Here is a 57,457-nt window from a genome sequence, read left to right as displayed (position 1 = left end):
GTAACGCGGGCAATATCGTCCCTTCTTTTGGCCCGGAACCGGGCGGTGTGTCTGCCACCATCGAATACGCGGTCGTGGCGTTAGGCGTGACGGATATCGTTATCTGTGGGCACTCCAACTGTGGTGCGATGAAAGCGATTGCTGAAAGCCAGAGTCTGGATCCGATGCCTGCGGTCGCCCACTGGTTGCACTACGCCGATGCGGCGAAAGCGGTAGTCGAGAAGAAAACCTGGGATAACGCAATCGACAAAGTGAATGCCATGGTGGAAGAGAACGTTATCGCTCAACTGAATAATATTAAAACGCATCCGTCTGTCGCTGTCGGACTGCGTAATAATGCGCTGCGTCTGCACGGTTGGGTGTACGACATTGAAAGCGGTGAGATCCGTACGTTGGATAAAGACAGCAAAACGTACGTTTCACTGGCAGACAATCCGCAGGTACATTTCGAGTAAAATCTTTATCTGGAGCAAGGATGCTCTGGCAACGTCACGCCGTCCCCTCCCCCCGCCACTCGTTCCGTAAGTGGACAAAAAACGCGCTTGCGACTAGCTTTTAAACTAACCGTTAATGTTGCCGTATGGCACCCGGTGAATTGAAGCGACAAAAGGAACTCGTGCGAATGCAGGCCAAATATAAAAAAATAATAAATATGCTATTTTATCATGAGTCATGGGACATCATGATTATCAAGGATAATGGTTCGCATACCTTTCCTACTAACACGTTGGATATCCTGAAGCGTACCCCTGCGCAGCAGCTAAAAAAGAAATACACCTTTCAGGCCGATCCTTTCATCATTGAAAGAGATAACAAAGTATATATTTTTTATGAGGCATTACGTTTCCGCAATTCGAAGGGGATCCTACGCTGCCGCATACTCGATGCCGACTTAGCGGAACTCGATGATGTGAAGCTCGACGGCTTCGATTATCTAAAATGCCATTTATCCTTTCCTTTTGTATTTGAGGTCAATGGCCAGCTCTTTATGATCCCTGAGTCTTCAGAAAGAAAAGAGGTTATTTTATTTCAGTGCGTAGATTTCCCGCAACGCTGGAAGGCGATAAACGTTTTTATCTCGGACGAAGCATTAACCGATAACGTATTTTTTGCACTACACGGTACCTGTTATCTGTTCTCGACGACAATGAATAATGAGCTGATGATTCATACTGCCGAGAGCGTGAGCGGTCCGTGGCAGAAAATCACGCCCACCTTGCAGTTGAGCAACCTGCATCAGCGAGGCGCTGGGACGCCCCATAACGTCGGCAATACACTGTACTTCCTCACTCAGGAATGCACGCCTGAAACCTATGGAAAATCAATTTACATCAAAGCATTAGTTACGCTAAACGCATTTTCTTTTGATGAAAAATTGATTGCCCAGGTTAATGCCACCATCAACCAAAGCGACGGTGTACATACCTTAAACTTCACGAATAACTATCTTGTCTACGATAGTAAAATAAACACCTTTAGTTTTTTAGCGGTCCTCAAAAAAATATCTTATAAGTGCATGGTGAAATTCAGAAATTTATCTCTTACCCGACGCCACTCATAGCACTGTATTTATAGCCGTGGCCTTGGTGAGTCAACACTCTTTTTCATAAGACTTTCTCTGGAGGCTATATGGCAATACTTGTCACAGGTGGCGCAGGTTATATTGGTTCACATACCGTGTTGACGCTTCTCGAAAGAGGTGATGAAGTGGTGATCATCGATAACCTCTCAAATGCCTCACAAACATCATTACATCGGGTCGCGGAACTCACCGGAAAAGAACCGATTATTTACATTGCCGACGTTCTGGACAGAGAGGCATTAAAAACGATTTTTTCACACCATGACATTAGTGATGTCATTCATTTTGCTGGGTTAAAATCAGTTTCAGCATCCATAAAAGAACCCCTCGCGTATTATAATAACAATGTTACCGGAACGCTGGTTTTACTGAGTGAGATGCTGACTGCGGGAGCTCACAGCCTAATCTTCAGCTCTTCCGCAACGGTCTACGGAGATCCGGAAAGCGTGCCGCTCAGCGAACGATCGCGCACCGGGGGAACAACGAATCCGTATGGCACCTCTAAATTAATGGTCGAACAGATTCTGGCGGATTTTTCCCGCGCACACCCTGAGTTTCGCCTCACCTGCCTGCGCTATTTTAACCCCGTCGGTGCCCATTCCTCAGGCCGAATTGGTGAGGATCCAAATGGTATCCCCAACAACCTGGTTCCCTATATTTCTCAGGTCGCGATTGGCAAGCTTGAAACCGTGTCGGTGTTTGGCAATGACTACCCAACCCCGGATGGCACTGGGGTACGTGATTATATTCACGTGATGGATCTGGCAACCGGCCATTTAGCGGCTTTGGATTGCCAGAATAAAAGTCCAGCCTATAAGGTGATAAACCTCGGTACCGGCATCGGCTATTCGGTGATGGATCTTATTGCCGCCTTTGAAAAAGCGGCTCAACGAAAAATTAATTATCAGATTGTTGCACGAAGACCCGGGGACATTGCCGAATGTTGGTCTGACCCGTCGCTGGCGCGCGAAGTACTGGGCTGGCAGGCTACCTACACGCTTGATGACATGATGCGCGACACCTGGAACTGGCAGAAAAATAATCCTGATGGTTATCACGCTTAACCCCCATCAACAATGAGCCTGCGGGCAGGCTCATTGTTGCGAATGGCTAACGCACCGTGATCGTCGACACACGATACCATCCGCTGCTCTGCTTTCCTTCATTGGCAAAGTTAATTCTCGCGGCGCCCGACTTATCCACGATCGCCACTTCAATGGCGTATTTTCCTCTTGGTAACGCACCGGGCATAGGGAGTTGATAATTCAGCTGATGTTGACCCGGCAGCCAGCGACGAATGTCTTCCGGTGAATTCCCCTGAGCAACAACATTATTAGCATCATTAATAATACGAAATGACAGGGTGTAAGGAAGGTAAATCGGCGCAACGCCGTCATTATACCAGGTACTGATCAGCACCAGGCTGCGACCATTTTCCCATACTGACTCATGGCTCAGAGAGGCCAGACGAAAGCGATAGCCCAGCCTGGTCAGTACATCATCGACAATCGGCCGATACTCACTGGGCACCGTTCGCGATTTCAGGTTGAGGGTACTGGCATGATGCTTCACCGCCCAGTCAAAAATCCCTTGCACCTCCGCGCGCGTATAATGAAAAAGGTTCTTCCAGTCCAGCATATACGAGCAAATTTCCAGACTCACCGGCGATCGTTTCCAGGCATCGTTTAATCCCGAATAGCTGCGCTGTGCGGCCAGCAATCGTTGCGGATAATCATCTGCCATGTGATTCCAGTCATTGGAAAACACACGCAGGTCGCCCCAGCAGTCCGCGCGCCATCCAGCCCCTCGCGCCACCGCATTGGCCAGGCTTTGCCCACCACTCATCAACATAATTTTTGGCGTTACGGGAAATGCAGCAAAGTGCATAACGACGTAGCGATCTAGCTGCTCGGTGGTATATCGTTCCAGCAAGGGTTGCAGCACATCTTTCGGGAAGTTGCTGTTATGCCATTCTCCCCACGATCCCACCATGCCAATATCAACAAACGCCAGGTTCTGATTACCATCGTAGCGCTTGCCAAAAGCGTTCAGCAGACGTTGGCTGTAGGCTATAAACAGGGGATCGTCGAGATCCGGGATAAAAGTTTTATGATCGGGCGTCCATTTTCCTTTCACCCCTTTTTTAATCAGCCAGTCGGGGATCTGCGAACCGCTTTCCGGCTCCGCAAGGGCCATAAACCGCAGCCCCACGTTCATCGCGGGCCGATGCGCCGCCGCATATTTGAAGGCATCATCAACCAGCGCAAAATTGTACTGGCCTTCCACTGGCTCCAGTTCCCGCCAGTAGAAGCGTTCATATTCAAACCCGGTATTAGGGTAATCCGCCTGGCCCAGCGTTTCACCATAACCCTGATGAAAACTGGCCACCCCTATCCCGGGGTTGGTCAGCGGACCGGTTACGGCTTTGGGAGTGACGGTGGTTAATGCAGCCATGGCCGTCAGCGGAAAGAACACACTCAATAGCGCCAAACCCCATTGACTCTTCATCGCCGTAACGCCTCCACCCGTTGGTTAACGCTAGTGGTTTTTCAGGCTTAGCCACCAGTCCCAAATACCCACATGAAAATTCTGGAACACATCGATACCCAACGCGGATTTGATCATATACAGCGTCAGCAATACGCAGCAGGTAACGAACAACACAACAAACAGCAGTAACAATGCGATCAGGATATTGGATAGCGTCGATTCCCGGCGATGCCGATGACGTAAATCCCTGCCAAACAAAAAGACCAGGTAAAAACGTCTACCGAAAAAGGGAAAGCTTCTACGAATATCAACCTGGTGTCTCGATCCCAGGGTAATGGCAAGCACCGCTTTTTCGACTCCGTCTTTTTGTTCGGCGGTCAACTCCTGCGATATCTTCTCATCCAGTTGAGCATAAAATCGTTCAATGACGGGCGGTCGGTTCTGAGAGTTGGGCAAAATTAACCTATATCTTTATCAATAGCGTGATAGACGTTGACTGTTTGTCTGGCGATTTCATGCCAGTTATAGTTTTGCAAATATACACTATAGTCAACGCTATTTGCTGTCGCCCATCTCGCCATTTTCCCGGCCAGACTCGCCAGATTACCCACCTGAAAATACGCCTCTGCGGGTAACTTGACCTCCAGATTCGCCGGAATATCGCTCACCACCGCAGGCAGAGAAAATGACATTGCCTCCAGCAGTGCTATTGGCAACCCCTCATGATAGGACGGCATGACAAACAGTTTTGCCTGCGAAAACACCGCCTGAAGTTCATCGCCGCGTAAAAATCCGGTCATCACCACACCTTGCGTATCAGCGGCCTGCTGTTTGAGACGAATACTGTATTCGGTCGGGTGATCCGCATCGCCAATTAACACTAATGGCATCGTCAAACCACTTTGTTGGTAGGCTGAAATGGCATCATGCATGCCTTTTTCTTCCACGAATCGCCCCACCACCACAAGATAGTTTTTCGGCTGGAGACCATAACGCGACAGCGTCTGGTGAAGGGTATGTTCTGATAATGTTCGCGGTGCGTTCACGCCATTGTGAATTAAATGCGCATCATAGCGGCGATGCTTATTCTGGATAAGCTGATTAATAACTTCAGATATTACAATCACTTCATTGGCATATCTCACTGCCCAGCGTTCACCGAGCAATAATATTTTCTTTGCCACATACCCCCATTTCTGGCGGTCATAGTCAGGTCCATGATGGGTGAAAACGACCTTCTTGCCCAGTAACCGCAATACCGGAACCACTAATCCCGGACCAATAGCGTGGACGTGCACGATAGTCGAGTGGTCAAAACAGGTGCTGAACGCGGCTAAAACGGAATGAACAATCGCTTCCAGCGAGCGTTTTCTAGGTGCCCACAGCGCATGGGTTTCGACATTCTTATACGATGAACGGGTGTAATTCACGTACGGCGAGCGGGCGATAACACAAATATCAACATCGCATAGCCGTTTAATTTCCGGATAAAGATGTTGGCAGTGCGTTTCCACCCCACCCAATACATCAGGAATACCGCGCGTGCCAAATACCGTTATTTTTTTACGCATATTATGGCCTGCCCAACAGTTCTTTATACAGTGCCTGCAACGTTTCCATATGACCGCTGAGCGCATATTTCTCACTCAGCCGTTGACGTCCATTGATGCCCATTACCCGTGCTTTATCCGGGTCTTCGACCAGCGTATCCATCGCCTCTGCCAACGCCTGCGCATTACCCGGCGTAAATAATATCCCTTCAATACCATCGCGAATTTGTTCAGGGATCCCGCCAATACGTGAGCCAATGACCGGTTTGCCTAATGACATTGCCTCTAACACCGCCATCGAACAGTTTTCATAACATTCCGAAGGCAGGATCACCGCCCGGGCATGTTTAATCAGTTGGTCCAGGGCTTCCCCTTGTTGTACATAGCCTAAAAACTCCACGTCCGGATATTGGGCAATCAAATCATCATGTAACGGGCCATGACCGACAATTTTCAGCGGCGCCGGGTTACGCATTTTCTGGTGAGCGGCCAGCAACGTAGCCACCCCTTTTTCATGGCTCAGGCGGCCAAAGTACAGCATATAACCTTCATCGCCAGTCATCTCCACGGGTCGGCTGTCATCTACGCCATTGACGATGACATCGATACGTGAATGCGGCAGCACACGTAGCAAAATGCCGCGTAAAAATGCGCTGGGGGACACGATCACATCCAGCGCCTGATAATTTTGTGCAATGTATTGCCAGCTAGCCTCTAAAGAGAGCAGTAAACTCCTGGCGGCAGACCCTTCCTGACAGCGGTATCTGAAAGCATTGAAGACGGTCCCGGTAATACAGGCATCGCACACTTTCCCGTCGCGTAGCATAGAGTATGAAGGGCAGACAATTTTATAGTCGTGGGCGGTCAGCACCGTTTTACAGCCAAAATTGCGCGCGACTTTAATTAACGCTGGCGTTAGCTGATGATAGATATTATGAAAGTGAACGATATCCGGGCGTTCTTTTTGCAGCAAGACCTGCATTTTTCGACAGGCTTCGGCGTTATGAATAAAGTTAACCGCCGTTTTAATACCGCCTAACAGGTTACTGTCTGTATGGTAATCAACATTTTTGACAAAAAAATCCGCATACTCCGAGGGGAAATTTTTCTCATGCTGCATCGAAAAATCAATCACCTGCACGCCGGCCTTTTTCAGCATCTCGCGTTCCTGAAAATAAACCGTTTCCGCCCCGCCCTTTATAAAGAAAAACTTGTTAACCAATAAAATTTTCATTACATCCGCTCTTTTTATTGTTGAATGATTTTACTGTTGGGCGGCGTCAGCGGATCGCGCACAGGATGAAGACACCCTTTCAGCAATCCCACGGAACGGACAATCATATTAATGACGCTTTGAACCCCATCGCTGAGAGAACGATTTTGCACAATTTTCCACAGTGTGAACGCCAGTAATGGCAGCAACACCAGGGTAATAATGCTGCCGTTGACGGTGACCAGTGCGGCAAGCAAGATCAACAGATACAGCGCAAATACCGCCTCATTTTTGACCATCTTGAGGGCGCGGATGAAATACGGTGTTCCAAAACTACAGCGCAACAGCTCTCCCGGCGCCTGGTAATAGCCGCTCAACCACCGATGCTTCAACATCTTGAGGGTCGGCAGGGTGTGTGACGTATGGCTAAAATAAGGGATATCCAGACGACGCAGTTTGTAGCCGGCATCGGTTAATCGCAGCCCCAGCTCGGCCTCTTCATAGGCGTGCAAATTCCGGTTGGTCAGATAGCCAATCTTTTCAATCGCCGCGCGACGATACAGCCCACCGCCGCCTAAATGGTCACAATCGCCCACGGGATAGATCTGGTTAATGCGCTGTTTACGGGATTTGAACTCATAGTTCACGGCATCATCCATTTCGACGGTTCCCGCCACGCCGGCATACTCTTCATGCGCCTGTAAAAAGGCGACGGCCCGATCGACAAATCCCTCTTCCAGCTCCATATCGCCGTCCATCAGCAGCAGATATTCGCCTTCACTATAAAGGTAACCCAACTGGTGTCCGACACCGCAGCAGCGATCGCCCGGCTCCGTTAATGACACCACCGTCACCCCTTTATTCACCGCCAGTTGCTGGGTGCTATCTGTCGACAGGCTATCAGCCACAATAATTTTATGCGGATATCCCACCAGCTGTCGGCGAATGCTGTCGATGGTTTTCTCAATGCCTTTCGCTTCGTTGAGCGTTTTAATACTCACCGAGATAAACGGGATATTATCCATACCCTCCTCCTGCGCTGCGAAGAACGGTGCGACGAATCACTAAGCTTGAACCGAGAGATAAATAAAACAGGAACTGTAGCATCGGCGTTATCATCAGGATTTGGCTATAAGGTAAGCTCACTAAACACGCGATCGCAAAAGCGTTATACGCTGGCGCAAAGCTCAACAGTTGCAGATCCTGCGCGTCCAGTTGTTCAAGCGCCAGTACCGGTTTCGGCTGACACACTTTTAGAATATAAATAAACAGACCGATAAACAGCAGCGTGCCAATCACGCCAATTTCCCACAGCAGCATACTCAGCGACGTGGAGTCCAGGATCAGGTTATAAACAATATTCAAAAACCCAGGTGATACCGAACTTCCGCTGTTCGTCGCATTCAAGCCGTAGCCAAATAGCGTACCGGACAGTCCCCACAGATCGTTATTTTTAAGCCAGAACAGAAACGTCGTGAAGCGGCCCAGTTCACCGGTCGACATGATGTAGTTGGGATCAAAGATATAGCTGAGTGAATCGATAAAAACGCTAAAGGCGCTTTTGGCCGGATCGCCGCCAAAAGCAGACGAATAGTACCAGGCCAGAATCATCACCGACAGGCCGATGAGTACCAGCATGCCAATAACAATCAGCAATAACGTTTTGAGATTGATTTTACTGACGTCTTTAACATAGCTCGGCGAAATCCACACCCAGGCCAGGAACAGCGGTGAAAGCAGGATGACAAATTTCACTTCACCAATAATACACAGCCCAAACCCAAGAATAATATGCAGCGCCATCGATTTAAACGTCGTCAGCCCGTGTTTATATTCCGAGAGCTTAAGCAACATAATCAGCAGGCAAAATAACCCCATTGCCGCCGTATTTCCGCCGCCCATTGGGTCGCCACCGAAGGTCCCGACCACCGAGTCCCATTTTTCCTCTTCGCCGCGCTGCGCCACGCGCTGGGGAACCACCAGTAATACCTGATAAATCATCACCGGGACCTGCGCGTAAAACACCCAATACAAATAGCGTGTTGCCCGATAAATCTGTGATTCCCGGCAGAATCCCAGCAGTAAACAGATCATCACCAGCGACAGTGCTATCTCGTTTTTAAAGGCCACAATCGCGACGGTTACCCCGCCCTGCAGCAGGGTTGAAGCCCCTGCCAGCAGCAGAAAAGAGAAATACAGCGCAAGAATAATGGTCTCCTGGGCATCCAGATGCAGCGGGCTCTCACGCGTTTGCATCACCATTAATCCGACCATGAGCAGCGTCAGGAAAAACGGGATCCACAGCACCGACTGCATACCGGTAAAATATTGCACCAGTCCACACAGGATCAGCGTGATAAAGGTATAGGCCTGTAAATAATATCCGGTATTCAGGGTCATAATATCACCGGCTTGTCTTTCAGCAGATTGGCGCGCTGGTTCATTTTGAAATAAATAAACCCATAGCGAATAAATGTCAGCGCAGAGAACAAGATGACTGACGTGGCATAGTCTTTATAAAAATAGGGCACCACCACAAAAGCGACTAACACAATCGCCAGCTGTTCGAGCTGAATACGCAAAAAATAGCGATGGGAGCCAAAAATAAGTTCAATTACCGTGAGTGGGCTGATTGCCAGTGCCGGGAACAAATAGGGCAGCATATAGCGGGATGTCTCAATAGAGTTAATCCAGTCCTCGCTAAACCCCAACCGCATCACGATGGGATAGAAAATAAACACCCCGAGCGTACAAACCACCCCAAGCACTAACAGCAGCAAACGCACCTTTGTATATTCCTGATAATTAAAGGTGTTATTTCTGAAATCAATAGACCACTTGGAGAAAATGGTATTGCGCACCGCATTGCCGATGATCACCACCGGTGCCAGACAGAACCGACTGACGACGGAAAAATAGCCCGCCGTCAGCGCCGAGAACCAGAAGTTAATCAGCATAATCGGTAAGTTGCTGCTGGCCATCGCCAGTACCTCAGCGCTGCCGACCTTGCTGATGTGATGAATGTTTTGCTTAAAGAATCGCCAGTTATTCAATGGATGCAGATGCCCGGACGTCACCGAGCGGATATCAAACGAATGCAAAATACAGCTCGATATCAGCAGGATCATCGCGCACGCCCACGACCAGTAAAAGGTCTGTACCTGATGCGTGAGCAGTACCGAGAGCACCACCACCACCGAAACCGAAATACGCTGAAAAATCAGAAAATAAAAATTGGCCGTGCGCAGCGATAAGTTTTCTGAGATTAACGCCCACGCCGTAGAGAGTGTCAATAAATAGAGAAACAGGATATTCTGGTGAAACAACCACGCAGTCAGTACGGCGTAGGGCAACGCAATCAGCGTGCTTTGCAGCAGGCAAAACACTACATTTTGCGCGAGACTGTCGTCCTGCTGCTTAGGAATTAACAGCTGTGAGGCAAAGGTGCAAACCTGCGCCCCCACCACGGCAATACTGTAGTTGAGCGCATAAAGCCCAACTTCGGCCATGTCATACTTATGTGAGATCAACCAGATAGACAGCGCACCAATCAACTGCGAGATGATTGATGAGCCAGCTATCGTGGATGCGCTCTTCAGTAGACTCATACGCGGCCTGGTGTCGTCAACACTTGGTCAGTGCTGAAGTTCAGTGAACGCAGCCCTTCTTGCGTTTCGAGGTTTTTTTCTTCCACCCCGTTCAACACCGCGCCAATCACCACGCCCTGATTATCCTCAATCTTATCCAGCGCGCTGGCGATCGTCTGTGCCGTCCCCACACCGGCTTTCACGATGAAAATAACCCCGTCGGCAGCGCGCTTAATCAGCTGAATATCCTGGCTCTGATTCACGGCGGCCACATCAATAATAATGCGCTGATAGCGCGACTTCAGCTCGCACATCAAAGGTTCTACATTTTCCGACGATAGCATCAGTAAAGAGGAGATGGTGGACTTACCACGCGGGATAAAATCAAGATTCTCATGTATCGTAATCCGCGCGTTCTCCAGCACGATTTCGCCCCGTAGCAGCTCCGCCATGCCCGCAGATGCCGGTGTGGCGAGTTCATTCGTCAGGCCATCATTATTAAAGAAGTCTGCATCAATGAGCAGCGTTTTCTGATCGAAACTAAAGGAGCTTGCCAGCAAATTGGCTAGCAGGGAACGCCCTTCACCGTGCCCGGCAGACGCCACCGCAACCGTCTGTAATGGCCGGCTATCCAGCATTATCCGGGTACGGATACCGTGAATAATGTCGGCATTCAGCGGGTTCTTCAAAATCATATCCCGTACCTGCGCGCGCCCGGTTATCCCGCTAAACCGGCGGATTTCACCCAGCGGGATGACGTTAAGGCGTTGACTCATACGGCTCAGGGTGCGAATGGAATTGTCCATTGCCGCTTTGACGATGAAGTACATGATGCTAAACACCACCGCCATCAGGACCACCATCACCAACAGCAATGACTTATTCGGTTTTACCGGTTTTAACGGTGGCACCGCTGGATCGTACAGCACGGCATCTGCATTGACACCGGACAACGACAGTTCCTGAGTGCGCTGATACAGCGATTTATACAGGTCTTCCATTTTGTCTAACGACAGCTTCTGGCTGTTATAGCCATCTCGTTTGGACGCCATTTGCTGGAAGATATCTTTCTGCTGCGCCACCTGCTGCTGATAATTCTTTTCATCCGCCAGCGCGGCCAGATATTGCTGACGTAAGCCAACTTTCAGTTCGCCCAGCACCCGCCCGGTTTGACTTTGGATCGACTGAACGTCGGCTTCCGCTTTTAAAATCGTCGCGTGTTTCGGCCCATACAGTTTTCGCTGTTCCGACAGCGCGCGCTGCGCCTGAATCAACGCGATACGTAAGTCCTGAATCTGGGCGTGGTCAGAAACAGAGGGCAAAGAAATGATGCTCTCAAGGGTTCTCCCCCGGCCATTCACTTCGTTATAGACCGACTCCGCCGCGACCCGACGCTGAGTCGCATCGGCCAGACGGTTAGTCACAATACTAAGCTGCTCGGTTTCAAAACCATCGATACCGCGAAAGGTCAGCAACCCGGCATTTTTCAGGTAGCCATCCATCGTCTCTTTTTGCTTCACGATCGCAGCCTGTAGCTCTGCCATCTTTTCCGCATTCAGTGCCTTCGCGTCCTCCACTTTCTGCCGTTTTTGCTCAACCGTATAGTTGATGAAAGCCTGCGCGACGCCGTTGGCTATCTCAGCCGATTGCTGTGCTGAAGGTGACTCATAGGAAATAGAGGCCAGATTGGTCGTGCGAATGCCGATGACTTTCAGATGTTGTGATAAGGTCTTCAGCGCCTGGTCGACTCTCTGTTGTTGATTATCCCCGCTATTAGCCCCCGCTGCGGCCAGGTTATTGCCAGTAAAATCGGGATTTTCATCCAACTTCAGATCGCGTACCGCCTGCTCGAGGATAATGCGTGACTGCATCAGCGCATATTGCGTTTCGTAATATCCGCTACGCGTTGAATCAAAACCATCCACCTGTGGAAACGGCGAAACGTTATCGGCTTGTGCCTTAATCAGCACCGTCGCCGTCGAGACATACTTTGCTGACATCATGCTGATCAAGGGATACGCCACCACTCCGGCGATAATTCCGGTCAGCGCAATTTTCCAGGCGTTCTTTTTAAGTTCTTTGGCAAAGCGGGAGAGTTCGACTGCATTTTCTCGCTTTTTGCCGTTTTCCACTATAGAGAGTTTCATCATTAGAAGAACCCCATGCCAATGATCACAACGTCACCTGGACGCACCGAGTGCGTTAAATCCACATTCTCCAGCAGCTGATGACTGCCCGCCTGGCGAATATTGATATCTTTACGGTCAGCGCGATCGGTAAATCCGCCCGCCTGAGCGATCGCTTTCTCCACGGTAAGCCCCGGCTCATAGGCGAAAGCATTAGGGCTTTTCACTTCGCCTGATACGTAGTATTTACGGAATTCAGCGACGCTAACCGTCACCATGGGATTAACCATATATCCATTACGCAAGCGTTGCGTTAATTCCGCAGTCACCTGGTCTGGCGTTTTCTCTTTTAATGCGAGCGTGCCAATATAAGGGAAATTGATGGTTCCGCTTTTATCGACGATAAATTTCATGGTCATCTCGGGTTCGCCGTAAACCACAATATTGACCGTATCCCCCGCACCAAGACGGTAATCCTCTGCGCTTGCCGCAGGGTCGTCCGTTAATGGTGGCCTGGACGTTGCGCATCCGACCAACAGGATACTGAATAGAAAAAACGCGCACAGTTCTATTATTTTCATTTTAGATCTGAACCTTAGCTGTAAGCATAATCATAGAATTATCATAACCTAGCGTTCTGATGACTTCCTGATTGTCGTTGGGACCGATATAAAACGAGTCAGTATCCTTATTAGAATTCAATGTATCTAACTGATATTTAATTGCAAAATTCACTGATGGCGTGTAGTCATAGCTCATAGTTACGCTAAATACACCCCTTTTATCATGGCGATCCTTGTTCTGTTTTTTATAGTCCTCCATGGTGTATGCATAGTCTAGGAGGGTAGAAAAGCGATTGCCCAACCAAAAATGCTGGTAAGAAATCCCATATTCAGTAACTAAAATATAGCCCCCAACTTCCGACGGATCTTTAATACTTTGCGACGAGCGCGCGGTGAAAACAGACTGCTGTAACGGTTTCCACTCCCCTTTTATATCCCAGTTTAGACCATTAAAATCATGCGAGTTTGGATCGTTTTCAAATGTTTTGTACAACCATGAAATATTCATGTCGACATTCGTTTTACCCGTCAACTGCGATTTCAGGCCGTAAAGCAAATAGTATTCATTACTGTCTTTTTCTGAATTACTATCGTAATGGCGCTGATTAGTAATAAAGCTATAGCGAAAACGTGTTCTCGACGTGTACTGGTCAAATATCTCCGCAACCAGGCTATTCTCATGCCATTCCTGCTGCTGAATGTAAGTGTAAAAATCTTCACTGGTATCCTGAACATCCGAGGTATTACCGAAAGTCAGCTTTTTGTATAACAACGCCAGTTCCGCTTTACCGCGCCCATCCAGCGCGCCGTAGCTGTAGCGCAGTTCACTGTTGATAAAATTGGTCGTCAGTGGAGATTTAATCCCATACTGGCGAAACTGGCTTGGCAAAAAACCCTCAGTAATATCGCGACCACGATCTTCATGCCCAAGCGAATCTTCCAGATTCAGGGTTAGGCCGTGCATTTGTCCGTAACGCCAGGCACCGTTAAAACGGAAAAAATGATCGTTGTAGTTATCCGCAGAATCGCTGGAGTAGTGGCGATAATCCCCCGAATACATCAGCAAATACGTATCCTGACCGCGCTCGCCGATCATACTCAGCACGGGCGCAGCACTCTGAAAGGCGGAACCTTTCGCATCGCGGTTATGTGGCTGATATGTCACGTTATCATCATAACCATAATCCACAGCAACCTTGCCCTGGAAGTCGATCCCCGCAAAGCCAATGTGTGATTTCGGTGTCAGATCAGCCCATGCGGACTGCGATATCACGATCCCGATAATAACGAGTATTTTAGTATGCATTCTTACCGACAAATCCTTTGAAAATAGTTTTAATAATAATTTTTATATCCAACCATAATGACCAGTTTTGAATATATTCAATGTCATACTGGACACGTTTTTCCATCTTATAGAGCGCATCGATTTCCCCACGAAACCCGTTAATCTGCGCGAGACCGGTGATCCCTGGCTTCACTTTATGGCGGATCATGTAATTTTCGACCTGCTTACGGTACTGCTCGTTATGCGTAACCGCATGCGGTCTGGGACCGACAATCGACATACTGCCCTGCAACACATTAATAAATTGCGGCAGTTCATCGAGCGAGGTGCGACGTAAAAAACTACCGAATTTCGTCACCCGTGGATCGTTCTTCGTAGCCTGAATAACGGTGTCAGAATTCTCCATCACCCGCATTGAGCGAAACTTCCAGACCTTAATTTTTTGCCCACTCAGACCATAGCGGTCTTGTTTGAAAAATACCGGGCCGCGCGAGGTGAGTTTGATCCCAATGGCGATGGCTAACATCAGTGAGGAGATCATCACCATGATGAGACTCCCGAGGACCAGATCTTCAGCCCGCTTAATAAACGATCCTGCACCTTCAAACGGCGAGCTAAAAATACCGATGGTTTGCAGGTTGTGGATCGAGCGCAGCTTGGACATATTGTTACTGTAGGTATAAAAGTCAGGCACAATATAGGTATCGACCGTGGTATCAGACATCATCGCCAAAAAATGACGAATGCGCTGTAACGCCACCATCGGTAGCGCAATATAGATCTCATCTATATTCCCATTTTTAGCTTCTTCAACTAAATTTATGACCGAACCGCGAAAGGGGCTTTTTATTTTATCAACCACATCGCCACAACGTTCTGGACTGCGCTCATCATAAAACGCCAGGTCTAATTTGATGTTGGCATATTCCGTAGTCAACGCATTTTCCGCCGCCAGACCATTCTCGGTCAGGCCAATAACGGCAACGCGCACATATTTTTTTGTTGAATATTTAAAAAGAAAAAAACGAATAGAATAGAGAAAAGGCAGTGGAATAAAATACCAGTAGAGGATGGCAGAGCAAAAAGGAGGTGCCAGAGGCTCGAGGTACCCCAGTGACTCAGGTTCAGCTACCGTCATGCTCAGCAGTTCGTTAAAAAAAATAGCCAGCAGCGTGCACGAAATCAGCCGTTTCTGATTACGCAAACCAATGGTTTTTATCTTTTGCTGATACATTTTAGTGTATTCAGCAAACAACAAAAACATCAGCGAGAAGATCACACTGAGGATAACAATCGTCGAAAACGGCACGATGCCTAGCAGATGCGCGCTAAAAATTAACGTAATATTGATAACAAGGAAATCGACCAGTTTTAAAAAGACTGGATATCCTTGACTGCTAATCTTTAGCGAATTCTTAAGCATATCTCAGCCTATTATCGGTTGATCTTTAATTGTTTTTTTCTCATTTCATATTGTTAATTATATCACAAGCTTAAAAAGCGCAATGCTGGACTGTCAGTAAATGTAAAAACAAACATTACAAAATGTGACAATGATCGCAAGTGAAATTTACATCATTATGATTTTATTGATTATTAAAATTTATAACATTTATTTTTAATGATTAGAAAAGATGAACATCTGCGAAAAATATATTATTGACAGATAATCATTCGTCGACTAACAAAATAGGTTATGCCTGATTATTTTTAGCTGCTTTAACCCGCGACGCATAAAAACCGCACCCGCACGCTTAGCCCTCCCAGAGTTTCACTGCGCGACAGTTGTGGGTGCGTGCGGTGCAGGCGAGCAATATCATTGACCAGCGCCAGCCCAATCCCCGCCCCAGGAACATTGTCCACATTATCCAGGCGATGAAACGGTAACAGCGCCTGATGCACCCGATCGTCATCAATACCGGGGCCACTGTCTTCAACCACCAGCACCACGCTTTCTCCCTCGCGCAGCAGGCGGGCGGTGACCATTCCCTGTGCAGGCGTGTATTTCAGCGCATTATCCAGCAGATTTCCGCACAGTTCGCCGAGCAAAACATCATCCCCTTCAATCCACACCGCCTCTTGTTCCCCTTCATAGCCGAGATCGATGGCTTTGCTGCGCGCCTGCGCCAGGCGGGTAAAACAGCTGGTTTGCACCACCTCAAACAGATTGACCGGTGAAAAGTGTCTTTCTCCCTGCTCTTTGCGCTTCACGGCAGAAAGCTGTAACAGCCTCTCGGTCAATTGAATGGTGCTGTCGAGGGTAGTGCTCATAGCCTGTAAACTCTCATACCACTGCTGCGGTTGTGGGCTAGCAAGGGCTACCGCAGCCTGCGTTTTTAGCACCGCCAGCGGGGTTTTTAGCTGATGAGAAGCATCTGCGCTGAAGCGCTCCTGGCGCGATATCAGTGCGCGTAGCCGGTCAATGTAGCGATTGAAGGCCACGATAAGCAGACGAGTTTCCGACCACGGCAGCAGTTCCGGCAGTGGCGTCAGCAGCCCCGGCTCGCGGCGTACCATCAGTGATGACAGCTGGCGCATCGGGCGTAATACTCGTCGCAGCAGCCAGCCGACCAGCACCAGCGTCAGCAGTACCAGCAGCCCCTGGGATACCCAGGATGAGAACAGCAGCTGTCGCGCCAGATAGCGTCGTGATTGCAGCGTTTCGGCGACATAAATCTCCGCCATACCGACAATCCCGCCTTCATTCACCGGCTGGAGCAGGCGTGCCACGCGAATAGCCTCCCCGCGATATTCAGTATGATAAAACCACGCCAGCGCCGGGTATAGCCGGGTGCGCGAGGTGGAAGGCGGCATCGCCGGCAAATCGTCATAGCCGGAAATGACCTTCCCCGTTGGATCCACCACTTTGTAGTACAGCCGATCGTTCATGTTCAGCTCAAAGCTGTCCAGTACCACCCACGGTACGTTGACTTCCAGGCGTTTATTGCGCACCACCAGCCGCTCGGATACCGTTCTCGCCGATGAGAGCAGCGTCCGGTCATACGCCTGAGTCGCCGCCTGCAGGGCACTGACATAGCTGTTAAACGCCGACAGCCCCCACAGCAGTAGCAGCGGTAAGCCAAGGAACATCAGCAGTTGCAGATACAGCGACTGCGGCTTAACCCACTTCATCACTGCGCTCCAGCACATAGCCCAGGCCGCGCAGGGTCGCGATACGCACGTCGCTGCCGTTCAGTTTTTTACGCAAACGGTGGATGTAAAGTTCAATACTTTCGGGGCTGACCTCATCGCTCAGGCTGAAGACCTGTTCAAACAACTGCTGGCGCGAGACCGGACGCAACCGTCGGTACATCAGCACCGTCAGCAGCGCCTGTTCGCGCGGCGTCAGCGCCAGCGGTTGTCCCTGCAGCAGAAAATAACCCTCATCATGAAACGCCAGCTCACCAAGTTGCTGTATACCCTGCACTTGCCCCGCGCTACGCCGCAGCAGCGCCCGCAGCCTGGCATCCAGCTCTTCAATCTCAAACGGTTTTGCCAGGTAATCATCCGCACCGGCGTTAAGCCCCTTTACCCGATCCGCCACCGCGCTACGTGCTGTCAGCAGCAAAACGGGAAGTGTTTGCCCGCGCTTACGTAGCCGCTGAACCACCTCAAGACCGTCCAGCCCAGGCATATTGATGTCCAGCACCGCCAGCGCATAGGTTTCACTGTGTAACAGGTGATCGGCCGCCAGACCATCAAACACGCAGTCAACGGCAAAACCGTTTTGCACCAGCGCTTTCTCCAGCCAGTGAGCGAGCTCACGGTTATCTTCCGCTAATAAGAGACGCATATCACATCCTGTAAAGTTTCTGCCGCATTGAAAGGGAATTGAAAGGTTAATGTTTTAACAATCACGCAACCGAACTGCTACACATCGGCTCACATAATCACAAAAATAATCTTCCGTACCCGAAATCCGGTCATCCGGCGTGAGGATAAATAATGAAAAAACAATTACTTCGTACCCTTACTGCAAGCATGTTACTGATGAGTACCTCTGTTCTGGCGGAACAAGCGCCTTCACGCACCGAATGTATCGCCCCGGCTAAACCCGGCGGCGGTTTTGACCTCACCTGTAAACTGATTCAGGTGAGCATGATGGAAACCGGCGCCATCGAAAAACCGATGCGCGTGACCTATATGCCTGGCGGTGTCGGGGCGGTCGCCTATAACGCCATCGTCGCCCAACGCCCTGCCGAAGCAGGCACCGTGGTGGCCTTCTCCGGCGGGTCGCTGCTGAACCTGTCGCAGGGTAAATTTGGCCGTTACGGCGTCGACGATGTGCGCTGGCTGGCAAGCGTCGGTACCGACTACGGCATGATTGCCGTGCGCAACGATGCCCCATGGAAAACGCTGAAAGACCTGCTGACGGCCATGGAGAAAGATCCCAACAGCGTAGTGATTGGCGCCGGTGCCTCTATTGGCAGTCAGGACTGGATGAAGTCGGCGCTGCTGGCGCAAAAAGCCAACGTCGATCCGCATAAGATGCGTTACGTGGCGTTTGAGGGCGGCGGTGAACCGGTCACGGCGCTGATGGGCAATCACGTGCAGGTGGTCTCCGGCGATCTCAGCGAGATGGTGCCCTACCTCAACGGCGACAAAATCCGCGTCCTGGCGGTGTTCTCCGACCAACGTTTACCGGGTCAGTTAGCCAATGTGCCCACCGCCAAAGAGCAGGGATATGACCTCGTGTGGCCGATTATCCGCGGCTTCTACGTCGGCCCCAAAGTCAGCGACGCCGAGTATCAATGGTGGGTGGACGCCTTTGCCAAACTCCAGCAAACCGATGAATTTAAAAAGCAACGCGATCTTCGCGGTCTGTTTGAATTCAACATGAGTGGGCAACAACTCGACGCCTACGTGAAGAAGCAGGTCACCGATTATCGTGAGCAGGCAAAAGCCTTCGGTCTGGCTAAATAAGCGCAGGGGCAACAATGATGAGCGATCGTATTTTTGCAGGTATCTGGCTGTTGCTCTGTATAGCCGGGCTGTTCGTGGCCTGGCAAATAACCAGCGAATACAGCTATGAGCCGGTCGGCCCGCGTCCCTTTCCGCTGGGCATTATCGGCCTGATGTTGCTGTGCGCCGTGGCGTTACTCCTGCGCCACCCGGACACCATCAGCTGGCCTCGTCGCCACGTACTGCAAAAGCTGCTGACGATGGTGATTATTCTGTTTATGTACGCCTGGGGATTCGAGTGGCTGGGTTTTCCCATTGCCACCGCCATTCTCACCGTGGTGATTGGCCTGCTGTTCGGGGCCACCATCCCGGCGGCGGGTATTTCCGGGTCGGTTCTTGGCATTCTGCTGTGGTATGCCTTCGATCGGCTGCTTGACGTCACCTTACCTCTCGGCGCCTGGCTGAGTTAACGGAGAAACGATGGATACCTGGATATATCTTTCTCAGGGTTTTGCGGTGGCGATGACGCCGGAAAACCTGGTCATTGCGCTGATCGGCTGTTTTGTTGGCACCATTGTCGGGCTGTTGCCGGGGCTAGGCCCCATTAACGGCGTGGCGATCCTGCTGCCGCTGGCTTTTGCGTTGCACCTGCCCGCAGAGTCCGCGCTGATCCTGCTGGCGACCGTTTACATCGGCTGCGAATACGGCGGGCGAATCTCGTCGATTTTGCTGAACGTTCCCGGCGATGCCGCCGCTATTATGACCGCCCTCGACGGCTACCCGATGGCGCAGCAAGGACGCGGCGGCGTGGCTCTCTCTATCTCGGCGGTCAGCTCTTTCTTTGGCTCGCTGATCGCCATCGGCGGCATCATTCTGTTTGCTCCGGCACTGGCTCAATGGTCGCTGGCCTTCGGTCCGGCAGAATACTTTGCCTTAATGGTCTTCGCCATTGCTTGCCTCGGCAGCATGATGGCGCAAAACCCGCTGAAATCCTTTCTGGCAGCGCTGATCGGTCTTGGCCTTGCGACCGTCGGCGTAGACGCCAACACCGGGGTATATCGCTTCACCTTTGACAGTGTTCATCTCTCCGACGGCGTGCAGTTTATCGTGGTGGTGATTGGGCTGTTCTCTGTCTCAGAAATCCTGTTAATGCTGGAACATACCAGCAGCGGTCAGGCGCTGGTACGTAAAACCGGCCGCATGATGTTCAACGCCAAAGAAGGTGCGCAATGCGTGGGCGCGACGCTGCGCTCGTCGGTGATAGGCTTTTTTGTCGGCGTATTGCCTGGCGCCGGGGCGACCATCGCCAGCGCCATCACCTACATGACCGAGAAAAAGCTCAGCGGTAACAGCGACAGCTTCGGTAAAGGGGATATTCGCGGCGTTGCCGCACCGGAGGCGGCGAACAACGCCTCGGCCTGCGGCTCGTTTATTCCGATGCTGACGCTCGGCGTACCTGGCTCCGGCACTACGGCGGTGATGATGGGCGCGCTGACGCTATACAACATCACCCCGGGTCCGGCGATGTTTACCGAGCAACCGGACATCGTCTGGGGATTGATTGCGGCACTGCTGATTGCCAACGTGATGCTGCTGGTGATGAACATCCCGCTGATCGGTCTGTTTACCCGCATGTTGACCATCCCGCTGTGGTTTTTGGTGCCGGCCATCGCGGCGGTCTCCGCTGTCGGCGTGTACGCGGTACACAGTACGACGTTCGATCTGGTGCTGATGGTCGGGCTCGGCGTCTTCGGCTACATTTTGCGTAAAATGCACTTCCCGATGTCGCCGTTGATTTTGGGCTTTGTACTGGGCGAAATGCTGGAGCAGAACCTGCGCCGCGCGCTGTCGATCAGCAACGGCAGTATGGATATTCTGTGGGCCAGCGGCGTGGCAAAAGTCCTGCTGGCGATGGCGGTGATGGTTATCGTGATCCCACCGGTGCTGCGCCTGATCCGCAAGCGCAACCGCAAACCGCAGGTGGATATCGGCTAATAATAGGCCGGATGGGGCGCTGACGCGTCTAGTCCGGCCTACAATAGCTACCTCCCGTAGGCCGGATTAGCGCAGCGCCATCCGGCATTTTTATTTTCAGCGTAACCCCTGCGTGCCTTCCAGCATCTGCTCGACAAACTGCGTCAGTTTCGGCAAGGGGCGTAAATCCTGACGCCACAGCAGATGAATCGGTCTCGGCTGTGGCGTAAAGCCCTCCAGCACCCGAACCAGTTTGCCGCTGGCAAGCTCGTCCGCCAGCAACACTTCCGGCTGCAACAGCAACCCCGCGCCCGCCACCGCCGCCATGCGCAGACCGTGACCATCGTTACAGCGCAGGATCGCATCGCGTTTCCATCTGACTTCACCTTCCATACCCGGCAACGTCCATTCGTTACGCGCCGTCCACACCGTGTGGGACAAGCACAGATGGTCTACCAGATCTGCAGGCGTCCGGGGCGTACCGTAACGCGCCAGATAGTCCGCTGACGCGCAGATCGCCATACGGTACGGGCACAGATATTTCGCCACCACATCCGTCTGGTGAATATCACCAATGCGGATCGCCAGATCGACCCCCTCGTTCACCAAATCCACCATCCGGTTAGTCAGATCCAGTTCAATACGCACCTCGGGCCAGCGTTGTAAAAAAGCCGCGGCCAGCGGCGAAACGACACAGGCGCCAAAAGACGTGGGCGCGCTGATGCGCAGCGTCCCCGCCGGTGCCAACCGCAGTCGTTCCACCGAGCGTTCGGCTATCGACACCTGTTCCAGCACCCGCCGGGCTTCCTCAACATAGACGCGCCCGGCGTCGGTCAGACTTTGGCGACGGGTGTTGCGCTCCAGTAACCGTGTACCGAGCTGCGCTTCCAGCAGTGCGATATATTTCCCTACCATCACCGCCGACATTTCCAGCCGCGTTGCCGCCCCGGTAAAGCTGCCGCTTTCCACCACGGCGATAAACGTTTCCATGCCGCGAAGTTTATCCATATTACAAACCTCTGGTTAGTAATCATCTAACTTTTAGCCAGTTTATCCGATTTCATTTTCATTAAAGAATAGCGGCTCACACAATTGCGGAGGTGGTTATGAAAATCGTCATTATTGGTGCCAGCGGTACCGTCGGCCGCGCAGTCGCAGAAGAACTGGGTCGCAAACATGAGATTGTTCGCGTGGGCCGCACGCAGGGTGATTACCAGGTCGATATCACCTCACAGCACAGCGTGCAGGCGCTGTTTGAAAAAATCGGTCGGGTAGATGCCATCGTTTCCGCCACCGGTAGCCTGTTCTTTGGTCCCCTGTCGACCATGACTGACGGCGAGTTTAATCAGGGGTTGCAGGATAAGTTGCTAGGCCAGGTGCGGCTGGCATTGACCGGGCAGCATCACCTCAACGAGGGCGGTTCGATTACGCTGATTAGCGGCATTATCGCCCATGAGCCGATTGCGCAAGGGGCCAGCGCGGCAACGGTCAACGCCGGACTGGAAGGGTTTGTACGCGCCGCAGCCTGCGAATTAGGGCGCGGCATACGCATTAACCTGATAAGCCCCACCGTGCTGAGTGAATCCGCTGCGGCGTATGACGGTTTCTTCCCTGGCTTTGAAAGCGTCCCCGCCGCCACGGTCGCTAACGCCTATCGCCGCAGCGTCGAAGGCATTCAAACCGGTCGTATTTACAAAGTCGGCTACTGATATTGTGGCTGTCGCGGCGCTCCGCCAGCGGCAGCCTGATTAACCCTCTGTTTTAAAAGATCCTTCTCCGTATTTCCTCCCGCTCCGCGTAATTACCCTCACCTTTTATAATGTTAAATATTTGTTGTTTTTGATCACAAATAATAAACAAACAAGTTCATTCTGTGCGCGTTTTCCAAAAATGTAGATATTTTTAATTTATGGCTACGAAACGAGCAGCGCCATGTCTCCCTGACAATCTACTGAGAGGATCGATTCTGATGAACGCACTGACTGCCGTACAACCGAACGCTGAAGATCCAGCCCAGCACTACCGTGGCTTCACGCTGAAACCGTCAGCCCAGTCACCACGCCTGCTGGAGCTGACGTTTTCTGCCCAAACCGCTGAGCAATTTCTGCAGGCCGTGGCGCAATGGCCGGTGCAGGCGCTGGAATACAAATCCTTCCTGCGCTTCAAAGTAGCAAACATCCTCGACGACTTGTGCGGCAATCAGCTGCAACCGTTGCTGCTAAAAACGCTGCTGGATCGCGCCGAAGGTGCATTGCTGATCAACGCGGAAGGTGTCGATGACGTGGCGCAGGCAGAGGAGATGGTCAAACTGGCAACGGCAGTGGCGCACCTGATCGGCCGCTCCAACTTTGATGCGATGAGCGGTCAGTACTACGCGCGTTTCGTGGTGAAAAACGTCGATAACTCCGACAGCTACCTGCGCCAGCCACACCGCGTGATGGAGCTGCATAACGACGGCACCTACCTCGAAGAAATCACCGACTACGTGCTGATGATGAAAATCGATGAGCAGAACATGACCGGCGGCAATTCGCTGCTGCTGCACCTCGACGACTGGGAACATCTGGAGAACTACTTCACCCATCCGCTGGCCCGCCGCCCAATGCGTTTTGCCGCGCCGCCAAGCAAAAACGTCAGCCAGGACGTGTTTCATCCGGTGTTTGACGTCGACCAGCAGGGTCGCCCGGTAATGCGCTACATCGACCAGTTCGTCCAGCCAAAAGATTATGAAGAGGGTGTCTGGCTAAGCGCGCTCTCCGATGCGCTGGAGACCAGCAAAAGCATCCTGTCCGTTCCGGTTTCGGTCGGTAAATTCCTGCTGATCAACAACCTGTTCTGGCTGCACGGCCGCGATCGCTTTACGTCGCATCCGGACCTGCGCCGCGAACTGATGCGCCAGCGTGGTTACTTTGCCTACGCTACAAACCACTACCAGACGCATCAGTAAGCGCGAAGGAATTAAGCGGATGTATGATTTTGTGATTATTGGCGGCGGCATTATCGGCATGTCGACCGCCATGCAGCTGATTGATGTCTACCCGGACGCCAGAATTGCGCTGCTGGAAAAAGAGTCCGGTCCGGCCTGTCATCAGACGGGCCACAACAGCGGAGTGATCCATGCCGGGGTCTATTACACCCCCGGCAGCCTGAAGGCGAAGTTTTGTCTGGCCGGCAATCTCGCCACCAAAGCCTTTTGCGATCAAAACGGCATCCGCTATGACGTCTGTGGAAAGATGCTGGTCGCCACCTCAACGCTTGAAATGGAGCGTATGCGTGCCCTGTGGGATCGCACCGCCGCCAACGGTCTTGAGCGCGAATGGCTCAATGCCGAAGAACTGCACGAGCGCGAACCTAACATCACCGGGCTGGGTGGGATTTTTGTGCCATCAAGCGGGATCGTCAGCTACCGCGACGTCACCGCCGCGATGGCGAGAATTTTCCAGGCCAAAGGCGGCGAGATTGTTTACAACGCCGAAGTCAGCGGCCTGAAAGAACACGCAGCGGGCGTTATCGTACACACCCGCCAGGGCCAGGAGTATGAGGGTGCTACGCTGATTAGCTGCTCCGGGTTGATGGCTGATCGACTGGTGAAAATGCTCGGCGTTGAGCCGGGCTTTATCATCTGTCCGTTTCGCGGGGAATACTTCCGTCTGGCGCCGGAACATAACCACATCGTCAACCACCTGATCTACCCGATCCCCGATCCGGCAATGCCGTTTCTCGGCGTACATCTCACCCGCATGATCGATGGCAGCGTCACGGTCGGCCCCAACGCGGTGCTGGCGTTTAAGCGTGAAGGCTATCGTAAACGTGATATTTCTTTGAGTGACACGCTGGAAATCCTCGGCTCTTCCGGCATCCGTCGGGTGCTACAAAACAATTTACGTTCCGGCTTAAGCGAGATGAAAAACTCGCTGTGCAAAAGCGGCTACCTGCGCCGGGTACAAAAATACTGCCCGAGCCTGACGCTAAAAGACCTGCAGCCCTGGCCTGCGGGCGTGCGGGCACAGGCGGTATCGCCGGATGGCAAACTGATTGACGACTTCCTGTTTGTCACCACGCCGCGTTCGATTCACACCTGCAACGCGCCTTCTCCGGCGGCGACGTCGGCTCTCCCCATCGGGGCGCATATCGTCAGCAAAGTTCATGCGCTACTGGAAAACCAGAGCAATCCCGGACGCACGCTGCGTGCGGCACGTAGCGTGGAGACATTACACGCCGCCTTTACCCGTTAACCCTTTTACGACAGGACGCTATTATGCAACTTAACGATCCCACCTTATTTCGCCAGCAGGCGCTGATTGACGGCCACTGGCGCGACGCCAACGGCGGCGAAACTATCGCGGTGACCAATCCCGCCAACGGTCAGCAATTGGGTAGCGTACCGAAAATGGGCGCGGATGAAACCCGTGAAGCCATTGAGGCAGCTAACCGTGCACTGCCTGCCTGGCGTGCGCTAACCGCCAAAGAGCGGGCGACGATTCTGCGCCGTTGGTTCAACCTGATGATTGAGCACCAGGACGATCTCGCCCGCCTGATGACCCTCGAACAAGGTAAGCCGCTGGCGGAAGCCAAAGGCGAAATCACCTATGCCGCCTCCTTTATTGAATGGTTTGCCGAGGAAGGTAAACGCATTTATGGCGACACCATTCCCGGCCATCAGGCCGATAAACGCCTGATCGTCATTAAGCAGCCCATCGGCGTCACCGCCGCAATTACGCCGTGGAACTTCCCGTCGGCAATGATCACCCGCAAAGCCGGTCCGGCGCTGGCCGCAGGCTGCACCATGGTGCTTAAACCCGCCAGCCAGACGCCGTTCTCCGCGCTGGCGCTGGCAGAACTGGCTAACCGCGCCGGGATCCCGGCAGGCGTCTTCAGCGTGGTCACCGGTTCGGCGGGCGCGGTCGGCAACGAGCTCACCAGCAACCCGCTGGTGCGCAAGCTGTCGTTTACCGGCTCCACTGAAATTGGTCGTCAGCTCATGCAACAGTGTGCCAAAGACATCAAAAAAGTGTCGCTGGAGCTGGGCGGCAACGCGCCGTTTATCGTTTTTGACGATGCCGATCTCGACAAAGCGGTCGAAGGCGCGCTGGCCTCGAAGTTCCGCAATGCCGGGCAGACCTGCGTTTGCGCCAACCGTCTGTACGTCCAGGATGGCGTGTATGAACGCTTTGCCGAAAAACTTCAGCAAGCCGTAAGCAAGCTGCACCTTGGCGACGGCCTGCAACCTGACGTCACCACCGGACCGCTGATCGATGAAAAGGCCGTCGCCAAAGTAGAGGAACACATTGCCGACGCACTGGATAAAGGCGCCCGGATTATCAGCGGCGGTAAGGCTCACGCGCTGGGCGGTAATTTCTTCCAGCCAACCATCCTGGTCGACGTGCCCAACCATGCCAAAGTTGCCAAAGAGGAGACGTTCGGCCCGCTGGCACCGCTGTTCCGCTTTAAAGACGAAGCTGACGTCATCGCGCAGGCCAACGATACCGAGTTCGGCCTTGCCGCCTATTTCTACGCCCGTGATTTGAGCCGCGTCTTTCGCGTCGGTGAAGCGCTGGAGTACGGCATTGTCGGCATTAACACCGGCATTATCTCCAACGAAGTCGCTCCCTTTGGTGGCATCAAAGCCTCCGGTCTTGGCCGTGAAGGATCGAAATACGGCATCGAAGACTATTTAGAAATCAAATACATGTGTATCGGACTTTAATAAAACAATACTGGAGAACACCTGATGAGCACCAATAAAGAACTCATGCAACGTCGTAGCAACGCAGTTCCACGTGGCGTAGGACAGATCCACCCGATTTTTGCCGAACGCGCAGAAAACTGCCGGGTCTGGGACGTTGAAGGGCGTGAATTCCTTGATTTTGCTGGCGGCATCGCGGTACTGAACACCGGCCACCTGCACCCACAGATTGTCTCTGCGGTAGAAGCGCAGTTGAAAAAGCTGTCGCATACCTGCTTCCAGGTGCTGGCCTACGAGCCGTACCTCGAACTGTGTGAAATCATGAACCAAAAGGTGCCGGGCGATTTCGCCAAGAAAACCCTGCTGGTGACCACCGGCTCCGAAGCGGTGGAGAACGCGGTAAAAATCGCCCGCGCCGCCACCAAACGCAGCGGTACCATTGCCTTTAGCGGCGCTTACCATGGCCGAACCCACTACACCCTGTCGCTAACCGGAAAGGTAAACCCTTACTCTGCCGGTATGGGGCTGATGCCGGGCCATGTTTATCGCGCCCTGTATCCTTGTGCGCTGCATGACATCAGCGAAGACGATGCCATCGCCAGTATCCACCGCATCTTCAAAAACGATGCCGCACCGGAAGACATTGCCGCCATCGTCATTGAACCTATCCAGGGCGAAGGCGGTTTCTATGCCGCCTCCCCTGCCTTTATGCAGCGCCTGCGCGCCATTTGTGACGAGCATGGGATCATGCTGATTGCCGATGAAGTCCAGAGCGGCGCGGGCCGTACCGGCACGCTGTTCGCGATGGAACAAATGGGCGTCGCGCCGGATATCACCACGTTCGCCAAATCGATTGCCGGCGGCTTCCCGCTGGCGGGCGTAACCGGACGCGCCGAGGTGATGGACGCGATCCCACCGGGCGGTCTGGGCGGCACCTATGCCGGGAACCCGATTGCCTGTGCCGCCGCGCTGGCGGTGCTGAACATCTTCGAGCAGGAAAATCTGCTGCAAAAAGCCAATGACCTCGGCAACACCCTGCGCAACGGCCTGCTGGCGATTGCCGAAACCCACCGTGAGATTGGTGACGTACGTGGCCTGGGGGCGATGATTGCGATTGAACTGTTCGAAGACGGCGATCGCCATAAGCCTAATGCGAAATTGACCGCCGAAATTGTCGCCCGCGCCCGTGATAAAGGGCTGATCCTGCTCTCCTGCGGACCGTACTACAACGTGCTGCGCATCCTCGTTCCACTGACCATTGAAGACGGGCAAATCCGCCAGGGGCTGGACATTATCGCCGAGTGTTTTGCCGAGGCGAAGCAAGGCTAAACCCCGTATCTGAGCGGGGATTGTAGGCCGGATAAAGCGCATGCGCCGCCTCCGGCAATATTGTGATGCCCGGTAGCGCTCCGCTTACCGGGCCTACGGGTAAGGTGCAGGAAGCGACGTCAATAACAATAACGAGGTTAAAAGATGGGGCAAGTGTCACAATCACATGATTTAGGGGGCGGGCTGAAATCACGCCACGTCACCATGTTGTCTATTGCCGGGGTTATCGGCGCCAGCCTGTTTGTCGGTTCAAGCGTAGCGATTGCAGAAGCCGGTCCCGCGGTGCTACTGGCCTATCTGTTCGCCGGGTTACTGGTGGTGATGATTATGCGCATGCTGGCCGAAATGGCCGTCGCCACGCCGGATACCGGATCGTTTTCTACCTATGCCGATAAGGCCATCGGCCCGTGGGCTGGGTATACCATTGGCTGGCTGTACTGGTGGTTCTGGGTGCTGGTTATTCCGCTGGAAGCCAACATTGCCGCCATCATTCTGCATTCCTGGATCCCGGGCGTGCCCATCTGGTTATTTTCCCTGGTTATCACGCTGGCGTTAACCGGCAGTAATTTGCTGAGCGTCAAAAATTACGGCGAGTTTGAGTTCTGGCTGGCACTGTGCAAAGTGATTGCCATCCTGGCATTTATTGCCCTCGGGGCGGCGGCGATTAGTGGGTTTTATCCCTACGCCGAGGTCAGCGGAGTATCAAGGCTATGGGATCAGGGCGGTTTTATGCCCAACGGTTTTGGCGCAGTGCTGAGCGCGATGCTGATCACCATGTTCTCTTTTATGGGCGCAGAAATTGTCACCATTGCTGCCGCCGAGTCCGACACGCCGGATAAACACATCGTGCGCGCCACGAACTCGGTCATCTGGCGTATCTCCATTTTCTATCTGTGTTCCATTTTTGTGGTCGTCGCGCTAATCCCCTGGAACATGCCGGGGCTGAAAGAGGTGGGCTCTTACCGCTCGGTGCTGGAGTTACTGCATATCCCGCACGCTAAGCTGATCATGGACTGTGTCATTTTACTGTCAGTCACCAGCTGTCTGAACTCAGCGCTGTATACCTCCTCCCGTATGCTGTATTCCCTGAGCCGTCGCGGTGATGCCCCGGCCTTTATGGGTAAACTCAACCGCAGCAAAACGCCTTATGTCGCCGTGCTACTCTCTACCGGGGCGGCGTTTCTCACCGTGATCGTGAATTATTACGCACCGGCAAAAGTGTTTAAATTTCTCATCGACAGCTCTGGTGCCATCGCGCTGCTGGTCTATCTGGTCATTGCTGTTTCCCAACTGCGGATGCGCAAAATCCTGCTGGCGGAAGGTGCAGATATCAAGATGAAAATGTGGCTCTATCCGTGGCTGACGTGGCTGGTGATCGGTTTTATTGGCTTTGTACTGGTGGCGATGCTGTTTCGTCCGGCACAACAGCTGGAAGTCATCTCAACCGGGCTGCTCGCCATCGCGATCATTTGCACCGTGCCTATTATGGCGCGCTGGAAAAAACTGCTATCGTGGCAAAAAGCACCGTTGCACAGTACGCGTTAAACCCGTTCCCGGCGCAGGCCGGGACAACTTTTCAGGAGTAAGACCATGACCGCCATTTCCCAACCGACGGCCATTGATGGATACCGCTGGCTCAAGAACGACATTATCCGCGGGGTGTTTCAGCCCGATGAAAAATTGCGAATGAGTCTGCTGACGTCACGCTATGAACTCGGCGTAGGACCGTTGCGCGAGGCGCTTTCGCAACTGGTGGCGGAGCGACTGGTCACGGTGGTCAATCAGAAAGGGTATCGTGTGGCGTCAATGTCTGAGCAGGAGCTGCTGGATATTTTTGACGCCCGCGCCAACATGGAAGCCATGCTGGTCAGTCTGGCTATCGAACGCGGCGACGACGCCTGGGAAGCGGAAATTCTGGCGCGCGCACATATGCTCAGCAAACTGGAAGCCGTTGATGCCAGCGAAGAGATGCTGGATGAATGGGATCAGCGCCATCAGGCGTTTCATACGGCGATTGTTGCCGGCTGTGGGTCGCAGTATCTGCTGCAAATGCGTGAACGGCTGTTCTCTCTGGCGGCGCGCTACCGGTTTATCTGGCTGCGTAAAACGGTGCTGTCGGTGGAAATGCTGGAAGATAAACACGATCAGCATCAGACGCTGACCGACGCAATTCTGGCGCGCGATGCCGTACGCGCCAGTGAATTAATGCGCCAGCACCTGCTGACGCCGATTCCGATTATTCAGCAGGCGATGTCCGGCAAACTGCTGGCAGAAAAAGTTTAATCACGGGTCTGTACCCAGAAAGCGTGGATCAGACCTGGGATATAGCCCAGCAGCGTCAGCACAATATTGAGGATAAACGCCCAGCCAAAACCTTTGCCCAGCAGCACGCCAAGCGGAGGTAAAATGATCGTTAAAACAATTCTCCAGAAACCCATACACACTCCCTACAAGCAAAAAATTACTCATTGTTTAGAAAGAGATTTTATCTCTAAGAATAATCAGTGTAGCTAACTCCCCCCGTCTCGCCCTGCTGTTTTACCCTCCTTTACGCTCTTGACGCTGGCGTACGTTGCCTCTTTATTTTAGACTATGCTTAATTTAGCAATTACTTAAATAAAAATGACTGAACTCGAACAACTCCAGGCCAGCGCTGAACAGGCCGCCAGCTTGCTAAAAGCAATGAGCAACCCGAAGCGGCTGCTGATTTTGTGCATGCTTTGCGGGTCGCCGGGCACCAGCGCGGGTGAGCTTGCACGGATCACCGGACTCAGCCCCTCTGCCACCTCCCAGCACCTGGCACGAATGCGCGAGGAAGGATTAATAGACCGCCAACGTGATGCCCAGCGCATTCTCTACTTCATCAAAAATGCGGCGGTGAATTCCCTCATCGCCACATTAAAAACACTGTATTGCCCGTAAGGAGCCAACATGACCATTGGGACGATTTCCCCGCGCGAGGCGCAGACGCTGTTAGCGCAAGGAGCCAAACTGATTGATATTCGTGATGCCGATGAGTATCTGCGCGAACATATTCCGCAGGCGCATCTGGCACCGTTGTCCGCGCTCGACCAGGGGTTATTGCCGGATAACTTACGCGCCGATCGCATTATTTTTCACTGCCAGTCGGGTAAGCGCACACAAAATGCGGCCACAAAACTGAGTGCAATTGCTGCACCAGCCCAGTGCTGGCTGCTTGAGGGGGGAATCGACGGCTGGAAGGCAGCAGATTTGCCGGTCGTAGAAGATAAATCACAGCCGTTACCGCTGATGCGCCAGGTGCAGATTGCCGCAGGCAGTCTTATCTTACTCGGCGTGGTTCTCGGTTACGCCGTTGGCAGCGCCTTCTTTCTGCTCAGCGGCTTTGTCGGCGCGGGGCTTATCCTGGCAGGCGTTACCGGCTTCTGCGGCATGGCGCGGTTGCTGGATAAAATGCCCTGGAATCGGCGTACTCATTAAGCGGTAATCGGTGAAACAGCGCTGTACCCGCCGATGGCCCTGATCTATGGTGGGTTTTGCCATCAAGAACGGAGGACAGTATGTTTAAACCCGGCGATCTGGTTCAACCGCGTATGGGCGGACCAAAATTGAAAGTTGTTGAAGTGAATGACGAGCAGATTGTGGCCGTACAGGCCAGTAATGAAAGTGGCGAAAAATTCACTCTGAAAGCAGCAGATGTCACCTGATATAGCGAAGACGGCGATTTTGGCGTTTGCTGAAAATAAGCGGTGAGACACTCTCACCGCCTTGCTAATTAGATCAAAAAATCATCGAGTGATTTACCGGCAGCCAGCGCCTGCGCAATAGGTTTTGGCGTGCGGCCTTGTCCAGTCCAGGTTTTCACTTCACCATTGAGATCGGTAAAACGATATTTTGCCGGGCGCGGCTGACGTTTTTTAACTGCTCGCGACGTCACCGTCGTCATGCTTAGCAACTCTTCTGGCTCAATCCCATCTGCTTTCATCAGCGCCAGCAGCGTATTAATTTTTTCCTGCTGTTCTGCACGCTGGCGCTGTAACTGTTCTTCCTCGTCACGTCGTTCTTTGGTGACCACCCTGAATTTTTCCAGTATATCTTCCAGTACATCGACCGGAAATTCACGAGCCATTGCACGCAGCGAGCGGATATTATTTAAGTTTTTTAACATTGAACTCATATTAATAAAACCTCTTTAACGCATAAAGCAAAAATGGTATTACAGCAAAAATTATATTCGATTGATTATTCTATTTCCAGCCCCTGTCGATCTCGAGCTATTAATCAAAACGTTACCTTAATATTTATCACCCCATCGTAGGGGCATCCTGCAATGCAATTTTGTAATGACCCGATAATAAAAATAAATATGTCGGCGTAATATTCAAAAACATCTAGAAAAGTTCGTAAAAAAACCAGAAAAACAAATCAATATAACATAATGATTTGAAAGACATTTAATCAACATGACAACGAAAATGCCAAAACGAACAAAAAACAGACCATTGCAGAGCATTTTATCGACAAAAAGACAATAAATAAAAATTTTAAGCTAGTTGATAGTTATTATGCAGGCAGATATCCTATTGAAACGCGAAAGCAGCAAAACAAATCACTAGCAACAAGGTATACGATACCTTTTTACCTCTTCTTACAAGGAGCATTAACATGTTCTCTCCGCAGTCACGCTTGCGTCATGCTGTAGCAGACACGTTCGCGATGGTTGTTTACTGTTCTGTCGTGAACATGTTGATTGAAGTATTCCTTTCCGGAATGACCTTTGAGCAGTCGCTCTCTTCCCGACTGGTGGCGATTCCTGTCAACATTCTGATCGCCTGGCCTTACGGTATGTACCGCGATCTGTTTATGCGTGCGGCGCGTAAAGCCACACCGGCGGGATGGGCAAAAAATCTGGCGGATGTGCTGGCATACGTGACCTTCCAGTCACCGGTGTATGTGGTCATTCTGCTCACGGTTGGCGCAGACTGGCACCAGATCACGGCGGCCGTCAGTTCCAACATCGTGGTTTCAATGTTGATGGGTGCGGTGTACGGCTACTTCCTTGATTATTGCCGCCGCCTGTTTAAAGTCAGCAGCTATCATCCCCGCCAGTCGCGTCTTTAGTTTGTACTCACGTCACCAAACAACCCATTTAAATAACGTTCTAGCGCAATACGCGAGCTGAAGCCGTGTGGAATACCATAATGTTCATGGGTTTCTCCGGCTAAATAAAGCGGGAATTGCTGATAGTGATCGCAGGTTTTAATATCCGTTGACGGATCCGCTAACGAAGAACTTCGTTCTTTTAACGTGGGGTGGATCACTAATGCTGTGCGTCCCATGCGCGCTTCACGATTAACATACACATAGTTTTCGCCACGTCGATAACCGTACGCTTTCTGCGTCACTACATCCACGGTAAAGCCTACTTTCTCAAGTACGCGCGCCACCTCATCGGGTCTTAAATACATATATTTTTCCTCGTTATCTTTTACCGCGGGCTTACCTTACCTGATTCAGCATTAGCAACGCTTTCAGAAAAGTCCATAAACGCATGAAGAGAGTGAGGCGGCTATCTTAAGCATGGCGCTGGATCAGGTTATTGCCAGCCGAAGTTGACGGGCGGCCTGCCGGGCCATTTCCGCCGACGGGATATTGGTAAATGACAGTAATATGCCGCCCTCTCCCGTTGAGGTTATTCGCCATTGGCTTAACGCCTGAACCGCCAGACCAGCCTGATTCGCTTTGCACACCAACGCCGTATCTTCGCCGCTCACCGATATCACCAGTTGAATTCCGCCTTGCTGAGGTACAACGCTAAAGCCGTATTCCGTCAGCGCACTTTCCATCCACTGACGCCGCTGGGCATAGTGTTGGCGCATTTTTTTCAGGTGCCGCCAGAAATGGCCATCACGAATAAAATCCGCCAGCGTTTGTTGCCATAACAGCGGCACGTTACAAGCCGTCAGCGCCGCCTGGCGGCGAAAGCGCGCGACCTCCGTCACCGGCACCACCAGCCAGGCTGTACGTAAAGCCGGAAATAATGATTTGCTGAAAGTACCGGCATAAATCACCCGCTGCGGCGCATCCAGGCTTTTTAGCGGCGGCAGCGGTTTTCCGTGGTAGCGAAACTCGCTGTCGTAGTCATCTTCAATGATCCATGCCCGCGCACGGGCGGCCCACTCCAGCAATTGGTGTCGACGGTCAAGCGAGAGAGCAACGCCCAACGGACTTTGATGGGCTGGCGTGAGGAGGGCAAAACGCGCCTGCGGGTAGTCGCGGATCCCGGCGCTCACATCCAGACCCTCGCCATCGACCGGGACGGGCAGCAGTTCAACCTGTTCCTGCGTTATAACGGGGCGGATCAGCGGAAAACCGGGATCTTCTACCCACATTCCTGCGCCGGGATTTGCCAGCGCCCGCAGGATTAAGGTCATGGAGGCCGCATAGCCCGAAGTAATAAAAATCTGCTCCGGCAGGCACTCAATACTGCGGGATATGCGCAGATAATCAACGATCGCCTGGCGTAGCAACAGTTCGCCGCTGACATCACCCAAGGCGAGATCGAAACGTGTCTGCGTGCGTAAACGCCGCCCCATCACCCGCGCCCAGACCTCGCGGGGAAAGAGATCGAGCGCCGGTAATCCCATCTGAAAAAGTTGCGGTGTAGGGTTTTCTCCGGCAAAGACCGTTGGTGCGACGGGCGAAGTGTCCAGTCGCAGTTGCTGACTGACAAACGTTCCGGCCTGCCCGCGTCGTTCCAGCCAGCCTTGCGCCACCAGATCTGCGTAGGCGTTTTCCACCGTCGAGCGCGAAACGCCCAGTTCCTGGGACCAGGTGCGGCTGGACGGCAAGCGTGTGCCAGGCTTAAGTTCCCCTTTCTCAATAGCGGTTTTTAACTGACGGGCGATTTGCTGGTAGCGTGGCATTTATGGTCTGCTTTTTTGATAAAAATATGGTTCTCTTTAACAGACCATTATAGTGCTACATTGCGGGTCATCCAAACGAGGAGAAATACCATGACGATGTTACGCCAGCCCTATTATGAACTTAGCCCTGAAATCTATAACGCTCTGGTTCAGGCCAGCAAAGCGCTGGAAAACTGCGCGCTGGAGCCTACACTGACGGAGTTGATTTACCTGCGGGTCTCGCAAATCAACGGCTGCGCGTTTTGTCTGGAAATGCACAGTAAAGCCCTGCGTAAGTCTGGCGTAGAGCAGGCCAAACTGGATGCGCTGGCAGGATGGCGCGTCAGCCACCATTTCAGTGATCAGGAACGCGCAGCGCTGGCATGGGCCGAATCCGTTACCCACATCGCCTCGACGCACGCCGAAGACGACGTTTATATGCCGCTGCTGAACCATTTTAGCGCCAAAGAAATAAGCGATCTGACGTTCGCCATTAGCCTGATGAACTGCTTTAACCGTCTGGCAGTAGGCATGCGCATGTAATTCTGTGGTGCCGGATGGCGGCGGAAACACCTTATCCGGCAACACGTAATGCTACATACCCCGCCCTCCGCCACACTCATCTCCCGGCCCCTCATCACTCTAAAATCCCATATCTTGTATGGTTGAATCTTTTATAAACTACATCTAGTATTGATTACATCACGACACACACAACCCGACGCCATTATCGCGCCGCTTTTACACCCATAAATGGAAATACGAATCATGCGTATTATTATTTACACTCGCAATAACTGTATTCAGTGCCACGCCACGAAACGGGCGATGGAAAGCCGTGGGCTTGACGTCGAGATGATCAATGTCGATCTGGCCCCCGAGCTGGCAGAAACCCTGCGCGAGCAGGGGTTTCGCCAATTACCGGTGGTGGTAGCAGGAGAAACCCGCTGGTCAGGATTTCGCCCGGACATGATCAATCGTCTGCGTCCGCAGCCCCACGTGGCCAACACATGAGCACCCTCGTCTACTTCTCCAGCAGCTCTGAAAATACCCATCGCTTTATGCAACGTCTGGGGCTGCCCGCCGTGCGAATTCCGATTAACGAACGCGAGCGGATCCAGGTAGACGAACCTTACATTTTAGTCGTGCCGTCTTACGGCGGCGGCGGTACGGCAGGCGCGGTCCCGCGACAGGTGATCCGCTTTTTAAACGATCCCCATAATCGGGCGTTAATTCGCGGCGTCATCGCCGCCGGCAATCGCAATTTCGGCGACGCCTACGGCCGCGCGGGTGACGTAATTTCACAAAAATGCGCCGTGCCGTGGCTCTATCGCTTTGAGCTGATGGGGACGCCAGGCGACATCGACAACGTGCGAAAAGGAGTGAGCGAATTTTGGCAACAACAACCGCAGAACGCGTAGTTCAGCCCACGCTGGATTATCACGCACTTAACGCCATGCTGAATCTGTACGATAACGCCGGGCGTATTCAGTTTGAGAAAGACCATCAGGCGGTGGACGCGTTTATGACAAATCACGTGCAGCCCAACTCGGTGGTGTTTGCCAGCCAGGACGCGCGTCTGGATACGCTGGTAAGCGAAGGTTATTACGACGAAAGCGTTTTGACCCGTTATGATCGCGCTTTCGTGGTGAAGCTGTTTGCCCACGCTCACGCCAGCGGGTTTCGCTTCCAGACCTTTCTCGGCGCATGGAAGTATTACACCAGCTATACGCTGAAAACCTTTGACGGTAAACGCTACCTCGAGGATTTTGCCGATCGCGTGACGATGGTGGCGCTGACGCTGGCACAGGGTGATGAGACGCTCGCCCTGCGACTCACCGACGATATGCTCGCCGGGCGTTTTCAGCCCGCCACGCCAACCTTCCTTAATTGCGGCAAAGCCCAGCGCGGCGAGCTGGTCTCCTGCTTCCTGTTACGTATTGAAGACAATATGGAGTCCATTGGTCGGGCGGTAAATTCGGCGCTTCAGCTTTCCAAACGCGGTGGCGGCGTGGCGTTTCTGCTCTCCAGCCTGCGCGAAGCCGGGGCACCGATTAAGCGTATTGAAAACCAGTCTTCCGGGGTGATCCCGGTGATGAAGATGCTGGAAGATGCGTTTTCGTATGCCAACCAACTGGGCGCGCGACAGGGCGCGGGCGCGGTGTATCTGCACGCGCACCATCCGGATATTCTGCGCTTTCTCGATACCAAGCGCGAAAACGCCGATGAAAAAATTCGCATTAAAACGCTGTCACTCGGCGTGGTGATCCCGGATGTTACCTTCCGTCTGGCAAAAGAGAATGCGCAGATGGCGCTGTTCTCCCCCTATGACGTGGAGCGTATTTACGGGAAACCGTTTAGCGACATCGCCGTCAGCGAACGCTATGACGAGTTACTCGCCGACGCACGCGTGCGCAAGCGGTACATTAACGCCCGTGACTTCTTCCAGCGGTTGGCGGAAATCCAGTTTGAGTCCGGCTACCCCTACATCCTGTTTGAAGACACGGTGAACCGCGCCAACCCCATTGCCGGTCGCATCAATATGAGCAACCTGTGCGCGGAAATTTTGCAGGTCAACAGCGCTTCGACCTACGATGAAAACCTCGACTACGCGCAGATTGGACGCGATATCTCCTGCAATCTCGGCTCGCTGAACATTGCCCACACCATGGATTCGCCGGACTTTGGCCGCACCGTTGAAACAGCGGTTCGCGGCTTAACCGCCGTCTCCGACATGAGTCACATCCGCAGCGTTCCGTCGATTGAAGCCGGGAACAGCGCTTCGCACGCGATTGGGCTGGGGCAGATGAACCTGCATGGCTATCTGGCGCGCGAAGGTATTGCCTATGGTTCAGCGGAGGGGCTGGATTTCACCAATCTCTATTTCTACACCGTCACCTGGCATGCCCTGCATACCTCCATGTTGCTGGCCAAAGAGCGTGGCCAGACCTTTGCCGGATTCAACCAGTCGCGCTACGCCAGCGGCGAGTATTTTGATCGCTATTTAAGCGGCGACTGGCAGCCAAAAACCGAGAAAGTCCGCGCGTTGTTTGCCACCCGCGGCGTGACGCTGCCGACGCGTGAAATGTGGTCACAGCTGCGTGAGGATGTGATGCGCTACGGTATTTATAACCAGAATTTACAGGCGGTGCCGCCAACCGGCTCCATCTCCTACATCAACCATGCCACCTCAAGTATTCATCCGATTGTGTCTAAGGTGGAGATTCGCAAAGAGGGTAAAACCGGGCGTGTGTATTACCCTGCCCCGTTTATGACCAACGAAAATCTGGCGCTGTATCAGGATGCCTACGAGATTGGCCCGCAAAAAATCATCGATACCTACGCCGAGGCAACCAAACACGTCGATCAGGGGCTGTCGCTGACGCTGTTTTTCCCGGACACCGCCACCACCCGCGATATCAACAAAGCGCAAATCTACGCGTGGAAAAAAGGCATCAAAACGCTGTACTACATCCGACTGCGCCAGCTGGCGCTGGAAGGTACTGAAATTGAAGGCTGCGTGTCATGCGCGCTGTAAGGAGAGCAGGATGAAGCTAAACCGCGTGAGCGCCATCAACTGGAACAAAATTGAGGATGATAAAGATCTGGAGGTGTGGAACCGGCTGACCAGTAATTTCTGGTTGCCGGAAAAAGTCCCGTTGTCGAATGATATTCCTGCCTGGCAAACGCTAAGCGTCGCCGAGCAGCAGCTCACCATTCGCGTCTTTACCGGGCTGACGCTGCTCGACACCATTCAGAATATTGCCGGCGCGCCCGCGTTGATGGCAGATGCCTTAACCCCGCATGAAGAGGCGGTGCTGTCGAATATCAGCTTTATGGAAGCGGTGCACGCCCGTTCATACAGCTCTATTTTCTCTACGCTTTGCCAGACCAAAGATGTGGATGCGGCCTACGCCTGGAGTGAAGAAAATGCCCCACTACAGCGCAAAGCACAAATTATTTTGCAACATTACGCCAGCGATAATCCATTGAAGAAGAAAATTGCCAGCGTATTTCTGGAATCATTCCTGTTCTATTCTGGCTTCTGGCTGCCGATGTATTTCTCCAGTCGCGGCAAACTGACCAATACCGCCGATCTCATCCGTCTGATTATTCGTGATGAAGCGGTCCACGGCTATTACATTGGTTATAAGTATCAAAAGGGGTTGGAGCATATTTCACTGTCTGCTCGTGAGGAACTGAAGAATTTTGCTCTCGATCTGCTGATGGATTTGTACGATAACGAAGTTCGCTACACGGAAGTGTTGTATGCCGAAACCGCCTGGGCCGACGAAGTGAAAGCGTTCCTGTGTTACAACGCCAATAAAGCCTTGATGAACCTGGGTTATGAGGCCCTGTTCCCGGCGGAAATGGCGGATGTCAATCCGGCAATCCTCGCCGCGCTGTCGCCCAACGCCGATGAAAACCATGATTTTTTCTCCGGTTCAGGCTCGTCATACGTGATGGGGAAAGCCGTCGAAACTGAAGACGACGACTGGAATTTCTAGATCTCATTTTCGCGGAAAATACCCTACACTTTTCGCGTTAATATTTTAACGGGATCACATTTTTATCACACAAATATCATTGTGTGATCTACACTCAATATTAGCCGCATTATTCGCCTGAGTTTCAACAATTCAGGCGACTTTTTACTGCCATTTACAAAAAATATCAAAGAAGTTTCATCCACGCTCAGCCCTTATATCACGGGAAATCTCGCCATCTGGCCTTCGGCAATATTCATGCCACAACCAAATTCAGGGTTGTCTCAGATTCTCAGTATGTTAGGGTAGAAAAAGATAACTATTTTCACCAGGTACTATATCGATATAAACAAATAACAGGAATAATTCTATTGCATGGCAATTAAATTAGAAGTTAAAAATCTCTATAAGATATTTGGCGAGCATCCCCAGAGAGCGTTCAAATATATTGAAAAAGGATTTTCAAAAGAGCAGATTCTGGAAAAAACAGGGCTATCGCTTGGCGTTAAAGACGCCAGTCTGGCCATTGAAGAAGGCGAGATATTTGTCATCATGGGATTATCCGGTTCGGGTAAATCCACAATGGTACGCCTTCTCAATCGCCTGATTGAACCCACCCGCGGGCAGGTACTGATTGACGGCGTGGATATCGCCAGGATATCCGATGCCGAGCTTCGCGAGGTGCGCAGAAAAAAGATTGCGATGGTATTCCAGTCCTTTGCCCTGATGCCGCACATGACGGTACTCGACAATACGGCCTTCGGTATGGAGTTAGCCGGTATTGCTGCGGATGAACGTCGTGAAAAAGCGCTGGATGCGCTCCGCCAGGTCGGGCTTGAGAATTACGCTCACGGTTACCCCGATGAACTCTCCGGTGGTATGCGCCAGCGTGTCGGTCTCGCCCGCGCATTAGCCATTAACCCTGACATCTTATTAATGGATGAAGCCTTCTCTGCGCTCGATCCTTTAATTCGTACCGAGATGCAGGATGAGTTGGTAAAACTGCAGGCAAAGCATCAGCGAACCGTGGTCTTTATTTCCCACGATCTCGACGAAGCCATGCGCATTGGTGATCGCATCGCCATCATGCAAAATGGTGAAGTGGTGCAGGTCGGTACCCCGGATGAAATCCTGAATAATCCGGCCAATGATTATGTGCGCACCTTCTTCCGTGGCGTTGATATTAGCCAGGTATTCAGCGCGAAAGATATTTCCCGTCGTAGCCCTGAAGGCTTAATTCGTAAAACACCAGGGATTGGCCCACGTTCGGCACTGCAATTATTGCAGGATAAAGATCGTGAATTTGGTTACGTGATTGAACGCGGAAACAAGTTTGTTGGCGTGGTCTCCATCGACTCATTAAAAACCGCCTTACGTCAGGCGCAGGGTATTGAAGCCGCACTGATCGACGAACCGTTAGCCGTAGAGGCGAAAACGCCGCTGAGCGAGCTGCTTTCTCATGTCGGGCAAGCACCGTGCGCGGTACCGGTTGTCGATGAGGAACATCAGTATGTGGGCATTATTTCCAAACGCATGCTGCTACAGGCTTTAGATCGCGAGGGGGCAAACAATGACTGATCAAACAAATCCGTGGGACACGACACCAGCAGCCGATAGCGCTGCACAATCCGCTGATGCCTGGGGTACCGCGTCAAGCGCGCCTGCCGACGGCGGCACCGATTGGCTGACCAGTGCGCCCGCGCCAGCACCTGAGCATTTCAATATTATGGATCCGTTCCATAAAACGCTGATCCCGCTCGATAGCTGGGTCACCGAAGGGATCGACTGGGTGGTGACCCATTTTCGTCCCGTCTTCCAGGGCATTCGTGTCCCGGTAGATTACATTCTCAACGGCTTCCAGCAACTGCTGCTGGGGATGCCTGCGCCGGTGGCGATTATTCTTTTCGCGTTAATCGCCTGGCAGATTTCCGGCCTCGGAATGGGCGTTGCCACGCTGATTTCACTGGTCGCGATTGGCGCGATTGGCGCCTGGTCGCAGGCGATGATTACCCTGGCACTGGTGTTGACCGCACTGCTGTTCTGCGTGTTGATTGGTTTACCCATGGGGATCTGGCTGGCGCGCAGTCCGCGTGCGGCAAAGATCGTTCGTCCCCTGCTCGATGCCATGCAAACCACGCCTGCGTTCGTCTATCTGGTGCCGATTGTGATGTTATTCGGCATTGGTAACGTGCCGGGTGTCGTGGTGACGATTATCTTCGCCCTGCCACCGATTGTGCGTCTGACCATTCTGGGTATTAACCAGGTGCCAGCCGATCTGATTGAAGCTTCTCGCTCCTTTGGTGCCAGCCCGCGTCAGATGCTGTTTAAAGTCCAGCTACCGCTGGCGATGCCCACCATTATGGCGGGGGTTAACCAGACGCTGATGCTGGCGCTTTCCATGGTCGTCATCGCCTCGATGATCGCCGTCGGCGGGCTGGGTCAGATGGTACTGCGCGGTATCGGGCGTCTCGATATGGGGCTGGCTACCGTTGGCGGGGTTGGGATTGTGATCCTCGCCATCATTCTGGACCGCCTGACGCAGGCCGTCGGTCGCGACTCGCGCAGCCGGGGTAACCGTCGCTGGTACACCACCGGCCCTGTTGGGCTTATCACCCGCCCTTTCACGAAGTAATTCACCTGTTGCCCGGTGGCATTGCGCTTACCGGGCCTACACGTCCCTCCAATAATTAAAGGAATAACGATGCGACATACCGTACTTTTTGCCACAGCGTTTGCCACCCTTGTCTCCACCAGCGCTTTCGCTGCCGACCTGCCGGGCAAAGGCATCACCGTACAACCTATCCAGAGCACAATCTCTGAAGAATCCTTCCAGACACAGCTGGTCGCCCGCGCGCTGGAAAAGCTGGGTTATACCGTCAACAAAACGAGCGAAGTTGATTACAACGTCGGCTACACCTCTATTGCTTCTGGCGATGCAACTTTTACTGCCGTGAACTGGCAGCCGCTGCATGACGACATGTACGCCGCGGCGGGCGGAGACAAAAAGTTTTATCGCGAGGGGGTATTCGTGACGGGAGCTGCGCAGGGGTATCTGATCGACAAAAAAACCGCTGAGCAGTACAAAATCACCAATATCGCCCAGTTGAAAGATCCGAAGATCGCCAAAATCTTTGATACCAACGGCGATGGTAAAGCCGACATGATGGGTTGTTCACCGGGCTGGGGTTGCGAAGCGGTCATCAACCACCAAAACAAAGCCTTCGATCTGCAAAAAACGGTCGAGGTCAGCCATGGCAACTACGCGGCGATGATGGCTGACACCATCACGCGCTTCAAAGAAGGCAAACCGATCCTGTACTACACCTGGACACCATACTGGGTCAGCGACGTGATGAAGCCGGGCAAAGACGTGGTCTGGTTACAGGTGCCGTTCTCTTCCCTGCCGGGTGAGCAAAAAGACATTGACACTAAGCTGCCAAACGGCGCGAACTACGGCTTCCCGGTCAACACCATGCATATCGTTGCCAACAAGGCATGGGCAGAAAAAAACCCGGCCGCGGCGAAGCTGTTTGCCATCATCAAGCTGCCACTGGCGGACATCAACGCACAGAACGCGATGATGCATGAGGGCAAAGCTTCCGAAGCCGATGTGCAGGGTCACGTTGACGGTTGGATCAAAGCCCACCAGCAGCAGTTCGACGGCTGGGTAAAAGAAGCATTAGCTGCGCAGAAGTAACCCACTCGTAGGCCTGATAAGCGTAGCGCCATCAGGCACAGTAAGTAACCACACCAATGCCGGATGGTGGCGCAATGCGCCTTATCCGGCACGCAGTTCTTCACTCGCCCGAAACCGCACAATCCATCACCTAACAAATCAGCAACATTTATCCACTTCCGTTATGATTGTTTCAGAAATCCATTATTCAGCTGAAAACAATGACAAATTCCTCTCAGGGACTTAGCCGATCGCTGATCCTGCTCATGTCCATCGCCACGGGTCTCGCCGTCGCCAGTAACTATTACGCCCAGCCGCTGCTCGATACCATCGCGCGTAACTTCTCATTGTCTGCCAGTACTGCAGGCTTTATCGTCACCGCGGCACAGCTTGGCTACGCCGCGGGCCTGCTGTTTCTGGTACCGCTTGGCGATATGTTTGAGCGGCGGGGGCTTATCGTTTCCATGACGTTACTCGCCGCTGGCGGCATGTTGATTACCGCCAGCAGCCAGTCGTTGGGCATGCTGATCCTCGGCACGGCACTGACCGGGTTGTTTTCCGTCGTAGCACAAATATTGGTTCCGCTGGCGGCCACACTCGCCACGCCGGAGACACGCGGCAAAGTTGTCGGCACCATTATGAGCGGTCTGCTGTTGGGGATTTTACTGGCTCGTACCGTGGCCGGGCTGCTGGCGAATCTCGGCGGCTGGCGCACGGTATTTTGGGTCGCCTCGGTGCTGATGGCGCTAATGGCTATCGCGCTATGGCGCGGACTGCCGAAGATGAAATCAGAAACCCATCTCAACTATCCACAGTTGTTAGGCTCGGTCTTCAGCCTGTTTATCCACGATAAACTGCTGCGTACCCGGGCGATGCTGGGCTGCCTGACGTTTGCCAACTTTAGTATTCTCTGGACATCAATGGCATTTTTGCTGGCGGCACCGCCGTTTAACTATTCAGAAGGCATGATTGGCCTGTTTGGCCTGGCCGGTGCCGCCGGTGCGCTCGGCGCTCGTCCTGCAGGTGGATTTGCCGATCAGGGCAAATCCCATCTCACCACGACATTAGGTCTGTTGTTACTGCTGCTCTCCTGGCTGGCAATCTGGTTGGGTCATACGTCAGTACCGATGCTGATAATTGGCATTCTGGTACTGGATCTCACCGTTCAGGGCGTGCATATCACCAACCAGACGGTTATTTACCGCATTCACCCGGATGCGCGTAACCGACTGACCGCCGGCTATATGACCAGTTATTTTATTGGCGGGGCGGCAGGTTCACTGATTTCAGCCTCTGCCTGGCAGCATGCCGGCTGGGCTGGCGTTTGTCTGGCAGGGTCGACCGTTGCCGTACTCAACCTGCTGGTCTGGTGGCGAGGTTTTCACCGCCAGGAAGCCGTAAATTAAGCGTATCGCGCGTGTTTGCCGCTGATTGAGCTCCTCAGGGTGTTAAGGAGCTCATCAGTCTGCTAAGGTTATAACTCATTGAGCCAGGTTATTTAAATTTCGGTAATGAAGCCTATAATCCTATGGAAAGCCCTGTTCCCCAGTCAGACCCCAGCCCGGCAACCTTAACGGAAGGATTCAAAGACAGTCTGCCGATCGTCATCAGCTATATTCCGGTCGCCTTTGCATTTGGTCTCAATGCCACTCGCCTGGGCTTTACGCCCGTCGAAAGCGTCTTTTTCTCCTGCATTATCTATGCCGGTGCCAGCCAGTTCGTCATCACTACCATGCTTGCCGCGGGCAGTTCGCTATGGGTCGCCGCGCTCACCGTGATGGCCATGGACGTACGCCATGTGTTGTATGGCCCTTCCCTGCGCAGCCGCATCGCCCAACGACTCAGTAAACCTAAAAGCGCAGTGTGGGCCTTTGGCCTCACTGATGAAGTGTTTGCCGCCGCAACGACGAAGCTGGTGCGGGACAATCGTCGCTGGAGTGAGAACTGGATGATGAGGATCGCACTATGTGCTTGGATTTCCTGGGTATTCGGTACGATTATTGGCGCATTCTCCGGCAGTGGCTTACTGAAGGATTTTCCGGCGGTCGAAGCGGCGCTGGGTTTTATGCTCCCGGCGCTGTTTATGAGCTTTCTGCTCGCGTCATTTCAGCGTAAACAGTCGCTGTGTGTGACCGCGGCACTCGGCGGAGCACTGGCGGGCGTGACGTTTTTTTCTATTCCTGCCGCCATACTCGCTGGCATTGTTTGTGGATGTCTGACGGCGCTTATCCAGTCATTCTGGCAGGGGGCGCCTGATGAGTTATGAGGTTCTGCTGCTTGGCCTGCTGGTTGGCGGCGTCAACTACTGCTTTCGTTATTTACCGCTGCGTCTGGGGGTGGGAAATGTTCGCCCGACAAAACGCGGCGCAACCGGCATTTTACTCGACACCATTGGCATAGCATCAATTTGCGCCCTACTGGTGGTGTCTACCGCACCTGAAGTTATGCACGACGCTCGTCGGTTTGTGCCAACGTTGGTGGGGTTTGTTGTACTGGGCGCAAGCTATTTTAAGACCCGCAGCATCATCATTCCGACATTGCTGAGTGCTCTGGGCTACGGATTAGCCTGGAAAATGTGGGTTGTTTTATAGGTAAAAATAATCATTTTAAATAAATAATACATTTACTTTATTTGTCACTGTCGTTACTATATCGGCTGAAATTAATGAGGTTATACCCAAATGGATAGTTCGTTTACGCCCATTGAACAAATGCTAAAATTTCGCGCCAGCCGCTACGAAGAATTCCCTTACCAGGAAGTTCTTCTGACTCGTCTTTGCATGCACATGCAGGGCAAGCTGCTGGAAAACCGCAATAAAATGCTGAAAGCTCAAGGGATTAACGAGACGTTGTTTATGGCGTTGATTACGCTGGAGTCTCAGGAAAACCACAGTATTCAGCCTTCTGAACTGAGTTGCGCACTGGGTTCGTCGCGGACTAACGCCACGCGTATCGCGGATGAGTTAGAAAAACGTGGCTGGATCGAGCGTCGCGAAAGCGATAACGATCGCCGCTGCCTGCATCTACAGTTGACCGAGAAAGGCCATGCATTCTTGCAAGAGGTATTACCGCCTCAGCATAACTGTCTGCATCAGCTCTGGTCATCTCTTAGCACCACAGAAAAAGATCAGCTTGAGCACATCACCCGCAAGCTTCTGACCCGTCTTGATCAGATGGAACAGGATGGCACGGTACTCGACGCGCTGCGTTAACGCGCCGACACGCTCAAAAATCCAGATTGATAAATGAAAAACCGACAGGCCAGCAGGTCACCCTGCTGGCCTTTCTGATAAACAGGTCGGCTCAGCCGATGTGAAAAAAAATAAGATCGTGGAGAACAACATGAGCGCAAATGCGGAGACTCAAACCCCGCAGCAACCGGTCAAGAAGAATGGCAAACGTAAAAGTATGCTGCTGCTTCTGACCTTGCTCTTTATTATCATTGCCGTGGCATATGGGATTTATTGGTTTTTAGTACTGCGTCATGTCGAAGAGACAGACGATGCGTACGTGGCAGGGAACCAGGTTCAAATCATGGCGCAGGTATCAGGCAGCGTGACGAAAGTCTGGGCTGATAACACTGACTATGTCAAACAAGGCGACGTGCTGGTGACCCTCGACCAGACGGACGCTAAGCAGGCGCTTGAAAAAGCCAAAACGGCGCTGGCCTCCAGCGTGCGCCAGACGCACCAGTTGATGATCAACAGCAAGCAGCTTCAGGCCAGCATTGAGGTGCAGAAAACCGCCCTGGCGCAGGCACAAAGCGACTTTAATCGCCGCGTCCCGTTGGGAAATGCTAACCTGATCGGTCGCGAAGAACTGCAACATGCGCGTGATGCCGTTGCCAGCGCGCAGGCTCAGCTTGATGTCGCAATACAGCAATACAATGCCAACCAGGCGATGATCCTCGGCAGTAAGCTTGAAGACCAGCCCGCCGTGCAACAAGCAGCCACCGAAGTGCGTAATGCATGGCTGGCGCTGGAACGTACCAAAATTGTTAGCCCGATGACCGGCTACGTGTCCCGTCGTGCCGTGCAGCCTGGCGCGCAGATTAGCCCAACCACACCGCTGATGGCCGTTGTCCCTGCCACCAACCTGTGGGTGGACGCCAACTTCAAAGAAACCCAGCTTGCGCATATGCGCATCGGCCAACCGGCAACGGTGATCAGTGATATTTACGGCGATGACGTGAAATACACCGGTAAGGTTGTCGGCCTCGATATGGGGACCGGTAGCGCCTTCTCGCTGCTGCCAGCACAGAACGCAACCGGTAACTGGATCAAAGTCGTCCAGCGTCTGCCCGTGCGTATTGAACTGGATGCCCAGCAGTTAGCGCAACATCCACTGCGTATTGGCCTGTCTACGCTGGTAACGGTCGATACCCAAAATCGTGACGGACAGATTCTGGCAAGCCAGGTGCGTACTACGCCGGTTGCAGAAAGTAATGCTCGAGAAATCAACCTTGCTCCGGTCAATAAAATGATCGAAGAGATCGTGCGGGCCAACGCGGGCTAATTCAAAGGTGCGTGTGATGCAACAGCAAAAACCGCTGGAAGGCGCGCAGCTCGTCATTATGACGATCGCGTTGTCACTGGCGACATTCATGCAGGTGCTGGACTCCACCATTGCTAACGTGGCGATCCCCACTATTGCCGGGAACCTCGGCTCTTCATTGAGCCAGGGGACCTGGGTGATCACCTCTTTCGGGGTGGCGAATGCTATCTCCATTCCGATCACCGGCTGGCTGGCCAAACGCTTTGGCGAAGTAAAGCTGTTCATGTGGTCCACCATCGGCTTTGTCATTGCGTCCTGGGCGTGTGGGATGTCCAACAGCCTGACCATGCTGATTTTCTTCCGCGTGATTCAGGGGATTGTCGCCGGTCCATTAATTCCGCTTTCACAAAGCCTGTTACTGAATAACTATCCGCCCGCCAAACGGTCTATCGCCCTCGCTCTGTGGTCGATGACGGTGATTGTCGCCCCGATTTGTGGCCCGATTCTCGGGGGCTATATCAGCGACAACTATCACTGGGGCTGGATATTCTTCATTAACGTGCCGATCGGGGCGGTGGTGGTGTTGATGACGCTACAAACCCTGCGCGGCCGGGAAACCCGTACCGAACAGCGACGCATTGACGCTATTGGTCTGGCGCTGCTGGTTGTTGGTATCGGCAGTTTGCAGATTATGCTCGATCGCGGTAAAGAGCTGGACTGGTTCGCCTCGCAGGAGATAATTATCCTGACGGTCGTCGCCGTGGTAGCCATCAGCTTCCTGATTGTCTGGGAGCTTACCGACGATAACCCGATTGTCGATCTCTCGCTGTTTAAGTCGCGAAACTTTACCATCGGCTGCCTGTGTATCAGCCTGGCCTATATGCTCTACTTCGGCGCTATCGTCCTGCTGCCGCAGTTGTTGCAGGAGGTCTACGGATACACCGCGACCTGGGCAGGCCTGGCCTCCGCACCGGTGGGGATAATCCCGGTGATCCTGTCGCCGATTATTGGTCGTTTCGCCCACAAGCTGGATATGCGTCGGCTGGTCACGTTTAGTTTTATTATGTATGCCGTCTGTTTCTACTGGCGCGCGTGGACGTTCGAACCCGGTATGGATTTTGGCGCATCGGCCTGGCCGCAATTTATTCAGGGGTTCGCCGTAGCCTGCTTCTTTATGCCACTGACCACCATCACACTGTCTGGCTTACCGCCTGAGCGTCTGGCAGCGGCGTCAAGCTTGTCTAACTTTACGCGAACGCTGGCAGGCTCAATCGGCACATCGATTACCACAACGATGTGGACTAGCCGTGAGTCGCTACATCACGCGCAGTTGACGGAGTCAGTAAACCCCTACAACCCTAATGCACAGGCGATGTATAGCCAGTTGCAGGATCTTGGGATGACCCAGCAGCAGGCCTCCGGTTGGCTAGCGCAGCAAATTACCAACCAGGGGCTGATAATTTCCGCCAACGAAATCTTCTGGATGTCGGCAGGGATATTCATCCTACTGCTCAGCCTGGTGTGGTTCGCCAAACCGCCATTCGGCGCGGGCGGCGGCGGTGGAGCGCACTAATACGTTAATAATCAATTAGAGTTTATAATCGAGTAGGAGGCGGGATCACTCCCGCCGTCCTCTCACACCACCGTACGTGCGGTTTCACATACGGCGGTTCATGTTAACGCTGGAACTGCCGCTGCTTTTCCACCAGTGATATTAAGCCCATCCCCCTGAACCATGCTGTCTTTATCGCCTGATTCAGATGACTGGCTCCCGAGCTCAACCATGCTCCGTGGCTGTTGTATGCTGACATCATCGCGCGATCCTTGTTCAGACTCGCTCTTTGTAACATCTTTGAACGTGTCGACGGTTTCTTCAACTGCCTCCACACCAGGCAACGCAGTTTCCGTTTGATCCAGCCGTCCAGCTCCTCCAGTATTCCCCCTGACTTCCGTCAGTCTGAAGTAGCTTATCCATCCTCACAGCACCGATGTCAGTGCATCGATCGTCGCTTTCACTGACTGGCTCCGGTTTCCCGTCGTCAGACTGTGGACCTTGCCCTTCAGCCTTTTCACGCTCGCCGGCGCTATCTTCAGTTTCGTCTGTTTGTGCCATGTCACGCTGTAACCCAGGAACTTTCGCTCCCACGGACGCGCCACCGCGCTCTTCCTTTCATTTACCGTAAGCTTCTGTTTATTGTCAAGGAACGCTCTGAGTTCTTTCAGTATATGTTCACCCGCTTTCCGGCTGCTCACGTAGATATTGCAGTCATCCGCGTAGCGGCAGAAGCTGTGCCCAAGACGCTCCAGCTCGTTATCCAGTTCATCCCGTCTTCTGCCGCCCCATCCCGGCCTCTCACGAGACTGGTAACACGATGGCAGAGTGGCAGATCTCCCGGGGTAATTCGCGCGACTTTCCTGCTTATACCTGTCGGCTCTACGTCACAGCGTTCTGTGTGAGTATCGGGCTTTGGTGATATATGCCACCTCGCCCCGCTGCGCCGCCTTAACCGCTTCCTGTTCGTCAGGCCAGCATTTTGCTTCCGGCTTCCTTAAGATCCTCCTCACGGTAGACACCCTTGCCTTCGGCTAACACTTCCCTCACCGGATGTGTCGAGGACTTACACCTCTTAGTCGTTCTTTGACCACCACAGCCAAAGAACAGCGCCTGTCAGGGCGCAGGGGCAGCACCGCATGATCATTTTTAAGTAGTACCGCCCCTTGTGCCGCAACAATCGTGGCAAAATCGCTAAACCCGTCAAGCGGTTTACCCATAAAATTCAAATGCATAATTGAGAGTCCTGTGTCCATTGCCTTGTTCTGTACTGAAATAAAACAAGGCCCATCGTTGATGGGCCTTGTGATTATCAGAAGTAATATTTGAATCTCAGACGTCCGCCGTAACGCGCATCTTCGCTGCTGTCGCCGTTATGTGGATCGGCCTCAACCCATGAGGCATAGGCACCGAGATAGATATTAAAGTTTTTCATATCCATCACGTTGGGGAATAAATATGAGGCATGGATGGTGTGGATATCATAGTTACCTGGATCGGTGATCCAGCAGTCATCGTCACACACGGCATCAAGATTACTGGCATTGAACGCATCAATTTTGTTATGCGCATAGATGTAACCCAGCTCAAAGCGATGCCATAACGCATTCACCCCGGCGGTATAGTCGGTTTCATCGGTCGCGTCCAGATACGCCGTGTTGAGGTTAATGACCGCACCGTCTTCCGGATCGGTTTTCTGTCCGTTCCAGGTCATGGTAAACCCATAGCCGGTACGATCCGACTGCTCGATCCACTTGCCGTTATCGTAATAACCGTAGGCATTATTCACGACGTTACTTTCCATCGCCAACGCCGTGGAGAAGCGGCCATTTTGCCAGGCGATAACTGGTCGAACATAGGCCACGTTTTTGTCGTTGGTTAACTCCATGCCGTGATACTGTTTCTCGGAGAATAACGTGCTGCCATTTTCCAGCAGCGTGTTCACTTCAAAATACCAGTTATCGAGGGTTTTACTCAGCAGGAAGTTACCGCCACTGTCGCTACGACCACGCCCCTCTTTCATCATATAGATGTAGCCGTAGCCGTCACTGTAGAGGTCATTCGCCGTATTCCCCGAATACTCAACAAAGGTATCCTGATTCAGCGGGAACATATCGTAGGCTTCAAAGCGCCCAACCTTAATTTTCCAGTCATTCTCGCGACCAAAGAAGAAAACCGCATCATCGAGGTTCATTTTGCCGGTAAGGTCCGCCAGGGGCTGGACGGAGAAACCGGCAAAGTTACCGTTGTTCAGCCGCTGGTAGCCATCAAAACCCAGCAGCAGGCGTCCGTTGATATCCCAGCGCTCATTGGTTCCTGCCGCCCAGTCTTTGTTGGCGGAGGTGCGCATTGAGGTCAGGCTACCGGAACGACTGGCGGCATCCATATTAAACTCCACGTCACCGTAAAATTTAATATCGCTGAATCCGGATAACGTCAGTTTCGGTGGATTAGCCTCTGGCATAACGGGTTCCGCCGATTCAACTTTTACCGTTGGGGCCGCCGCGACCTGCTGTTGCTTCAATGACTGAACCTGCGACTCAGCATCAGTTGCCCGCTGTTCTGCGCGAATAACACGCTGCTCCAGCTCAGCAAGACGTTGCTCAATCGTACTATTATTTGCAGCCCACAGGTTTTGAGATAAGCAAGCACCGATCATCAGCGCTAAATATTTCGCTTTCATTATTCATCCCTAAAGTTTGATATATGCCAGATGAGATGTCGTAAACATCTCATCCTCCTGCTATTACAATATTTTGGTTATTATCAGTAATGCGCAAACTTACCGTTTTTAAGGTCGGTGACAATGCCATTCATTCTTGCTTCTGTTAATCCATAGAATTTAATAGAGAATGCCGTCAGAATATAAAATATTGCAGGAATAATGGTGAATAATAACGTAACGCCCTGTACGGCAGACGCGGACTGCACAGCACTACCTGAGACATAATCAAATACGGCCAGCACCCAGCCCAGAATAGCCCCGCCAACGGCAACACCTAGCTTGATGATAAATATATTTGCCGCGATATTCATTCCGGTAATTCGACGGTGCGTTTTCCATTCGCCATAATTATTCGCGTCGGTAATCATCGACCACTGCAGCGCACCATTACCACCCTGAATAATGGAGATAATAATATGAACAGCAAGCACCACGATCCAATACTGAACCGGTACAAAGAAGCACAGCACACCAAATACGGCCGTGAGTAAGTTAACCCAAAAAGAGAGTTTGATTTTACAGAACCGGGTACCAAAGGGTTTCGCAAGTATTGACCCCAGCATAGAAGCAAACATGCCGCCCAGCATAAAGAGGGTAATAACGTCAGCGCCTTTGTTCAGCACCGTGTTAACGTAGTAAACAACCGCCCCACCGCGCAGCACTACCGCAACCAGCATCATAAAGTTATAAACAGATAAAATACGCCACTGTTCATTCTTGAACAAAATCTTCACGTCACGGGCAATATTGAGGTTTTCCTCTTTGATCGGCTGTACACGTTCCTTGGTGGTAAAAAAACAGACGATAAACATCAGACAACCAATGACGCCGAAGATAGCCATTGAAACCTGAATCCCCGTCGCTCTGTCACCAGGATAGAGATAATCTGCCAGCGGTAAAATTAACGCCGTTCCCAGCGCACCACCGATTGGTGTAATCGCAAAACGCCACGACTGCAAGGACAGGTTTTCACGCGGGTCGGACGTCAGCGCGGCGCCCAGGGAGCAGTAAGGAATATTAATCGCCGTATACATCAGCGTCATAAAGATATATGCCGCCACCGCGTAGACCACTTTTCCACTGTCCGAAAAATCAGGAATGGAATAAACCAGCACACAGCTGACGGCAAAGGGTACACAAATCGCCAGTAGCCATGGGCGAAAACGTCCCCAGCGCGTGGAGGTTGCATCGGCAATCGCCCCCATAATGGGATCGGTAATCGCATCCAGCAGGCGGACCAGTAAAAACATCGTCCCCATTACCGCGGGTGGTAAACCATAAATATCGGTATAGAAATACGCAAGAATAGCCACCGAAGAGTCAAAAACAATGTGGCTGGCCGCATCACCCAGGCTATACCCCACCTTTTCCTTAATAGATATCTTGTCCCCTGTAGACATACAAACCCCTTTGCCAATACAAAATGAAACCGATTTCTGTTGTAGGGTATTTTTAAAACATCTTATCTGGCCTAATCCATTATGTTTTTCTGTTAACTGTTTATGTTTTTTTCTTTATGTGATCGCAGCGAGGTAGGTTTACTTATTGGCTCTTATTTTTGTTTCTTCGCTCACGTTTTATTTGTTGCGAACTTATTAGTTATTAACACAAAATAATATTCACCAAACAAATGTTATATGTATATTTTATGGCTAAGGAAAAATGATAATAAAAAACCCCGGTTGCAGGCCGGGGTTTTCGAATAACAGGAAAACGTAATAAATCAGACTAAATATGCAGTTCCTGCAATTTTTCTTTCGGCAGCGCCAGCTCTTCGTTGCTGTTAACGCGCACGTCGTGTTCCAGAATATGACGGGCAATATCCTGCGCTTCGCTCAGCGAATGCATTTGGTACGTTCCGCACTGGTAAACGTTCAGCTCTGGGATCTGGTTTTGATCCTGCACTTTCAACACGTCTGCCATTGCGGCTTTCCAGGCATCAGCTACGCGTTGTTCGTCCGGCGTTCCGATCAGGCTCATGTAGAAACCGGTACGGCAACCCATTGGCGAAATATCGATAATCTCAACGCCGTTACCGTTGAGGTGGTTACGCATAAACCCGGCAAACAGGTGTTCCAGCGTATGGATCCCCTTCTCAGGCATCACTTCTTTGTTCGGAATGCAGAAACGCAGATCAAACACGGTGATGGCGTCGCCATGCGGGGTGTTCATCGTTTTTGCAACCCGGACTGCGGGAGCTTCCATCCGGGTATGATCGACAGTAAAACTATCTAACAACGGCATTTAGCCACCTCCGATAAATTTTTTAAAAATAATCTGAACTCTTTGTTCCGGGGCGAGTCTGAGTATATGAAAGACGCGCATTTGTTATCATCATCCCTGTTTTCAGAGATGAAATTTTGGCCACTCCCGAGTGGCCTTTTTCTTTTGTATCAAGCGTGCTTTTCCAGCCACACGCTAAACGGCTCGGTGTCAGCCGCTTCGATCTCCTGCTGACGACGCTTTGACGCTTCGGTTTCAGCAATAAATTCGGCTTCCTGCAGCATTTCCAACGGCTCTTCGCGCAACAGGTTTCGGTAAGCCTCACCCAACGCTTTCCCCGTGCCGCCAATGCCTTCATCAATCATAGACCGTAGGATCCGGGCGGAGAAGGTCAGTTCAGGATTATCAAAGCAGGCGACCAACTCGTCACATACCTTTTGATACTCCTCTCCTCCATGGATGCTGTCCAGCGTTTGCGCCACGCGTTTCAGGTCACGGAACAGATCTTTACCCACTTTCGGCAGCGGGAACTGGGCGGTTTCACAGCCAATGCCTAGCGTCAGGCCCGGCTTACGTCCTTCCAGAATCACACGATTCCAGTTGGTACGCGTGCAGAGCAGCTCATCGCTACTCATTTCCGGCGCATCGGCCATTACGCACCAGACCATAAACAGATCGAGGAAGCGCACCTGCTGCTCGTCCACGCCGATCGGTGAGAACGGGTTAATATCCAGCGAACGCACTTCAATGTATTCAATACCGCCGCGTAGCAGCGCATCTGACGGCGATTCACCGCTACGGGTTACCCGTTTCGGACGAATAGGCGCATACAGTTCATTTTCAATCTGCAGTACGTTGCTGTTAATTTGCAGACGTTTACCGTCCTTCTCCAGACCGATCGCCGCGTACTCCTCGGAAGGGGTTTTAATCGCGCGTTTTAATCCTGCTACATACTCATGCAAATCGTTAAACGTAATACCGAGATTGCTTTGCGACTTATTGGTATAACCCAAATCGCTCAGGCGCAGCGATGTCGCGTACGGCAGGTAATACATACCACAGTCGGTTTTTTCAAACGGTAGAGTTGTCGGCTTTCCTTGCAGGAAAGAAGAACAAATCGCCGGAGATGCGCCAAACAAGTACGGGATCACCCAACCAAAACGGTAATAGTTGCGGATCAGGCGGAAGTAGCCAGCAGACACTTTCTCTTTGGCATCTTCATCGTCCGTTACGCCACATTTCGCCTGCCAGAATGCCATCGGCAGCGAGAAATTATAGTGAACGCCGGAAATCGTTTGCATCAGCGCGCCGTAACGGTTTTTGAGACCTTCACGGTAGAGCGTTTTCAGACGACCAATATTCGAGGTACCGTACTGCGCCAGTTCAATATCCTGACCTTCAGCGATATAGCAAGGCATGCTCAGTGGCCACATACGCTCGTCGCCCAGATTTCTGGCGGTATAGCGATGCAGATCACGCATAAACGTGAGCATTTTCTGGATGTCGTCGCCCGGAGGAGTAATAAACTCCAGCAGCGCTTCGGCAAAATCCGTTGTTATCCATTTATGCGTCAGCGCGGAGCCTAACACATCCGGGTGGCCTGTCGTCGCTAATGAGCCATCAGCATTAACACGCAGCGTTTCGCGCTCCAGACCACGTTGAATCCCCTGTAACGCCTGAGGATTTTTTTCCAGCCAGGCCAGTGCCTGTGATACGTCCGGGATCAAATTGACCTCCCGCCTGTCAAAATCGTTTTAATTAGCATCATAGTATTGGTTACCCTACAGGCATTTCCACAACACAATTAGTGCCACCACATAATGCCCTGCGTCGTAACCGCTGCGACCACAACATAACGCAACGCTTTGCCAAGGCATAAAAAAAAGAGTACTGGCCCCCACGAGATGCGCATCCATCCCGCTAGCAGGCACAGCAAATCCCCCACAACCGGCATCCAGCTTAATAATAGTGTGACAGCGCCATAGCGCTGCAGCCACCCCGTCGCTTTCTCTTGCCATCGTGACGTTTTACGTAACGGGAAGAAACGCCCAAGGATAACGTTAGTTAACCCTCCAAGGCTATTACCCATTGTTGCTGTTAAGACTAAGACCCAGGGATGACTCACCCCGGAAACCAGCAGAGCCACTAAAACAACTTCAGAATTTCCAGGTAACAGCGTAGCGCTGAGGAAACTGCTGGCAAACAGTGACAGGAGTGACAGTCCATCACTCACAATAACCGGACATCCACGGCATCCATACCGGCCGCACGGGCAGCCTGCAGGCCGAAGTCAGCGTCTTCAAATACCACGCATTGAGTCGGGACAACGCCCATACGCTCGGCACACAGTAAAAACGTGTCAGGTGCGGGTTTATGGCGTTGTACGTGGTCAGCTGCGACGACGGCATCAAAATAGTGACGTAGCCCTAAATGCGCGAGCAGCGCCTCTGCAATGGCACTTTCGCTCCCGGTACCGACCGACATAGGCCGACGACCATGCCAGGCTTTAACAACATCAATAAGCGGCAATGGCTGAACGCTATCCAACAGCATGCTTTTAACGCTGTCGGTTTTTTCACGCGCCAGCGCATGGGGATCGAGATCGGCATGATTCAGTTCAATGACTGACTGTGCAATACGCCACGTTGGGGAACCGTTGAGTGCGACCATGGCCTGCTCGTCAAAACGGAGCCCATGACGCCCTAACACCTCATGCCACGCTTTACGGTGCGTTGGCTCGGTATCGAGAATGGTACCATCCATATCAAAAATCAAACCCGCATAACGTTCGTACATCGTCTTCTCACAAGCCGAATGACCAGACGTTACTTTATCGTAATTGATTGATTTTGTCGCTGACAGCGAATTGAGGATTGTTTTAGAAGTTTGATTCAGAAAAAGAGAGATGGTGCTGGGGATTATTTCGTAGAAATATGCGATGAAAATTAGCTGTTATCCAGGAGAAGATGGTGCATCCGGGGGGATTACTCACTGGCGTTCACCCTACGGGCCGTTGCTGAAGCAACGTTATCCTCCCTAGTGCTTGCGACTGTCTCGCAGACCATGAAACAACGGTTTAGCTGTTATTTCGGAGAAGATGGTGCATCCGGGAGGATTCGAACCTCC

The 57,457-nt window shown here is 52.3% G+C and carries 56 protein-coding genes (1 of these 56 cut by a window edge); 31 read left to right on the top strand and 25 right to left on the bottom strand.

Translation table 11 applies throughout. From position 1 onward, the window contains the following. The 3 genes from FDW98_RS17140 to galE all read left to right on the top strand — a co-directional run. A protein-coding gene (locus FDW98_RS17140; RefSeq protein WP_096756041.1) for a carbonic anhydrase crosses the window boundary here: on the top strand, positions 1-455 show its 3' portion. The gene continues 181 nt to the left of window position 1, outside the view; the window shows 455 of its 636 coding nt (coding positions 182-636); its start codon lies off the left edge, out of view; it ends in the stop codon at positions 453-455. A 167-nt stretch (positions 456-622) separates the two neighbouring features. Continuing rightward, positions 623-1,561, top strand: coding sequence for a hypothetical protein (locus FDW98_RS17135; RefSeq protein WP_096756040.1), 939 nt, complete (start codon positions 623-625; stop codon positions 1,559-1,561). Between the two features lie 68 nt (positions 1,562-1,629). Continuing rightward, positions 1,630-2,646: a UDP-glucose 4-epimerase GalE gene (gene galE, locus FDW98_RS17130; protein WP_096756039.1), complete on the top strand. Its 1,017-nt coding sequence runs from the start codon at positions 1,630-1,632 to the stop codon at positions 2,644-2,646. Positions 2,647-2,692: 46 nt separating this feature from the next. On the opposite strand, the gene FDW98_RS17125 is transcribed toward galE, so the two are convergent. From FDW98_RS17125 to tctD, 13 genes are all read right to left on the bottom strand, one after another. After that, a complete protein-coding gene (locus tag FDW98_RS17125) occupies positions 2,693-4,090 on the bottom strand; it encodes a DUF4832 domain-containing protein (protein ID WP_096756038.1) in 1,398 nt (465 codons plus the stop codon). Between the two features lie 30 nt (positions 4,091-4,120). Then, positions 4,121-4,528: a hypothetical protein gene (locus FDW98_RS17120; RefSeq protein ID WP_096756037.1), complete on the bottom strand. Its 408-nt coding sequence runs from the start codon at positions 4,526-4,528 to the stop codon at positions 4,121-4,123. A gap of 2 nt (positions 4,529-4,530) precedes the next feature. Beyond that, positions 4,531-5,643, bottom strand: a complete 1,113-nt coding sequence (locus tag FDW98_RS17115) for a glycosyltransferase family 4 protein (protein ID WP_096756036.1) — start codon at positions 5,641-5,643, stop codon at positions 4,531-4,533. 1 nt (position 5,644) lies between these two features. Beyond that, the gene (locus FDW98_RS17110) at positions 5,645-6,856 is read right to left on the bottom strand and encodes a glycosyltransferase family 4 protein (protein ID WP_096756035.1); all 1,212 of its coding nucleotides are present in this window, start codon (positions 6,854-6,856) and stop codon (positions 5,645-5,647) included. A 14-nt stretch (positions 6,857-6,870) separates the two neighbouring features. Beyond that, entirely contained in the window at positions 6,871-7,860 is a 990-nt protein-coding gene (locus FDW98_RS17105) for a glycosyltransferase (RefSeq protein ID WP_096756034.1), read from the bottom strand. Further along, positions 7,853-9,235 carry a capsular biosynthesis protein gene (locus FDW98_RS17100; RefSeq protein ID WP_096756033.1) on the bottom strand — a complete coding sequence of 461 codons (1,383 nt, stop codon included), beginning with the start codon at positions 9,233-9,235 and terminating at the stop codon, positions 7,853-7,855. Before FDW98_RS17100 ends, FDW98_RS17105 begins: the two co-directional genes overlap by 8 nt. Further along, positions 9,232-10,443: a capsular biosynthesis protein gene (locus FDW98_RS17095; protein ID WP_137398893.1), complete on the bottom strand. Its 1,212-nt coding sequence runs from the start codon at positions 10,441-10,443 to the stop codon at positions 9,232-9,234. The genes FDW98_RS17100 and FDW98_RS17095 overlap by 4 nt, the downstream gene beginning before the upstream one ends. Beyond that, positions 10,440-12,569, bottom strand: a complete 2,130-nt coding sequence (locus FDW98_RS17090; RefSeq protein ID WP_096759342.1) for a tyrosine-protein kinase domain-containing protein — start codon at positions 12,567-12,569, stop codon at positions 10,440-10,442. Before FDW98_RS17090 ends, FDW98_RS17095 begins: the two co-directional genes overlap by 4 nt. 2 nt (positions 12,570-12,571) lie before the next feature. After that, positions 12,572-13,129: a polysaccharide biosynthesis/export family protein gene (locus FDW98_RS17085; RefSeq protein ID WP_096756031.1), complete on the bottom strand. Its 558-nt coding sequence runs from the start codon at positions 13,127-13,129 to the stop codon at positions 12,572-12,574. 1 nt (position 13,130) lies between these two features. Then, positions 13,131-14,417 carry an outer membrane beta-barrel protein gene (locus tag FDW98_RS17080; protein WP_096756030.1) on the bottom strand — a complete coding sequence of 429 codons (1,287 nt, stop codon included), beginning with the start codon at positions 14,415-14,417 and terminating at the stop codon, positions 13,131-13,133. Further along, the gene (locus FDW98_RS17075; RefSeq protein WP_096756029.1) at positions 14,407-15,822 is read right to left on the bottom strand and encodes an undecaprenyl-phosphate glucose phosphotransferase; all 1,416 of its coding nucleotides are present in this window, start codon (positions 15,820-15,822) and stop codon (positions 14,407-14,409) included. The genes FDW98_RS17080 and FDW98_RS17075 overlap by 11 nt, the downstream gene beginning before the upstream one ends. 296 nt (positions 15,823-16,118) lie before the next feature. Next, on the bottom strand, positions 16,119-17,531 hold the full coding sequence (locus tag FDW98_RS17070) for a sensor histidine kinase (protein ID WP_096756028.1): 1,413 nt from the start codon (positions 17,529-17,531) through the stop codon (positions 16,119-16,121). Then, positions 17,518-18,192, bottom strand: a complete 675-nt coding sequence (gene tctD, locus FDW98_RS17065) for a transcriptional regulator TctD (protein ID WP_096756027.1) — start codon at positions 18,190-18,192, stop codon at positions 17,518-17,520. Before tctD ends, FDW98_RS17070 begins: the two co-directional genes overlap by 14 nt. A 152-nt stretch (positions 18,193-18,344) precedes the next feature. On the opposite strand from tctD, the gene FDW98_RS17060 reads away from it, so the two are divergent. The 3 genes from FDW98_RS17060 to FDW98_RS17050 are packed head-to-tail and all read left to right on the top strand — an operon-like array spanning position 18,345 to position 21,296. After that, on the top strand, positions 18,345-19,322 hold the full coding sequence (locus FDW98_RS17060; RefSeq protein ID WP_096756026.1) for a tripartite tricarboxylate transporter substrate binding protein: 978 nt from the start codon (positions 18,345-18,347) through the stop codon (positions 19,320-19,322). A 14-nt stretch (positions 19,323-19,336) separates the two neighbouring features. Continuing rightward, the gene (locus FDW98_RS17055) at positions 19,337-19,771 is read left to right on the top strand and encodes a tripartite tricarboxylate transporter TctB family protein (RefSeq protein ID WP_096756025.1); all 435 of its coding nucleotides are present in this window, start codon (positions 19,337-19,339) and stop codon (positions 19,769-19,771) included. Between the two features lie 10 nt (positions 19,772-19,781). Next, positions 19,782-21,296: a tripartite tricarboxylate transporter permease gene (locus FDW98_RS17050; protein WP_096756024.1), complete on the top strand. Its 1,515-nt coding sequence runs from the start codon at positions 19,782-19,784 to the stop codon at positions 21,294-21,296. Between the two features lie 96 nt (positions 21,297-21,392). Here FDW98_RS17050 and FDW98_RS17045 read toward each other — a convergent pair whose 3' ends face one another. Further along, the gene (locus FDW98_RS17045; protein ID WP_096756023.1) at positions 21,393-22,283 is read right to left on the bottom strand and encodes a LysR family transcriptional regulator; all 891 of its coding nucleotides are present in this window, start codon (positions 22,281-22,283) and stop codon (positions 21,393-21,395) included. Positions 22,284-22,381: 98 nt separating this feature from the next. Between FDW98_RS17045 and FDW98_RS17040 the strand changes: the two genes are divergently transcribed. The 7 genes from FDW98_RS17040 (at position 22,382) to csiR (ending at position 30,573) form a co-directional block, all read left to right on the top strand. Further along, entirely contained in the window at positions 22,382-22,984 is a 603-nt protein-coding gene (locus FDW98_RS17040; protein WP_096756022.1) for a short chain dehydrogenase, read from the top strand. A 260-nt stretch (positions 22,985-23,244) separates the two neighbouring features. Next, a complete protein-coding gene (gene glaH / locus FDW98_RS17035) occupies positions 23,245-24,222 on the top strand; it encodes a glutarate dioxygenase GlaH (RefSeq protein ID WP_096756021.1) in 978 nt (325 codons plus the stop codon). Between the two features lie 19 nt (positions 24,223-24,241). Continuing rightward, positions 24,242-25,510 carry an L-2-hydroxyglutarate oxidase gene (gene lhgO / locus FDW98_RS17030; protein ID WP_096756020.1) on the top strand — a complete coding sequence of 423 codons (1,269 nt, stop codon included), beginning with the start codon at positions 24,242-24,244 and terminating at the stop codon, positions 25,508-25,510. 23 nt (positions 25,511-25,533) lie between these two features. After that, positions 25,534-26,982: an NADP-dependent succinate-semialdehyde dehydrogenase gene (gene gabD / locus FDW98_RS17025; protein WP_096756019.1), complete on the top strand. Its 1,449-nt coding sequence runs from the start codon at positions 25,534-25,536 to the stop codon at positions 26,980-26,982. Between the two features lie 24 nt (positions 26,983-27,006). Next, the gene (gabT, locus tag FDW98_RS17020; RefSeq protein ID WP_117343199.1) at positions 27,007-28,290 is read left to right on the top strand and encodes a 4-aminobutyrate--2-oxoglutarate transaminase; all 1,284 of its coding nucleotides are present in this window, start codon (positions 27,007-27,009) and stop codon (positions 28,288-28,290) included. Positions 28,291-28,434: 144 nt separating this feature from the next. Continuing rightward, the gene (gene gabP, locus FDW98_RS17015; protein ID WP_096756017.1) at positions 28,435-29,835 is read left to right on the top strand and encodes a GABA permease; all 1,401 of its coding nucleotides are present in this window, start codon (positions 28,435-28,437) and stop codon (positions 29,833-29,835) included. Positions 29,836-29,880: 45 nt separating this feature from the next. Then, positions 29,881-30,573, top strand: a complete 693-nt coding sequence (gene csiR / locus FDW98_RS17010; protein ID WP_096756016.1) for a DNA-binding transcriptional regulator CsiR — start codon at positions 29,881-29,883, stop codon at positions 30,571-30,573. On the opposite strand, the gene FDW98_RS17005 is transcribed toward csiR, so the two are convergent. Further along, a complete protein-coding gene (locus tag FDW98_RS17005; RefSeq protein ID WP_015585265.1) occupies positions 30,570-30,728 on the bottom strand; it encodes a YqaE/Pmp3 family membrane protein in 159 nt (52 codons plus the stop codon). The genes csiR and FDW98_RS17005 overlap by 4 nt on opposite strands. A gap of 184 nt (positions 30,729-30,912) precedes the next feature. Between FDW98_RS17005 and FDW98_RS17000 the strand changes: the two genes are divergently transcribed. The 3 genes from FDW98_RS17000 (at position 30,913) to FDW98_RS16990 (ending at position 31,976) form a co-directional block, all read left to right on the top strand. Next, positions 30,913-31,212: a helix-turn-helix transcriptional regulator gene (locus FDW98_RS17000; RefSeq protein ID WP_096756015.1), complete on the top strand. Its 300-nt coding sequence runs from the start codon at positions 30,913-30,915 to the stop codon at positions 31,210-31,212. Between the two features lie 9 nt (positions 31,213-31,221). Further along, a complete protein-coding gene (locus tag FDW98_RS16995; RefSeq protein WP_096756014.1) occupies positions 31,222-31,749 on the top strand; it encodes a rhodanese family protein in 528 nt (175 codons plus the stop codon). Between the two features lie 80 nt (positions 31,750-31,829). After that, entirely contained in the window at positions 31,830-31,976 is a 147-nt protein-coding gene (locus FDW98_RS16990; RefSeq protein WP_096756013.1) for a hypothetical protein, read from the top strand. Positions 31,977-32,044: 68 nt separating this feature from the next. Here FDW98_RS16990 and stpA read toward each other — a convergent pair whose 3' ends face one another. Further along, positions 32,045-32,446 (bottom strand): DNA-binding protein StpA, encoded by a 402-nt coding sequence (gene stpA / locus FDW98_RS16985; RefSeq protein ID WP_096756012.1) that lies wholly within the window; start codon positions 32,444-32,446, stop codon positions 32,045-32,047. A gap of 488 nt (positions 32,447-32,934) precedes the next feature. On the opposite strand from stpA, the gene alaE reads away from it, so the two are divergent. After that, positions 32,935-33,390, top strand: a complete 456-nt coding sequence (alaE, locus tag FDW98_RS16980; RefSeq protein WP_137398892.1) for an L-alanine exporter AlaE — start codon at positions 32,935-32,937, stop codon at positions 33,388-33,390. On the opposite strand, the gene FDW98_RS16975 is transcribed toward alaE, so the two are convergent. Together FDW98_RS16975 and FDW98_RS16970 are read right to left on the bottom strand one after the other, a co-directional pair. Then, a complete protein-coding gene (locus FDW98_RS16975) occupies positions 33,387-33,737 on the bottom strand; it encodes a DUF2002 family protein (protein WP_096756010.1) in 351 nt (116 codons plus the stop codon). The genes alaE and FDW98_RS16975 overlap by 4 nt on opposite strands. A gap of 123 nt (positions 33,738-33,860) precedes the next feature. Next, the gene (locus tag FDW98_RS16970) at positions 33,861-35,195 is read right to left on the bottom strand and encodes a PLP-dependent aminotransferase family protein (RefSeq protein WP_096756009.1); all 1,335 of its coding nucleotides are present in this window, start codon (positions 35,193-35,195) and stop codon (positions 33,861-33,863) included. A gap of 90 nt (positions 35,196-35,285) precedes the next feature. Between FDW98_RS16970 and FDW98_RS16965 the strand changes: the two genes are divergently transcribed. From FDW98_RS16965 to emrB, 14 genes are all read left to right on the top strand, one after another. Then, positions 35,286-35,717 carry a carboxymuconolactone decarboxylase family protein gene (locus tag FDW98_RS16965; RefSeq protein ID WP_096756008.1) on the top strand — a complete coding sequence of 144 codons (432 nt, stop codon included), beginning with the start codon at positions 35,286-35,288 and terminating at the stop codon, positions 35,715-35,717. A 225-nt stretch (positions 35,718-35,942) separates the two neighbouring features. Then, on the top strand, positions 35,943-36,188 hold the full coding sequence (gene nrdH / locus FDW98_RS16960) for a glutaredoxin-like protein NrdH (protein ID WP_096756007.1): 246 nt from the start codon (positions 35,943-35,945) through the stop codon (positions 36,186-36,188). Further along, the gene (gene nrdI, locus FDW98_RS16955; RefSeq protein WP_096756006.1) at positions 36,185-36,595 is read left to right on the top strand and encodes a class Ib ribonucleoside-diphosphate reductase assembly flavoprotein NrdI; all 411 of its coding nucleotides are present in this window, start codon (positions 36,185-36,187) and stop codon (positions 36,593-36,595) included. Before nrdH ends, nrdI begins: the two co-directional genes overlap by 4 nt. Next, positions 36,568-38,712, top strand: coding sequence for a class 1b ribonucleoside-diphosphate reductase subunit alpha (gene nrdE / locus FDW98_RS16950; RefSeq protein ID WP_096756005.1), 2,145 nt, complete (start codon positions 36,568-36,570; stop codon positions 38,710-38,712). Before nrdI ends, nrdE begins: the two co-directional genes overlap by 28 nt. A 10-nt stretch (positions 38,713-38,722) precedes the next feature. Further along, positions 38,723-39,682 carry a class 1b ribonucleoside-diphosphate reductase subunit beta gene (gene nrdF / locus FDW98_RS16945; protein WP_096756004.1) on the top strand — a complete coding sequence of 320 codons (960 nt, stop codon included), beginning with the start codon at positions 38,723-38,725 and terminating at the stop codon, positions 39,680-39,682. Positions 39,683-40,036: 354 nt separating this feature from the next. Further along, positions 40,037-41,239: a glycine betaine/L-proline ABC transporter ATP-binding protein ProV gene (proV, locus tag FDW98_RS16940; protein ID WP_096756003.1), complete on the top strand. Its 1,203-nt coding sequence runs from the start codon at positions 40,037-40,039 to the stop codon at positions 41,237-41,239. Then, a complete protein-coding gene (gene proW, locus FDW98_RS16935; protein ID WP_096756002.1) occupies positions 41,232-42,293 on the top strand; it encodes a glycine betaine/L-proline ABC transporter permease ProW in 1,062 nt (353 codons plus the stop codon). Before proV ends, proW begins: the two co-directional genes overlap by 8 nt. A gap of 69 nt (positions 42,294-42,362) precedes the next feature. Then, on the top strand, positions 42,363-43,358 hold the full coding sequence (proX, locus tag FDW98_RS16930; RefSeq protein ID WP_096756001.1) for a glycine betaine/L-proline ABC transporter substrate-binding protein ProX: 996 nt from the start codon (positions 42,363-42,365) through the stop codon (positions 43,356-43,358). Positions 43,359-43,558: 200 nt separating this feature from the next. Beyond that, positions 43,559-44,743 (top strand): MFS transporter, encoded by a 1,185-nt coding sequence (locus tag FDW98_RS16925; protein ID WP_096759341.1) that lies wholly within the window; start codon positions 43,559-43,561, stop codon positions 44,741-44,743. Positions 44,744-44,865: 122 nt separating this feature from the next. Beyond that, a complete protein-coding gene (locus tag FDW98_RS16920) occupies positions 44,866-45,603 on the top strand; it encodes an AzlC family ABC transporter permease (protein ID WP_096756000.1) in 738 nt (245 codons plus the stop codon). Then, on the top strand, positions 45,593-45,928 hold the full coding sequence (ygaH, locus tag FDW98_RS16915) for an L-valine transporter subunit YgaH (RefSeq protein ID WP_096755999.1): 336 nt from the start codon (positions 45,593-45,595) through the stop codon (positions 45,926-45,928). Before FDW98_RS16920 ends, ygaH begins: the two co-directional genes overlap by 11 nt. 90 nt (positions 45,929-46,018) lie before the next feature. Continuing rightward, complete coding sequence (gene mprA / locus FDW98_RS16910) at positions 46,019-46,549, top strand: transcriptional repressor MprA (protein WP_096755998.1); 531 nt, start codon at positions 46,019-46,021, stop codon at positions 46,547-46,549. A 130-nt stretch (positions 46,550-46,679) separates the two neighbouring features. After that, positions 46,680-47,852 (top strand): multidrug efflux MFS transporter periplasmic adaptor subunit EmrA, encoded by a 1,173-nt coding sequence (emrA, locus tag FDW98_RS16905; protein WP_096755997.1) that lies wholly within the window; start codon positions 46,680-46,682, stop codon positions 47,850-47,852. Between the two features lie 16 nt (positions 47,853-47,868). Further along, complete coding sequence (emrB, locus tag FDW98_RS16900) at positions 47,869-49,404, top strand: multidrug efflux MFS transporter permease subunit EmrB (RefSeq protein WP_096755996.1); 1,536 nt, start codon at positions 47,869-47,871, stop codon at positions 49,402-49,404. Positions 49,405-49,808: 404 nt separating this feature from the next. Here emrB and FDW98_RS23690 read toward each other — a convergent pair whose 3' ends face one another. The 7 genes from FDW98_RS23690 to yqaB all read right to left on the bottom strand — a co-directional run bounded on the left by FDW98_RS23690 (position 49,809) and on the right by yqaB (position 57,127). Then, on the bottom strand, positions 49,809-50,138 hold the full coding sequence (locus tag FDW98_RS23690) for a reverse transcriptase domain-containing protein (RefSeq protein ID WP_232058715.1): 330 nt from the start codon (positions 50,136-50,138) through the stop codon (positions 49,809-49,811). Positions 50,139-50,695: 557 nt separating this feature from the next. After that, entirely contained in the window at positions 50,696-52,066 is a 1,371-nt protein-coding gene (locus FDW98_RS16890; RefSeq protein WP_096755995.1) for a carbohydrate porin, read from the bottom strand. An 83-nt stretch (positions 52,067-52,149) separates the two neighbouring features. Then, positions 52,150-53,508 (bottom strand): glycoside-pentoside-hexuronide (GPH):cation symporter, encoded by a 1,359-nt coding sequence (locus FDW98_RS16885; RefSeq protein ID WP_096755994.1) that lies wholly within the window; start codon positions 53,506-53,508, stop codon positions 52,150-52,152. A gap of 328 nt (positions 53,509-53,836) precedes the next feature. Beyond that, positions 53,837-54,352 carry an S-ribosylhomocysteine lyase gene (gene luxS, locus FDW98_RS16880; RefSeq protein WP_016154160.1) on the bottom strand — a complete coding sequence of 172 codons (516 nt, stop codon included), beginning with the start codon at positions 54,350-54,352 and terminating at the stop codon, positions 53,837-53,839. A gap of 149 nt (positions 54,353-54,501) precedes the next feature. Continuing rightward, positions 54,502-56,058, bottom strand: coding sequence for a glutamate--cysteine ligase (gshA, locus tag FDW98_RS16875; protein ID WP_096755993.1), 1,557 nt, complete (start codon positions 56,056-56,058; stop codon positions 54,502-54,504). A gap of 77 nt (positions 56,059-56,135) precedes the next feature. After that, entirely contained in the window at positions 56,136-56,564 is a 429-nt protein-coding gene (locus FDW98_RS16870) for a YqaA family protein (protein ID WP_096755992.1), read from the bottom strand. After that, complete coding sequence (gene yqaB / locus FDW98_RS16865; protein WP_096755991.1) at positions 56,561-57,127, bottom strand: fructose-1-phosphate/6-phosphogluconate phosphatase; 567 nt, start codon at positions 57,125-57,127, stop codon at positions 56,561-56,563. Before yqaB ends, FDW98_RS16870 begins: the two co-directional genes overlap by 4 nt. Positions 57,128-57,457: the final 330 nt, after the last annotated feature.

Origin of the sequence: Citrobacter sp. wls711, assembly GCF_005281055.1 — a bacterium.
In the GTDB taxonomy this organism is placed as follows: Bacteria; Pseudomonadota; Gammaproteobacteria; order Enterobacterales; family Enterobacteriaceae; genus Citrobacter; species Citrobacter gillenii.
This window is presented reverse-complemented; position numbering and strand designations above follow the sequence as displayed.

What these genes read in the sequence shown, in the direction of transcription:
- FDW98_RS16890 (WP_096755995.1), bottom strand. Translation starts at nt 52,066, where the DNA reads ATGAAAGCGAAATATTTAGCGCTGATGATCGGTGCTTGCTTATCTCAA.
- ygaH (WP_096755999.1), top strand. Translation starts at nt 45,593, where the DNA reads ATGAGTTATGAGGTTCTGCTGCTTGGCCTGCTGGTTGGCGGCGTCAAC.
- nrdI (WP_096756006.1), top strand. Translation starts at nt 36,185, where the DNA reads ATGAGCACCCTCGTCTACTTCTCCAGCAGCTCTGAAAATACCCATCGC.
- FDW98_RS17050 (WP_096756024.1), top strand. Translation starts at nt 19,782, where the DNA reads ATGGATACCTGGATATATCTTTCTCAGGGTTTTGCGGTGGCGATGACG.
- glaH (WP_096756021.1), top strand. Translation starts at nt 23,245, where the DNA reads ATGAACGCACTGACTGCCGTACAACCGAACGCTGAAGATCCAGCCCAG.
- FDW98_RS17055 (WP_096756025.1), top strand. Translation starts at nt 19,337, where the DNA reads ATGATGAGCGATCGTATTTTTGCAGGTATCTGGCTGTTGCTCTGTATA.
- mprA (WP_096755998.1), top strand. Translation starts at nt 46,019, where the DNA reads ATGGATAGTTCGTTTACGCCCATTGAACAAATGCTAAAATTTCGCGCC.
- FDW98_RS17105 (WP_096756034.1), bottom strand. Translation starts at nt 7,860, where the DNA reads ATGGATAATATCCCGTTTATCTCGGTGAGTATTAAAACGCTCAACGAA.
- lhgO (WP_096756020.1), top strand. Translation starts at nt 24,242, where the DNA reads ATGTATGATTTTGTGATTATTGGCGGCGGCATTATCGGCATGTCGACC.
- gabT (WP_117343199.1), top strand. Translation starts at nt 27,007, where the DNA reads ATGAGCACCAATAAAGAACTCATGCAACGTCGTAGCAACGCAGTTCCA.
- FDW98_RS17075 (WP_096756029.1), bottom strand. Translation starts at nt 15,822, where the DNA reads ATGCTTAAGAATTCGCTAAAGATTAGCAGTCAAGGATATCCAGTCTTT.
- FDW98_RS16990 (WP_096756013.1), top strand. Translation starts at nt 31,830, where the DNA reads ATGTTTAAACCCGGCGATCTGGTTCAACCGCGTATGGGCGGACCAAAA.
- FDW98_RS17125 (WP_096756038.1), bottom strand. Translation starts at nt 4,090, where the DNA reads ATGAAGAGTCAATGGGGTTTGGCGCTATTGAGTGTGTTCTTTCCGCTG.
- FDW98_RS16995 (WP_096756014.1), top strand. Translation starts at nt 31,222, where the DNA reads ATGACCATTGGGACGATTTCCCCGCGCGAGGCGCAGACGCTGTTAGCG.
- FDW98_RS17095 (WP_137398893.1), bottom strand. Translation starts at nt 10,443, where the DNA reads ATGAGTCTACTGAAGAGCGCATCCACGATAGCTGGCTCATCAATCATC.
- proX (WP_096756001.1), top strand. Translation starts at nt 42,363, where the DNA reads ATGCGACATACCGTACTTTTTGCCACAGCGTTTGCCACCCTTGTCTCC.
- FDW98_RS17040 (WP_096756022.1), top strand. Translation starts at nt 22,382, where the DNA reads ATGAAAATCGTCATTATTGGTGCCAGCGGTACCGTCGGCCGCGCAGTC.
- FDW98_RS16975 (WP_096756010.1), bottom strand. Translation starts at nt 33,737, where the DNA reads ATGTATTTAAGACCCGATGAGGTGGCGCGCGTACTTGAGAAAGTAGGC.
- luxS (WP_016154160.1), bottom strand. Translation starts at nt 54,352, where the DNA reads ATGCCGTTGTTAGATAGTTTTACTGTCGATCATACCCGGATGGAAGCT.
- FDW98_RS17045 (WP_096756023.1), bottom strand. Translation starts at nt 22,283, where the DNA reads ATGGATAAACTTCGCGGCATGGAAACGTTTATCGCCGTGGTGGAAAGC.
- proV (WP_096756003.1), top strand. Translation starts at nt 40,037, where the DNA reads ATGGCAATTAAATTAGAAGTTAAAAATCTCTATAAGATATTTGGCGAG.
- FDW98_RS17115 (WP_096756036.1), bottom strand. Translation starts at nt 5,643, where the DNA reads ATGCGTAAAAAAATAACGGTATTTGGCACGCGCGGTATTCCTGATGTA.
- proW (WP_096756002.1), top strand. Translation starts at nt 41,232, where the DNA reads ATGACTGATCAAACAAATCCGTGGGACACGACACCAGCAGCCGATAGC.
- galE (WP_096756039.1), top strand. Translation starts at nt 1,630, where the DNA reads ATGGCAATACTTGTCACAGGTGGCGCAGGTTATATTGGTTCACATACC.
- FDW98_RS17090 (WP_096759342.1), bottom strand. Translation starts at nt 12,569, where the DNA reads ATGAAACTCTCTATAGTGGAAAACGGCAAAAAGCGAGAAAATGCAGTC.
- FDW98_RS16970 (WP_096756009.1), bottom strand. Translation starts at nt 35,195, where the DNA reads ATGCCACGCTACCAGCAAATCGCCCGTCAGTTAAAAACCGCTATTGAG.
- csiR (WP_096756016.1), top strand. Translation starts at nt 29,881, where the DNA reads ATGACCGCCATTTCCCAACCGACGGCCATTGATGGATACCGCTGGCTC.
- FDW98_RS16925 (WP_096759341.1), top strand. Translation starts at nt 43,559, where the DNA reads ATGACAAATTCCTCTCAGGGACTTAGCCGATCGCTGATCCTGCTCATG.
- nrdH (WP_096756007.1), top strand. Translation starts at nt 35,943, where the DNA reads ATGCGTATTATTATTTACACTCGCAATAACTGTATTCAGTGCCACGCC.
- FDW98_RS17080 (WP_096756030.1), bottom strand. Translation starts at nt 14,417, where the DNA reads ATGCATACTAAAATACTCGTTATTATCGGGATCGTGATATCGCAGTCC.
- FDW98_RS16920 (WP_096756000.1), top strand. Translation starts at nt 44,866, where the DNA reads ATGGAAAGCCCTGTTCCCCAGTCAGACCCCAGCCCGGCAACCTTAACG.
- FDW98_RS16965 (WP_096756008.1), top strand. Translation starts at nt 35,286, where the DNA reads ATGACGATGTTACGCCAGCCCTATTATGAACTTAGCCCTGAAATCTAT.
- FDW98_RS17085 (WP_096756031.1), bottom strand. Translation starts at nt 13,129, where the DNA reads ATGAAAATAATAGAACTGTGCGCGTTTTTTCTATTCAGTATCCTGTTG.
- gabP (WP_096756017.1), top strand. Translation starts at nt 28,435, where the DNA reads ATGGGGCAAGTGTCACAATCACATGATTTAGGGGGCGGGCTGAAATCA.
- emrB (WP_096755996.1), top strand. Translation starts at nt 47,869, where the DNA reads ATGCAACAGCAAAAACCGCTGGAAGGCGCGCAGCTCGTCATTATGACG.
- FDW98_RS17005 (WP_015585265.1), bottom strand. Translation starts at nt 30,728, where the DNA reads ATGGGTTTCTGGAGAATTGTTTTAACGATCATTTTACCTCCGCTTGGC.
- FDW98_RS17110 (WP_096756035.1), bottom strand. Translation starts at nt 6,856, where the DNA reads ATGAAAATTTTATTGGTTAACAAGTTTTTCTTTATAAAGGGCGGGGCG.
- FDW98_RS17070 (WP_096756028.1), bottom strand. Translation starts at nt 17,531, where the DNA reads ATGAAGTGGGTTAAGCCGCAGTCGCTGTATCTGCAACTGCTGATGTTC.
- FDW98_RS17000 (WP_096756015.1), top strand. Translation starts at nt 30,913, where the DNA reads ATGACTGAACTCGAACAACTCCAGGCCAGCGCTGAACAGGCCGCCAGC.
- stpA (WP_096756012.1), bottom strand. Translation starts at nt 32,446, where the DNA reads ATGAGTTCAATGTTAAAAAACTTAAATAATATCCGCTCGCTGCGTGCA.
- yqaB (WP_096755991.1), bottom strand. Translation starts at nt 57,127, where the DNA reads ATGTACGAACGTTATGCGGGTTTGATTTTTGATATGGATGGTACCATT.
- FDW98_RS17135 (WP_096756040.1), top strand. Translation starts at nt 623, where the DNA reads ATGCAGGCCAAATATAAAAAAATAATAAATATGCTATTTTATCATGAG.
- FDW98_RS17100 (WP_096756033.1), bottom strand. Translation starts at nt 9,235, where the DNA reads ATGACCCTGAATACCGGATATTATTTACAGGCCTATACCTTTATCACG.
- FDW98_RS16885 (WP_096755994.1), bottom strand. Translation starts at nt 53,508, where the DNA reads ATGTCTACAGGGGACAAGATATCTATTAAGGAAAAGGTGGGGTATAGC.
- nrdF (WP_096756004.1), top strand. Translation starts at nt 38,723, where the DNA reads ATGAAGCTAAACCGCGTGAGCGCCATCAACTGGAACAAAATTGAGGAT.
- emrA (WP_096755997.1), top strand. Translation starts at nt 46,680, where the DNA reads ATGAGCGCAAATGCGGAGACTCAAACCCCGCAGCAACCGGTCAAGAAG.
- gabD (WP_096756019.1), top strand. Translation starts at nt 25,534, where the DNA reads ATGCAACTTAACGATCCCACCTTATTTCGCCAGCAGGCGCTGATTGAC.
- FDW98_RS17060 (WP_096756026.1), top strand. Translation starts at nt 18,345, where the DNA reads ATGAAAAAACAATTACTTCGTACCCTTACTGCAAGCATGTTACTGATG.
- alaE (WP_137398892.1), top strand. Translation starts at nt 32,935, where the DNA reads ATGTTCTCTCCGCAGTCACGCTTGCGTCATGCTGTAGCAGACACGTTC.
- tctD (WP_096756027.1), bottom strand. Translation starts at nt 18,192, where the DNA reads ATGCGTCTCTTATTAGCGGAAGATAACCGTGAGCTCGCTCACTGGCTG.